The 57,671-nt window shown below is 65.8% G+C and carries 49 protein-coding genes (1 of these 49 cut by a window edge); 27 read left to right on the top strand and 22 right to left on the bottom strand.

The window, feature by feature from the left end; genetic code table 11:
• Nucleotides 1-100: 100 nt before the first annotated feature.
• The 3 genes from BJY26_RS08460 to BJY26_RS08450 are packed head-to-tail and all read left to right on the top strand — an operon-like array spanning nt 101 to nt 5,256.
• On the top strand, nt 101-1,750 hold the full coding sequence (locus BJY26_RS08460) for an ABC transporter substrate-binding protein (RefSeq protein WP_179427343.1): 1,650 nt from the start codon (nt 101-103) through the stop codon (nt 1,748-1,750).
• A 3-nt stretch (nt 1,751-1,753) separates the two neighbouring features.
• Nucleotides 1,754-2,779 (top strand): ABC transporter permease, encoded by a 1,026-nt coding sequence (locus BJY26_RS08455; RefSeq protein WP_179427341.1) that lies wholly within the window; start codon nt 1,754-1,756, stop codon nt 2,777-2,779.
• Nucleotides 2,767-5,256 (top strand): ABC transporter ATP-binding protein/permease, encoded by a 2,490-nt coding sequence (locus BJY26_RS08450; protein ID WP_179427340.1) that lies wholly within the window; start codon nt 2,767-2,769, stop codon nt 5,254-5,256. Before BJY26_RS08455 ends, BJY26_RS08450 begins: the two co-directional genes overlap by 13 nt.
• Here the strand turns inward: BJY26_RS08450 and BJY26_RS08445 are convergent.
• A complete protein-coding gene (locus tag BJY26_RS08445; RefSeq protein ID WP_179427338.1) occupies nt 5,180-5,809 on the bottom strand; it encodes a MerR family transcriptional regulator in 630 nt (209 codons plus the stop codon). The genes BJY26_RS08450 and BJY26_RS08445 overlap by 77 nt on opposite strands.
• A gap of 79 nt (nt 5,810-5,888) precedes the next feature.
• Here BJY26_RS08445 and BJY26_RS08440 point away from each other — a divergent pair, with 79 nt between their 5' ends.
• Complete coding sequence (locus BJY26_RS08440; protein WP_179427336.1) at nt 5,889-6,401, top strand: DUF4188 domain-containing protein; 513 nt, start codon at nt 5,889-5,891, stop codon at nt 6,399-6,401.
• Between the two features lie 7 nt (nt 6,402-6,408).
• Nucleotides 6,409-7,389, top strand: a complete 981-nt coding sequence (locus BJY26_RS08435; protein WP_179427334.1) for a putative sulfate exporter family transporter — start codon at nt 6,409-6,411, stop codon at nt 7,387-7,389.
• 22 nt (nt 7,390-7,411) lie between these two features.
• Here the strand turns inward: BJY26_RS08435 and BJY26_RS08430 are convergent, their stop codons facing one another.
• The 5 genes from BJY26_RS08430 to BJY26_RS19540 all read right to left on the bottom strand — a co-directional run bounded on the left by BJY26_RS08430 (nt 7,412) and on the right by BJY26_RS19540 (nt 12,763).
• Nucleotides 7,412-8,842, bottom strand: coding sequence for an FAD-dependent oxidoreductase (locus BJY26_RS08430; protein WP_179427332.1), 1,431 nt, complete (start codon nt 8,840-8,842; stop codon nt 7,412-7,414).
• Nucleotides 8,839-10,059 carry a uroporphyrinogen-III C-methyltransferase gene (gene cobA, locus BJY26_RS08425; protein ID WP_179427330.1) on the bottom strand — a complete coding sequence of 407 codons (1,221 nt, stop codon included), beginning with the start codon at nt 10,057-10,059 and terminating at the stop codon, nt 8,839-8,841. Before cobA ends, BJY26_RS08430 begins: the two co-directional genes overlap by 4 nt.
• A 17-nt stretch (nt 10,060-10,076) precedes the next feature.
• Nucleotides 10,077-10,772, bottom strand: coding sequence for a phosphoadenylyl-sulfate reductase (locus tag BJY26_RS08420; protein WP_179427328.1), 696 nt, complete (start codon nt 10,770-10,772; stop codon nt 10,077-10,079).
• Nucleotides 10,769-12,472 carry a nitrite/sulfite reductase gene (locus BJY26_RS08415; RefSeq protein ID WP_179427326.1) on the bottom strand — a complete coding sequence of 568 codons (1,704 nt, stop codon included), beginning with the start codon at nt 12,470-12,472 and terminating at the stop codon, nt 10,769-10,771. Before BJY26_RS08415 ends, BJY26_RS08420 begins: the two co-directional genes overlap by 4 nt.
• 183 nt (nt 12,473-12,655) lie before the next feature.
• Entirely contained in the window at nt 12,656-12,763 is a 108-nt protein-coding gene (locus tag BJY26_RS19540) for a putative leader peptide (protein WP_342354654.1), read from the bottom strand.
• Nucleotides 12,764-12,882: 119 nt separating this feature from the next.
• Here BJY26_RS19540 and BJY26_RS08410 point away from each other — a divergent pair, with 119 nt between their 5' ends.
• The gene (locus tag BJY26_RS08410; protein WP_179427325.1) at nt 12,883-13,635 is read left to right on the top strand and encodes a sirohydrochlorin chelatase; all 753 of its coding nucleotides are present in this window, start codon (nt 12,883-12,885) and stop codon (nt 13,633-13,635) included.
• Nucleotides 13,636-13,654: 19 nt separating this feature from the next.
• Here BJY26_RS08410 and BJY26_RS08405 read toward each other — a convergent pair whose 3' ends face one another.
• Nucleotides 13,655-14,053 carry an MmcQ/YjbR family DNA-binding protein gene (locus BJY26_RS08405; RefSeq protein WP_179427323.1) on the bottom strand — a complete coding sequence of 133 codons (399 nt, stop codon included), beginning with the start codon at nt 14,051-14,053 and terminating at the stop codon, nt 13,655-13,657.
• 33 nt (nt 14,054-14,086) lie between these two features.
• Nucleotides 14,087-14,587, bottom strand: coding sequence for a low molecular weight protein-tyrosine-phosphatase (locus BJY26_RS08400; protein ID WP_179427321.1), 501 nt, complete (start codon nt 14,585-14,587; stop codon nt 14,087-14,089).
• A 92-nt stretch (nt 14,588-14,679) separates the two neighbouring features.
• On the opposite strand from BJY26_RS08400, the gene BJY26_RS08395 reads away from it, so the two are divergent.
• The 3 genes from BJY26_RS08395 to BJY26_RS08385 are packed head-to-tail and all read left to right on the top strand — an operon-like array spanning nt 14,680 to nt 18,971.
• Complete coding sequence (locus BJY26_RS08395; protein WP_179427319.1) at nt 14,680-16,395, top strand: Na+/H+ antiporter; 1,716 nt, start codon at nt 14,680-14,682, stop codon at nt 16,393-16,395.
• Between the two features lie 32 nt (nt 16,396-16,427).
• Entirely contained in the window at nt 16,428-18,422 is a 1,995-nt protein-coding gene (locus BJY26_RS08390; RefSeq protein WP_179427317.1) for a M13 family metallopeptidase, read from the top strand.
• Between the two features lie 42 nt (nt 18,423-18,464).
• Nucleotides 18,465-18,971 carry a hypothetical protein gene (locus tag BJY26_RS08385; RefSeq protein WP_218852329.1) on the top strand — a complete coding sequence of 169 codons (507 nt, stop codon included), beginning with the start codon at nt 18,465-18,467 and terminating at the stop codon, nt 18,969-18,971.
• Nucleotides 18,972-18,975: 4 nt separating this feature from the next.
• Here the strand turns inward: BJY26_RS08385 and BJY26_RS08380 are convergent, their stop codons facing one another.
• Entirely contained in the window at nt 18,976-20,139 is a 1,164-nt protein-coding gene (locus BJY26_RS08380) for a MalY/PatB family protein (protein ID WP_237249113.1), read from the bottom strand.
• Between the two features lie 177 nt (nt 20,140-20,316).
• Between BJY26_RS08380 and BJY26_RS08375 the strand changes: the two genes are divergently transcribed.
• Together BJY26_RS08375 and BJY26_RS08370 are read left to right on the top strand one after the other, a co-directional pair.
• Complete coding sequence (locus BJY26_RS08375) at nt 20,317-20,955, top strand: PadR family transcriptional regulator (protein WP_179427315.1); 639 nt, start codon at nt 20,317-20,319, stop codon at nt 20,953-20,955.
• A complete protein-coding gene (locus tag BJY26_RS08370; protein WP_179427313.1) occupies nt 20,952-22,493 on the top strand; it encodes a DHA2 family efflux MFS transporter permease subunit in 1,542 nt (513 codons plus the stop codon). The genes BJY26_RS08375 and BJY26_RS08370 overlap by 4 nt, the downstream gene beginning before the upstream one ends.
• A gap of 3 nt (nt 22,494-22,496) precedes the next feature.
• Here BJY26_RS08370 and BJY26_RS08365 read toward each other — a convergent pair whose 3' ends face one another.
• The 6 genes from BJY26_RS08365 to BJY26_RS08340 all read right to left on the bottom strand — a co-directional run bounded on the left by BJY26_RS08365 (nt 22,497) and on the right by BJY26_RS08340 (nt 29,266).
• On the bottom strand, nt 22,497-23,543 hold the full coding sequence (locus BJY26_RS08365) for a nucleoside hydrolase (RefSeq protein WP_237249114.1): 1,047 nt from the start codon (nt 23,541-23,543) through the stop codon (nt 22,497-22,499).
• Nucleotides 23,544-23,620: 77 nt separating this feature from the next.
• The gene (locus BJY26_RS08360; RefSeq protein WP_179427311.1) at nt 23,621-24,706 is read right to left on the bottom strand and encodes a VIT1/CCC1 transporter family protein; all 1,086 of its coding nucleotides are present in this window, start codon (nt 24,704-24,706) and stop codon (nt 23,621-23,623) included.
• 85 nt (nt 24,707-24,791) lie between these two features.
• On the bottom strand, nt 24,792-26,588 hold the full coding sequence (locus tag BJY26_RS08355; protein ID WP_179427309.1) for an HNH endonuclease signature motif containing protein: 1,797 nt from the start codon (nt 26,586-26,588) through the stop codon (nt 24,792-24,794).
• 82 nt (nt 26,589-26,670) lie between these two features.
• The gene (locus BJY26_RS08350) at nt 26,671-27,543 is read right to left on the bottom strand and encodes an oxygenase MpaB family protein (protein ID WP_237249115.1); all 873 of its coding nucleotides are present in this window, start codon (nt 27,541-27,543) and stop codon (nt 26,671-26,673) included.
• Nucleotides 27,544-27,584: 41 nt separating this feature from the next.
• Nucleotides 27,585-28,481: a pseudouridine synthase gene (locus tag BJY26_RS08345; RefSeq protein WP_179427305.1), complete on the bottom strand. Its 897-nt coding sequence runs from the start codon at nt 28,479-28,481 to the stop codon at nt 27,585-27,587.
• On the bottom strand, nt 28,478-29,266 hold the full coding sequence (locus BJY26_RS08340) for an enoyl-CoA hydratase-related protein (protein WP_179427303.1): 789 nt from the start codon (nt 29,264-29,266) through the stop codon (nt 28,478-28,480). The genes BJY26_RS08345 and BJY26_RS08340 overlap by 4 nt, the downstream gene beginning before the upstream one ends.
• 149 nt (nt 29,267-29,415) lie before the next feature.
• On the opposite strand from BJY26_RS08340, the gene BJY26_RS08335 reads away from it, so the two are divergent.
• Both BJY26_RS08335 and BJY26_RS08330 read left to right on the top strand, forming a co-directional pair.
• Nucleotides 29,416-30,216: a DUF4097 family beta strand repeat-containing protein gene (locus BJY26_RS08335; RefSeq protein ID WP_179427301.1), complete on the top strand. Its 801-nt coding sequence runs from the start codon at nt 29,416-29,418 to the stop codon at nt 30,214-30,216.
• Nucleotides 30,216-30,836, top strand: a complete 621-nt coding sequence (locus tag BJY26_RS08330; protein ID WP_179427300.1) for a PadR family transcriptional regulator — start codon at nt 30,216-30,218, stop codon at nt 30,834-30,836. The genes BJY26_RS08335 and BJY26_RS08330 overlap by 1 nt, the downstream gene beginning before the upstream one ends.
• Nucleotides 30,837-30,949: 113 nt before the next feature.
• Here BJY26_RS08330 and BJY26_RS08325 read toward each other — a convergent pair whose 3' ends face one another.
• On the bottom strand, nt 30,950-31,612 hold the full coding sequence (locus BJY26_RS08325; protein ID WP_179427298.1) for a GOLPH3/VPS74 family protein: 663 nt from the start codon (nt 31,610-31,612) through the stop codon (nt 30,950-30,952).
• A gap of 84 nt (nt 31,613-31,696) precedes the next feature.
• The gene (locus BJY26_RS08320) at nt 31,697-33,712 is read right to left on the bottom strand and encodes a thioredoxin domain-containing protein (protein WP_179427296.1); all 2,016 of its coding nucleotides are present in this window, start codon (nt 33,710-33,712) and stop codon (nt 31,697-31,699) included.
• Nucleotides 33,713-34,169: 457 nt separating this feature from the next.
• Here BJY26_RS08320 and BJY26_RS08315 point away from each other — a divergent pair, with 457 nt between their 5' ends.
• The 3 genes from BJY26_RS08315 (at nt 34,170) to BJY26_RS08305 (ending at nt 38,406) form a co-directional block, all read left to right on the top strand.
• Complete coding sequence (locus BJY26_RS08315; RefSeq protein WP_237249116.1) at nt 34,170-35,609, top strand: MFS transporter; 1,440 nt, start codon at nt 34,170-34,172, stop codon at nt 35,607-35,609.
• Between the two features lie 69 nt (nt 35,610-35,678).
• Entirely contained in the window at nt 35,679-36,881 is a 1,203-nt protein-coding gene (locus BJY26_RS08310; protein ID WP_179427294.1) for a multidrug effflux MFS transporter, read from the top strand.
• Nucleotides 36,882-37,263: 382 nt separating this feature from the next.
• Nucleotides 37,264-38,406, top strand: coding sequence for a glycerate kinase (locus BJY26_RS08305; protein ID WP_179427292.1), 1,143 nt, complete (start codon nt 37,264-37,266; stop codon nt 38,404-38,406).
• An 11-nt stretch (nt 38,407-38,417) separates the two neighbouring features.
• Here the strand turns inward: BJY26_RS08305 and xdhC are convergent, their stop codons facing one another.
• The 3 genes from xdhC to BJY26_RS08290 are packed head-to-tail and all read right to left on the bottom strand — an operon-like array spanning nt 38,418 to nt 43,064.
• A complete protein-coding gene (gene xdhC, locus BJY26_RS08300) occupies nt 38,418-39,257 on the bottom strand; it encodes a xanthine dehydrogenase accessory protein XdhC (RefSeq protein WP_179427290.1) in 840 nt (279 codons plus the stop codon).
• Nucleotides 39,226-41,613, bottom strand: a complete 2,388-nt coding sequence (gene xdhB, locus BJY26_RS08295; protein WP_179427288.1) for a xanthine dehydrogenase molybdopterin binding subunit — start codon at nt 41,611-41,613, stop codon at nt 39,226-39,228. Before xdhB ends, xdhC begins: the two co-directional genes overlap by 32 nt.
• The gene (locus BJY26_RS08290) at nt 41,610-43,064 is read right to left on the bottom strand and encodes a xanthine dehydrogenase small subunit (RefSeq protein WP_179427286.1); all 1,455 of its coding nucleotides are present in this window, start codon (nt 43,062-43,064) and stop codon (nt 41,610-41,612) included. Before BJY26_RS08290 ends, xdhB begins: the two co-directional genes overlap by 4 nt.
• 407 nt (nt 43,065-43,471) lie before the next feature.
• On the opposite strand from BJY26_RS08290, the gene BJY26_RS08285 reads away from it, so the two are divergent.
• Together BJY26_RS08285 and BJY26_RS08280 are read left to right on the top strand one after the other, a co-directional pair.
• Nucleotides 43,472-43,960, top strand: coding sequence for a nucleoside deaminase (locus BJY26_RS08285; protein ID WP_179429863.1), 489 nt, complete (start codon nt 43,472-43,474; stop codon nt 43,958-43,960).
• Nucleotides 43,961-43,972: 12 nt separating this feature from the next.
• Nucleotides 43,973-45,514 (top strand): NCS2 family permease, encoded by a 1,542-nt coding sequence (locus BJY26_RS08280; protein ID WP_179427284.1) that lies wholly within the window; start codon nt 43,973-43,975, stop codon nt 45,512-45,514.
• A 20-nt stretch (nt 45,515-45,534) separates the two neighbouring features.
• Here the strand turns inward: BJY26_RS08280 and BJY26_RS08275 are convergent, their stop codons facing one another.
• Nucleotides 45,535-46,293: an IclR family transcriptional regulator gene (locus tag BJY26_RS08275; protein ID WP_179427282.1), complete on the bottom strand. Its 759-nt coding sequence runs from the start codon at nt 46,291-46,293 to the stop codon at nt 45,535-45,537.
• Nucleotides 46,294-46,474: 181 nt separating this feature from the next.
• Between BJY26_RS08275 and BJY26_RS08270 the strand changes: the two genes are divergently transcribed.
• From BJY26_RS08270 to allB, 8 genes are all read left to right on the top strand, one after another.
• Nucleotides 46,475-47,869 carry an NAD-dependent malic enzyme gene (locus BJY26_RS08270; RefSeq protein ID WP_179427280.1) on the top strand — a complete coding sequence of 465 codons (1,395 nt, stop codon included), beginning with the start codon at nt 46,475-46,477 and terminating at the stop codon, nt 47,867-47,869.
• Nucleotides 47,870-47,884: 15 nt separating this feature from the next.
• Entirely contained in the window at nt 47,885-49,483 is a 1,599-nt protein-coding gene (gene aceB / locus BJY26_RS08265; protein ID WP_179427278.1) for a malate synthase A, read from the top strand.
• Nucleotides 49,484-50,743 carry a DUF6986 family protein gene (locus tag BJY26_RS08260; protein ID WP_179427276.1) on the top strand — a complete coding sequence of 420 codons (1,260 nt, stop codon included), beginning with the start codon at nt 49,484-49,486 and terminating at the stop codon, nt 50,741-50,743.
• Entirely contained in the window at nt 50,740-51,561 is an 822-nt protein-coding gene (locus tag BJY26_RS08255) for a bifunctional allantoicase/(S)-ureidoglycine aminohydrolase (RefSeq protein WP_179427274.1), read from the top strand. The genes BJY26_RS08260 and BJY26_RS08255 overlap by 4 nt, the downstream gene beginning before the upstream one ends.
• A gap of 146 nt (nt 51,562-51,707) precedes the next feature.
• Complete coding sequence (locus tag BJY26_RS08250) at nt 51,708-52,520, top strand: hydroxypyruvate isomerase family protein (protein ID WP_179427272.1); 813 nt, start codon at nt 51,708-51,710, stop codon at nt 52,518-52,520.
• Between the two features lie 31 nt (nt 52,521-52,551).
• Nucleotides 52,552-53,430 (top strand): 2-hydroxy-3-oxopropionate reductase, encoded by an 879-nt coding sequence (locus tag BJY26_RS08245; RefSeq protein WP_179427270.1) that lies wholly within the window; start codon nt 52,552-52,554, stop codon nt 53,428-53,430.
• Nucleotides 53,431-53,454: 24 nt separating this feature from the next.
• Nucleotides 53,455-55,221 carry a glyoxylate carboligase gene (gene gcl / locus BJY26_RS08240; RefSeq protein ID WP_179427268.1) on the top strand — a complete coding sequence of 589 codons (1,767 nt, stop codon included), beginning with the start codon at nt 53,455-53,457 and terminating at the stop codon, nt 55,219-55,221.
• Nucleotides 55,222-55,235: 14 nt separating this feature from the next.
• Nucleotides 55,236-56,591 carry an allantoinase AllB gene (gene allB / locus BJY26_RS08235; RefSeq protein WP_179427266.1) on the top strand — a complete coding sequence of 452 codons (1,356 nt, stop codon included), beginning with the start codon at nt 55,236-55,238 and terminating at the stop codon, nt 56,589-56,591.
• Between the two features lie 49 nt (nt 56,592-56,640).
• Here allB and BJY26_RS08230 read toward each other — a convergent pair whose 3' ends face one another.
• Nucleotides 56,641-57,285 (bottom strand): GNAT family N-acetyltransferase, encoded by a 645-nt coding sequence (locus BJY26_RS08230; protein ID WP_244953895.1) that lies wholly within the window; start codon nt 57,283-57,285, stop codon nt 56,641-56,643.
• Nucleotides 57,286-57,381: 96 nt separating this feature from the next.
• Between BJY26_RS08230 and BJY26_RS08225 the strand changes: the two genes are divergently transcribed.
• A protein-coding gene (locus tag BJY26_RS08225) for a DUF3887 domain-containing protein (protein ID WP_237249117.1) crosses the window boundary here: on the top strand, nt 57,382-57,671 show its 5' portion. The gene runs 154 nt beyond the window's last position; the window shows 290 of its 444 coding nt (coding positions 1-290); the start codon lies at nt 57,382-57,384; its stop codon lies off the right edge, out of view.

Raw genomic sequence — 57,671 nt, 5'->3', positions numbered from 1 at the left:
GTCGATAGACTGGCCCGGGCGCGGGAGTCCGTCGCCGTATTGCACGCCGACCACCCGATGTGAGGTGTCATCGACGTGTTCGACCTGACAAGGGCCGTCAGTGCCACCACATCGTTCTTCCTTTGCGCGCGCCGGAGCGCCGGCCATTGCGACAGCTTTCGTACTCGTCGTCGGAATGGCCATGGCCGGGTGCGCCGGCTCATCCGGCCGCTCGTCGGACGACTCATCGAGCGGGACCGGCGCTTCGCCCGCCCCGACCGGTGCAAAGCTCTCCACCTGGTCGGCGAAGCCGAAGGCCGCCATCGACTCGTTCAGCTGGGCTCTGTCGGGTGAACCGTCGACATTCGATTGGACCAAGGACAACAGCTCGCACAGCGGCCGCGTGTTGCCCAACGTCGTCGAACGGCTCTTTTTCAAGGACCCCGACGGCGGCCGCTCCCCCGGGCTCGCCGTGAAACTTCGCACGCCGTCCCCGCGGACCATCGATGTGAAACTGCGCCGACACGTGCGCTTCCACGACGGGTCGGCCATGACGGCGCGGGACGTCGTGGCGAGCCTCGACAGGTCACGGGCCAAGGGCTCCGTCTGGTCGTACGCCTTGAGGTCCATCGACGACGTGACGGCGCGCGGGCCGTATCGCGTGCGGATCTCGCTGTCCAGACCGGATTCGCTGGTCGGCAGCTACCTGTCGACCGCCGCCGGCACCGTCGAATCGGCGTCGTTTTTGAAAAAGGCCGGCGACAAGTACGGTTCGGCGCCGCAGTACCTTGACGGCACGGGAGCCTTCACAATGACCCGGTGGACGCGCGGGACGGAGATCGATTTGCGCCGCGCCCCGAACTACTGGGGCACCCCGGCTCTCGCCCGGCACGTGCAGATGAAGATCATCGAAGACTCCGAGACGCGCGACCAAGCTCTCGCATCCGGAGAGATCGACGGGTCGTCGGCAGTGGGTTCGGGCTCCGCACCCGAAATCAAGAGCCCGGGCGGGCACATGTATTACGGCGCCGGCACCTCCACGTGGTCGGTGGCTTTGTTCAACTCCCACGGCGTGCTGGGAGATCCGCGAGTACGCCGCGCCTTGTCGCTTGCCATCAACCGTGCCGGCCTCGTTGCCGCGGCGTCGAACGGCACCGCGGTCCCGGCCGGCGATTTCGCCGCACCGGGTCTCTGGCCGCGGGGGTCCGACCGGCTGCCGCCGCTACGCAAAGATACCGCCAAGGCCACAAAGCTCATTGACGCGGCCGGCGCACAAGGGAAAAAACTCGTGCTTTCGTACTCGGCGCAATCGTCGACCGTCACTCCAATGGCCACGGCGGTTCGGGCGGCCGGACAATCGATTGGCCTGAATATCCAGCTCAAAGAGGTCAGCACGGCCGTCACGAACGCCTTTGTGTCCGATCCGAAGTCACGGCGCGGTACCGACTTGTCGCTGGCCATGATCGGCAGTCAGAGCGGAGACCCGCTCGAGGTCTACCGCGAATTCACCCCCGGAGGCTTCCTCAACTTTGCCGGATACTCGAACGCGAAGCTGAACGCGCTCGTGAAGTCCGCAGCACGCAGCGAGTCCGGGGCAAAGCGGATTGCCGCGCTGAAGAAGGCGCGCGGAATCCTGCTGCACGATATGCCGTGGATCCCGCTGATCTCCTCACCCGTCGCCGTGTACTTCGGCAAACGCGTCACGGGCGGGCCGACCAATGCGGCAGGCACCCAGAACTTCCCGTGGGCGAAATACGTCGGAGGGCGGTGACCGGTGGCCCGACGCCGTCCCGCCCGGACCGTCCGCGCCGCCCTGTTGCGGTTCGGCGGGCTGGTGCTGACGGCCCTGCTGGCATCATTGTTCGTCTTCCTGCTGCTTGATTCGACCCCCGGCAACGCGGCAGTGCTCGGCAGCGGCGGCGAAGGCAGTTCGCTGCGGCCGGACGCGATCGCCGCACGGGAGCGACAATTCGGACTCACTCATTCGGTCTGGGTCCGGTTCGCCCTGTGGCTGGCCGGCGTGGCGCACGGCGATTTGGGCGTGTCGATCCAATACCGGATGCCCGTCTCGCAGCTGCTGCTGGAACGGGCCGGCGTCACAGCGCAACTCGCCGTCCTTGCCACGGTGTTCGCGGTCGCCGTCGGTCTGGCGGCCGGATTCGCGGCGGTGCGCTTTCGTCGTGCCGACAAGGCTGTCGTAGCAGGCACGGCGCTGGTGTCGGCGGTGCCGAGCTACGCGGTGGGCACCCTGTTGGTGGCGGTGTTGGCCGTGCAGCTGGGGTGGTTCCCCAGTTACGGCGGCGGAGCCGGTCTCGGGGACGGCGTGTGGTCCCGGTTGCACCATCTTTTCCTGCCGGCCTTCACGCTCGGGCTCGGAGGCAGCGCCGTCATTGCTCGGATCACCCGGGCTTCGCTGGCGAGCGAACTGGCACGACCGCACGCCCGGCTGGCCGAGGCGCGCGGTGTGGATCGCGGCCGGATCGTCGTCCGGCATCTGCTGCCGGGAGGCTGGCCGCCGATTGCCATGATCACCGGATTGGAAATCGCCGGATTCCTGGGCGGCGCCGCCATCGTCGAATCGTTGTTCGCCATTCCGGGGCTCGGGATGCTGCTCGTCGACAGCGTGCAGACCAAGGATTTCGCGGTCGTCCAAGCACTCATCCTGATCAGCCTGATCGGCTACGCGCTCGTGACGACGGCCGTCGACCTGGCAGGGCTCGCGGCACGGCGCAGGGCCGGCCTGCAATCGGCGGCGGGCGCCGGTGCGGCCGAAGGATCGGGGCCGGTGTGGACGCGTTGAGGCCGCGACTCGTACTGCCTGGCGCAGTGCTCTTCGTGTTTCTCGGCATGGCGGTGGCCGGCCCGCTCATCGCGCCGCATTCGCCGACGGCGCCCGATTTGTTCCACACCTATGCGCCGCCCACGCTCGGCCATCCGCTGGGAACGGACGGTTCGGGCCGCGATGTACTGTCCCGCACCATTGCGGCAACGCGGCTCAGCCTGCTGCTGCCCGTGTGCGTCGTCCTCATCTCATCGGTTCTCGGATCGGTCATCGGGGTACTCAGCGCAGCAGCGGGCGGCTGGATGGACGCGCTCTCGCATCGGGCCATGACGGTGCTGATGGCGCTTCCCGGCATGCTGCTGGGCATCGTCGTCGTCGCCCGGTTCGGTTCGGGGACCGTCGCACCGGTGTGTGCCGTGGCCCTCGGCACCATTCCGCATATCGCGTTGCTGGTCCGGTCGACGTCGCACGAACTGCTCAGTCGGCAATTCATGACGGCGTACCGGCTCGCCGGGTTCAGCAGACGGTGGATCATGCTGCGCCGCGGCGCCCGGCATCTGCTTCCGGTCATTGGCACCCAGTCGCTCATGAACGTTGGCTCGTCGTTGCTGTGGCTGGCCGGGCTGTCGTTCCTCGGCCTCGGCGTGCAACCGCCGGACGCCGATTGGGGAGTTCTCATCCACGACGGCCGGCAAGCCGCACTACGCGGGCAATGGTGGCAGGCCCTGGCCCCGGCGGTCTGCCTTGCCGCATTCGTGCTTGCCACCCACGCGCTTGCCGAACCCGCTGCTCGTTCCGCCAAAATTCCCGCAAAACGCGGCGCGGCGGATAGAACGCGCCGTCATGACGGCGCGTTCTCGACGCGGCGCCGCGTTTTGCGGAAGGAAGAGCAGGGGGCGGCGGAGCTGTTGACCCTGCGCGACTACCGTCTCGAGGTCGACGGCCGCCCTCTCATCAGCGGCAGCGACTTGGACGTCCGCTCCGGCGAGATCGTTTGCCTGGTCGGCCCGTCCGGCAGCGGAAAGTCCCTGTTGCTCGCCTCACTCACGGGGCGGCTGCCGGAATCGGCGAACGCGTCCGGGGCCGCCCTTGCGGGTTTCGGCAGGCTGCCGGCCCACGACCGGCCCGGCGATCGCCGCCTCCGCGAATTGCGGCGACGCCATGTCGGAGTGATCTGGCAGGAATCGCGTGCCGGGCTGAATCCGATGCGTCGGATCGGCGCGCACATGACGGAAGTCGTGTGCGACGACGGCCTGCCCCGAGGCGCTGCGCGGGCGCGCGCCGAAAAGTTGCTGGCGGACGTCGGCTTGCCGCCGTCCACCATGCGCGCCTACCCCGGCCGACTGTCCGGCGGCATGGCCGCGCGAGTCGCCATCGCCGGGGCGCTGATGGCGCGGCCGCGTCTGCTCCTGGCCGATGAGCCAACCGCGGCGCTGGACGTCGTCACGGGTGCGGCCGTGGCGGACATGCTGCGCGCCGCATGCCGCGAATACGGCACCGGCCTGCTCATGACCACCCATGACGAGGGGCTTGCCCATGCCATTGCCGACCGGGTCGTCCGGCTCGGCGATCTGGCCCTCACCGAGGACACCGCGCCCACCGCAGCCCGAACGATTCCGGCGCCGTCCGCAGTCACGACCACAGGCGACGCACCGGGCCGGGCCGGCACGCCGCAGCCGGTCGTCACGGTGCGCGCGGCCGGCAAGGTCTACGGCGGGGCCATGGCGCTGGACGACGTGTCCTTCGCCCTCGACCGCAATATCGGGCTGCTCGGGCGGTCCGGCAGCGGCAAAAGCACCGTGGCGAAGCTCGTCGTCGGGCTGGAAGCGCCGACGTCCGGCGCCATCGAGTGGACAAGGGCCGGCGCATGGACAACGACACGGCCGCCCAGGCTCAAGCGAGCCAAGGCAGCCCAACTGGTGTGGCAGGATCCGGATCTGGCGCTCGATCCGCTGTGCCCGGTCGGCCCGGATTTGGAGGCCCTCGTGCGATTGCACGCCGCCCGGGATTCGGCTGCCGCGAGCCCGCGGTCCATCACGCGCGATCTGCTGCACGCCGTCGGACTTCCGCCGGAGACCTACGAGGCACTGCCTGCGGAGCTGTCCGGCGGCATGCGCCAGCGCGTCGTCCTGGCCAGGGCGCTGGCGGCGCGGCCCCGGGTGCTGGTCCTCGATGAACCGACCGCCCAGCTGGACAGGGAAACGGCTGCGCGTCTCATCGACGTGATCCGCGCCCTGCAGATTGAATACGGGATCACACTGCTCGTCATCAGCCACGACGTCAGCGTGCTGGCCGGCCTCGCCGAACGGATAGTCGTGCTGGACCGCGGCAAGGTCGTCGAATTCGGCGACACGGGAACCGTGCTCGGCGCGCCAAAGCATCCGCGGACCCTCGAACTGGTCGAGGCCGGGAACCGTCTCAGCCTGGGCCGAACCGTCGGATCGCCGCATCGTCGTGGGCAAGACGTCGAAGAGCAAGAATCAACGGTTCGATGAGGATGGTGCCGAGGACGACGTAGCGCACTGCCTCTTCGCGCGAGCCATTCGGAATTCCGGCGATCTCGGTCTGTGCCATCGCCTCCATGCTGCGCCCGTAGGCGATCAGTTCGTTCTCGGAAATGGGGAAGTCTGCGGCGTCGAGCGCATAGAGCGCGGCCGACGCATCATCCAGCGCTTGCTGATCCAAGCCGTCGATCCACCACCCCAACTTCTCCAGCAACGGCATGACGGACGGGTGCGGCCGCGCCTCGGGCCCTTTCTCCGGCGTTCCGAGCGGCGTGCCGAGCGCCCGATGCGCGGTGCCGAGCACTTCGGCAACCGACTCGGGCGGCTGGTCGATGCCGGCCAAGACGTCGCGGATGGCCGCAACGCTCAGCCCGCCCGCGCCGGCCAGCGCTCGAATCAGATTCAGCCGTGCCACATGCGTCGTGTCGTACTGCGCCTGCGTCGCCGACGTCAGCCTGCCTGCCGGGAGCAAGCCTTCGCGCAAGTAGTACTTCACGGTGGCGACCGGAACCCCGCAGACAGTGCTCAATTCGGAGATGCGCACAAAACCCCTTGCATTGGATACTTAAACTCTCTAATAATAGCTAGTGTCAGTATCTAACTTTATCTCCGTGGAGAACGGTATGCGCATCGACCGCCGCACTCACCACCATGACGGCGACCTCGTCGTCTTCCTGATCGGCATGACAATCAACAAGGTCTGGCGACCGGACCTCTGGATGCCGTCTTTCGCGGCAATGCCGCGCATGTTGCGCGAACTTGCCGGCGAACGCGACTCGGGCCTGCTCGGATACCGCTATCTCCTCGAAGGGCTGAATCCCGTCGTCATCCAGTACTGGGACTCCCTGGACAAGCTGTACGCCTACGCGAGCAATCCGGACGCCGAACACCGGCCCGCGTGGGGAGCATTCAACCGGCGCGCCGCGAAGGCCCCGAACGCCGTCGGCATCTGGCATGAAACGTTCAGCGTCGACCGCGCCGAATCGGTCTACAACGGAACACCACCGCTCGGCTTGGCCAAGTTCACCTCCAGCACGCCGATCAGCCGCGGAAACCGTGCCCGGTCCCGGCTGGCCGCCGTCCGAAACAGTGCGCCGCACCCCGACGGATCGGCGGAGTCGGCGCCTGGGCCATGATGGATGCGTGAGTCAAGGCAGTCCGGTGCACGGCGTTTTCCGCAGGCTTGCACCGGGACTTGTCGCCGCCGGCGCCGGCGCCGCCGTGGCTTACGCAGTTCATTCGCGCGCACCGGGGCTGCCGCCGCTCAGCGTGGCAATCGTGCTCGGACTCGTGCTGGGCAATGTCACGGGGTTCCGTCAGTACGCCAATCGGTCGCTGAGGGCCGGCCTGGACGCAGCCGCGCGGTACCTGTTGCCGGCCGGACTGATCCTGTCCGGCCTCACCGTGCAGATCACCGAAGCTGCCGCGCCGCCCGTGCCGGCAGCCGTCGCAGTGGCGGCCGTGTCCTTTGCGGCGGTCTTCCTGATCGGCCTGGCGTTTCGCTTGCCGGCCGGGGAGCCGCTCGCGCTGGCCGGCGGGTTCGCCCTCGCCTCCGGATCATTCGACACCGGCGGCAAAAAAACACGGCCGTCACGCACCCGGTCCGGCGATATCTCCGTGCTTGCCACGGCCGGTGCGCTCATTGCGGTCCTGCTGCTGCCCGCGCTGACGGGTGCCTTGGGCCTGGACGCCGTGAGCGCCGGCTTTTGGGCGGGCACCGGCGTGCCGGGAGCCGGGCAGGCAATCGCGGCAGGAGCCGCCCTTGGTCCGGGTGGACAGCCGGCAACGGCGTCGGCGGTGTCCGTCGCCGTGCTGGTGCGGCTGTTCTTCGCGGCAGTCCTCGCGGCAGTGACGGGCAAATACGCTGCGGCACGGCTGCCTGCCATTGCGGTGGTCGGGTTCGCCGTCGCGGTCGCGGTCGCCGCAGCCGGCCCGGTGCCGCGCGGCGCCGCGGACGTGCTCGGCATCGTGGCAGACGTATTCGTCGCCGCCGCCCTCATCGCCTTGGGAGCGGCAGTCAAGCTCAGTTCACTCACCCGGCTGCGCCCGCGCGCGCTGACGGCCGGGGCCGCTGCGCTGGTGATCACCGCCGCACTGGCGTGGGCCGGCGCGGCGCTTCTTTAAGCTGCGGCGCTTCTTGAAGCAGCTATCCCCGACCCGGCCGCCTCTCGCCGGCGTCGCCCGCTCGGCCCCATGATCGGCTGCGGGAGACGGCAACCATTTCTTCGCGTCCGACGACCTTGATCCGTTCCCGCGGCATATCGAAGGCCTGTCCGAGCGCACGCTCGTGCTCGTCGAGAGTCAGCCAGCCCCGCCACGTCGTAAAGGGGATGCCGGCGCCGGCCAGATACTCGTCGACGTCGCCGGGGTGCGGCCGGGCCGGCGCGGTGAGACCACCGGCGTCCGCAAGCAAGTTCGTGACGGTCTCGAGGGCATCGCCCTTGGTGTGCCCGATCAGACCGACCGGTCCGCGTTTGATCCACCCTGTCGCGTAGAGGCCGGCGACCGGGCCGTCATCGCTCACGACCCGGCCGGCCTCGTTCGCGATCACTCCGGCCGCATCGTCGAACGGCACGTCCTTGACCGGCGTGCCGAAATATCCGACTGCCCGGTAGACGGCGCCCACCGGCCAGTCCGTGAACGTTCCGGTCCCTCGCACGTGGGCGGTGCCGTCGAGTTCCATCCGTTCGGTGCGCAATCCCCGGACGTGCGAGTCGCCGAGCACCCGGACGGGCGATTGCAGAAAGTGCAGGTGCAGTCGACGTTCGGCCGTTCCCGGATCGCGCAACGTCCAGTCGGTCAGCGTCTTGGTGACCTGCTTCGTTTGATTGTTCGAATGGATCTGCCGCATCGATTCGTCGTCGAACTCGATGTCCTCGGGATACAGCACGATATCGACGTCCGGGACCTTGCCGAGCTCGCGCAATTCCAGCGGCGTGAATTTCACCTGCGCCGGCCCGCGCCGGCCGAACACGTGCACGTCGGTGACCGCCGATGATTTCAACCCGGCATACACGTGGTCGGGAATCTCCGTCGAGAGCAGATCGTCGGCGTGTTTGGCAAGCATGCGGGCCACGTCCAGCGCCACGTTGCCGTTGCCGATCACGGCCACTTCGCGCGCATCCAGCGGCCACTCGCGCGGGTAGTCCGGGTGCCCGTCGTACCAATTCACGAACTCGGCGGCGCCGTGCGATCCGGCCAAGTCGATGCCGGGAATGTCGAGCCCGGCATCGTCGATGCATCCGGTCGCGAAGATTATCGCGTCATAGAATTCCCGAAGCCGATCAAGCGTGATGTCGGTGCCGTAGTCGATATTGCCCAGGAACCGGATCTCGTCCTTCCCCATCACCCGGTGCAATGCGCTCACGATCCCCTTGATGCGCGGATGGTCGGGCGCCACGCCGTACCGGATCAGCCCGAACGGCGTCGGCAGGCGGTCGAGGATGTCGATGGACACTGCGGTGTCGGTGTGCGTGAGCACTTCGGCTTTCGTGAGTTGATCGGCTGCGTAAATGCCTGCCGGGCCGGCTCCGATGATGCCGATGCGCAATACGCGGTTCGGTTCCGTGCGGGTCATAGCAGGGCCTCCGTCTCGTGGTGGGTTTCGAGTTGGTCGGCGAACGGGCTGAGCCGGACGACGTCGCCGACGACTATGACGGCCGGCGGCCGGACGCCGATTCGATCCGCCTTGCCGGCGATATCGGTCAGCGTGCCGATTGTGACGCGTTGGTCGGGTCCGAATCCGTCCTCGACGACTGCGACCGGAGTCGCCGGCGGCCGCCCGGCGTCGAGGAGGCTCCGAGCCGACCGGCTCAGCGTCGCCACCCCCATCAGCAGCACGAGCGTGTGGTCGCCGCCGGTCGGCGCAGTGACCAGTTCGTCGTGGCCGGTGACGACGGTGAACCCGCGCGCCACACCGCGGTGGGTGACGGGGATCCCGGCGGCAGCCGGCACCGACACGGCGCTGGTGACGCCCGGCACGACTTCGACGTCGATTCCGTGGCTGCGGCAATGGGCCTGCTCTTCGCCACCCCGTCCCAGCACGTACGGGTCGCCGCCCTTGAGCCGGACGACGCGCCGGCCCGCTTCGGCGCGGCTGACGAGAATGTCGTTGATCTCGGCTTGCGGGACCGGATGGCGGCCGGGCCGTTTGCCCACGTCGATCACCTCGGCGGCCAGGCCGTCCAGTAGCGTCCGGGGCCCGAGCCGGTCGGCAACGACGACATCGGCCTCGGCAAGTAGCCGGCGTCCGCGCGCCGTGATCAGCCCCGGATCCCCCGGGCCTCCGCCGACCAGCGCCACGGTTCCGGGGCCTCGCCGCCGGAATCGGCGCATTGGCAAGTCTCCCGAATCGAGGGCCGCTTGGATGCCGTCGCGCAGGGTTGCAGCTCGGCGCGGATCGCCTCCGGCGTTGACCGCCACGCTCACGTCGCCGGCCTGCGCGACCGCCGGCGTCCACGCCGCCGACGTCACGGCGTCCGATGCATTGATGCACCAGGTACGAGCTGCGTCGGCCTCGGCCGCAACTGCCGCATCGACGTCCGGATTGCCCGTTGCCGTGTGCACCAGCCACGCGCCGTCCAGATCGCCGTGCCGGTAAGGCCGAGGCAACCATGCGATCTCGCCGTCTCGGGCCGGCCGTCGGAGCGAGTCGTCGATGGACGGCGCGATCACCGTGACGGCCGCGCCGGCGCCGGAAAGCGACCGGATGCGCCGAACGCTCGCCGCGCCGCCGCCTACTGCGACGACCGACTTGCCGGCCAGGTGCAAGGCAAGCGGGTAAGTGTGTGGCATTGTCGATGTCCTTCGAGTCATTGGTGAATTCCGCATTCGGTCTTGGTCCGCCCTGCCCAACGGCCGGACCGGGGGTCGGCGCCGGCGGCGACCGGCAGTGTGCAGGGCGCGCAGCCAATCGAGAGGTAACCTTCGGCCACCAGCGGGTTGACCGGCACATCGTGGCGGGCCGCGTAGCCGGTGAGATCGTCGAGGGTCCATGCGGCAAGCGGATTGACCTTGATCAGTCCGTGCGCGTCATCGAACGAGATCAATGGCGCGTTTGCCCTCGTCGGGGACTCCTCGCGGCGAACCCCGGTCAACCAGAGGCGGTATCCCGCGAGCGCGCGGTTCAGCGGGGCGACCTTCCGCAGCGCGCAGCAGAGCGATGGGTTGCGCTCGTAGAGCCGCGGGCCATATTCCGCGTCCTGCTCGGCAACGCTGTGCTCCGGTTGCAGGTCGACGACGCGCACGTCGAGGCGCCTTGCCACGTCGTCACGGGTCCACCGGGTTTCAGCGAAATGGTAGCCGGTGTCGAGGAACAGGACGTCGACGCCGGGCAGCTGCGCCGACACGATGTGCGGCAGCACGCCGTTGGCCATCGAGCAGGCGACTGCCACGTCACGCGTGTCGAAGCGCTCGGCAACCCAGCGAATGGCGTCGACGGCGCTCATGTCGCCGGCACCGGCGCCGTCGCCGGCGATGTCGCGGAGCAGCGCGGTATCGGCGGTCATCGCAACGATTCCTCGTCGGCGCGGTGCGCCCACTGGGCGAACGTTTCGCTGCCCTCACGTTCGGCCAGGAACGTGCGCACGAGGCGCTCGACGTAGTCGGCGAGCTCGGCGGCGGGGATTTTCAGGCCGCGCACCGTGCGGCCCAAGCCGGCTTCGTCCCGGTTGGCTGAGGCGAGTCCGCCTCCCACGTGCACCTGAAATCCGGGTTGGTGGCCGCCGTCGCCGTCCGGCAGCAACTGTCCCTTCAACCCGATGTCGGCCGTTTGGATGCGGGCGCACGAGTTCGGGCATCCGTTGATGTGCAGGGCGATCGGCGCGGGCAGCGGGACGCCGTCCAGCCGCTGCTCGAGTTCGGCGATGACGTCGGCGGCCGTGTCCTTGGTGTCGACGATGGCGAGTTTGCAGAATTCCAGCCCGGTGCACGCCATTGTCGTTCGCCGAAACGGGCTGGGCCGTGCTTGCAGGCCGAGCTCGGCGGCACCGGCGATCACGTCGTCGACGTCGCTTTCGTCGATGTCGAGGAGCAGAATCTTCTGGTGCGGAGTCGTGCGCAGCCGGCCGGAGCCGTACTTGTCCAGCAGGTCCGCCAACGCCGTGAGAGTGGTCCCCGACGAACGGCCGACGGTAGGGGCGAGACCGATGTAGAACTTGCCGTCCTTTTGCCGGTGGACGCCGATATGGTCACCGGGCGTGTCCGGCTTCTCCGCGGCGGGGCCGTCGGGCAGCGGCGCGCCCAGATATTCGCCCTCGAGCACGTCGCGGAATTTCTCCGGCCCCCAGTCGGCGACAAGGTATTTCAACCGCGCCTTGTTGCGCAGCCTGCGGTACCCGTAGTCCCGGAAGATCGACGTCACGCCGATCCAGACCTCCGCAACCCGGTCTTCAGGGACGAAGGTGCCAAGACGTTGTGCCAAGTGCGCCGACGTGGACAAGCCCCCGCCGACCCACAGATCGTAGCCGGGGCCGAGGGCGGGATGACGCACGCCGACAAAGGCCACGTCGTTGATTTCATGGACAACGTCCTGACTGGGATGTCCGGTCAGGGCCGTCTTGTATTTGCGGGGCAGATTGGAAAACCGCGGATCGCCGATGTAATTGTCCGAGATCTCCTTCAAGGCAGGAGTCGGATCGATGATCTCGTCGGCTGCGATCCCAGCGACGGGGCTTCCCAGGATGACGCGGGGCACGTCTCCGCACGCCTCGGTGGTCCGAAGCCCGACGGATTCCAGCCGGCGCCAGATCTCCGGCACGTCTTCGATGCGCACCCAGTGCAGTTGAATGTTCTGTCGGTCGGTGAGATCGGCCGTGTCGCGGGCAAAATCGGTCGAGATGCCGCCGATGGCGCGTAGCTGTCGGGCGTTCAGCACGCCGCCGTCGATGCGAATGCGCATCATGAAGTACCGGTCTTCGAGTTCGTGCGGCTCAAGCGTCGCGGTCTTGCCGCCATCGATGCCGGGGCGACGTTGCGTGTAAAGGCCCCACCAGCGGAAACGGCCATGCAAATCGTCGCCGGCGATACTGTCGAAGCCGTTTTTCGCATAAACGGTTTCAATGCGTTCGCGCACGTTCAGCCCGTCGTCGTCCGCTTTGAAGATTTCGGTGGCGTTGAGCGGCTCCCTGCCGTCGATCACCCACTGACCGTTCGGCTTGCGCGTGCGGGCTGTCGATGAGGCGGGCGGTGCTGCGGTGGAAGTAGGCATGACGACCTTTCTGGCGCAAGAGAATGCGCCGGGATCGGGACAAGCGGGCGAGCCATTGGCCGGGCGGGGCTCGCCCGAGAGAAAATTGGCGGCGGACGGCGTGAGCCGGCCGGATCGCGAAATAAAAGAGATCGGTGCGACAGGGCCGGAGTGGCAGCGTGCGCGGCGACTACCGCGGGGCGGTTAGCGCAAGCGAAGTGAGCGCAGCGACGGACGGCACATCAGATTGCTGGCGACGCGCATGAGGTCGACGTGCAGTCGAGTCCACAGGCTCCAGGTGCCGGAAGTCATGGCTTCATGGTTGCCGACGGGCCCGGATTCCGGCTTTCGTCACGTCATTTCCCGTCACATTCCCGGTTTTCTGTCGCCCGCGCACTGCCCGGACCGGCCGGAACCCGTACTATCGCCGAATGACCGCCCCAACGAATTCGCCGGTATTCATCGGCTGCTCACACGGCACCGACGATCCGGCGGGCCGTGCGTCGGTGCGGCGGCTGTTGGACGCGGTACGCCGCCAAAGACCGGGGCTCGATGTGCGCGAAGCATTCGTCGATGTGCAAGTCCCGGGGGTCGCAGAAGTCGTGGCGAGCATCGGCCCGGGTCGGCCGGCCGTGATCGTGCCGTTGTTGTTGTCGGCCGGGTATCACGTGCACGTCGATATCGCCGGCGCAGCCGATTCCAGGCCGGACACCGTAGTGGCGTCCGCGCTCGGCCCGGATCCACGACTTGCCGACCTTGTGACCGGCGCCTTGGTGAGCGCGCACGCGGGGGCCGCGGACGACGTCGTGCTGGCCGCCGCCGGCAGCTCGGATCCGCGGGCGCTCGCCGACGTGCATGCCGCGGCGCGGCTTGTCGACGATGCGTTGCGCACGCGATTCGGCGAAGGCCGCTCCGGACGGACGACGGTTGCGTACGCGGCAGGCGGCACGCCGGGCGTGCGCGACGCGGTCGCCGACCTGCGCAACGCCCCCGGCCGCATCGCCGTTGCCTCGTATTTGCTGGCGCCCGGCTACTTTGCCTCGCTGCTGGAGCGCACCGGCGCCGACGTCGTCACTCCCCCGCTGCTCGCTGCCGACGTGCGGGGCGACTCGATTGTCGACTCACCCGCCGACGTGGTCGCCCGGGTCGCTCTCGACAGGTTCGATGCCGCACGCTCGACTTGAGCCGGCGCAGGGGGCGCAGTCATTCCGCTGCCCCGCCGTCGACGATCCGTTGCCAGCCAAGTGCTTCGCGGTCGGCCCGAGGTAGCGATGACACGACGAGATCGTACGAGTCTTCGATCATCTCCACGATCATCCGGTCGGTCAGCTGCCCCGTGCAGTCCACGCCGTTCCAATGCTTCTTGTTCATATGGTAGGCACCGGTGATCTCGGGATAGGCGCCGCGCAGCTGGTCTGCGACGACCGGATCGCATTTGAGGCTGATGGTGAGCCGAGGCGCGCTCAGGGCCGACAGCGCAAACATCTTTTCCCGGCCGGATCTGCCGCGAATTTTGAAGACGGACGACTCCGGGCCGAACGGGAAGTCTTCAAAGCTTCCGGGCATCGACAAACATGCGGCCTTCAGGTCTCGGGCGTCCATGCTCACACCCTAACCGGCAGCGCCGACAACGTCTCAGCGTCGGCGCGAGGCCTGCACGTAGTCGATGATTCCGGGGAGACCGGTTTCGAGCTGATCCATCACTGTTTCGTAATCGCCGTCGTCCCCGTACCACGGATCCGCAATATCCAGATCGCCGGTCGCCGCGTCGTCGAACTCACGATACCGATGGACGCGTGCCGCGACGTCCGGCCGGTACGCCTCGGCCAGCCGAGCCACAGCCCGTTCATGCGCGGCGGTCATCACCAGCACGAGATCCCGCTCCGGCAACCACTCGGCACTGACCCGCCGGGCGGTATGCGCGCCCGGCGCGTAGCCGCGGCGGCGCAAGGCCCGCTGGGCCCGCTCGTCCATCGGGTTGCCGCTCTCCTCCGCACTGACGCCGGCCGAATCGATGACGACGTCGATGCCCAGGTCGGCGAAGCGATCGCGCAGCAGCACTTCGGCCATCGGCGATCGACAAATGTTGCCGGTGCACACGGTCAGGATGCGATATGCGTCGGGGCGATAGCTCATACCGACGAATCCTACCCGTCGCGCCCGTCCCGGCGGCCCGGGAGCGGCGGGCATAAAATGGAACCTCACGACCGACCCCGCCGGGAGCGCCTATGCATATCGAGCACCTCCTGGCATTGTTGGCGGGCTCGTTGGCGCTCACCGCCTTCGCCCGGTGGCGGGGCTGGCCCGCTCCGCTCTTGGTCACGGCCGCCGCCCTAGCCGCGTCGTATATTCCCGGCATCCCGCAATTCACCATCGACTCGAACACGATCTTGACTCTGGTGTTGCCGCCGTTGTTGTTCTCCTCGGCGCTCGGAGTCTCGTATCAGGATTTCCATCAAAGCCTGCGGCCCATCCGCCGGCTCGGCGTCACGCTCGTGCTCGCCACGGCCTTGGCCGCCGGATTCGTCGCGTACGCCCTGGTACCCGACTTGACCTTGCCGGCCGCCTTCCTCATCGGCGCCGTCGTCGCACCGCCGGACGCCGTGTCGGCAATGGCCATCGGCCGGAAACTCGGCTTGCCGCGCAAGCTCATGACGGTGCTTGCCGGGGAGAGCCTGATCAACGATGCGACGTCGCTGACCTTGTTCAAGGTGTTCTTGGCGGCGGCGACCGGCGCATCGATGACACTTGGCCAAGGGCTTTTCGTCTTCGCCGATGCGGTGGTGGTCGGGGTCGTCGTCGGCGTGGCGCTGGGCATCGCGGCGCACTGGCTCCGCATGCATTTGGACGATCCGACGGTCAACGTCGTCGTCGGGCTGCTGCTGCCGTTCGTCGGCTACGTGCTTGCCGAAGAGATCGGCGGCTCCGGCGTGTTGGCCGTCGTGGCGGCCGGTCTGCTGCTCGGCTACAACGCGCCGAAGACCGGGTACGCGTCGCGCCTGCAGGAGCAGCCGGTCTGGTCGTCCCTGGACATTTTGCTCGAGGGATTCGTCTTCGGGTTGATCGGAATCCAGCTCAAGACGGTCATCAGCGATGTCGCTTCCGGTCCGCGCGGCTTGCTCGCAAGTATCGCAGTGGCGTTCATCGTGTTCGCCGTGGTGCTCGTCGTCCGGCCGCTGTATGTTTTCTCCTCCCATGCCTGGCATCTGACGCTGCTGCGGATCCGCGGTCGCTTCCTGCCGCGCCGGTTCAAACGGCGGAAGCCTCCGCGCTGGGGTCCGCTGGCGGACAAGCCGGACCCCGAGCTCGACATGACCGGACGTGATCTCATGGTGATGTCGTGGACAGGCATGCGCGGCGTGGTCACGCTTGCGGCAGCGGCCTCCGTGCCGGCCGTCACCGACGCCGGCGAGCCGTTCCCGGCACGCGACCTGGTGTTCTTGATCGCCTTCACGGTGACGGTGGGAACTCTGTTGTTGCAAGGACTGACATTGCCGGCCCTGATCACCAGGTTGCGGGTGCGCAATCCGCAACAGCGGACCGAGGATCAGCAGGCCGAAACCCGCTTGTACCGGCTCACGAGCGAGGCCGCGATGGCGAAACTCGAGCAAGACAAGCCCGAGTGGGCCGCGCAGTACGGCGAAAAACTCACGGACGCCGCGATCGAGCGCGTTACAAGGACTCTCAACCCGCAAAACCGGTTGATGGAGCTCGTCGCCGATGAGACGGACCGTGACGACGATCCGCACGCAGTCGAGTTGAAGAACCGGTCCCGGCTGATGGGGCTGCTGCGCCGGGAAATGCTGGCGGTGCGGCGCAGCGTGCTGGTCGCCGAGCGGGACGCCGGAAGACTCGACGAAGAGGTCATGCTCAAAATCCAGCGCGAACTCGACGCCGAAGAGCTCGCCATGGACAATTCCTGGGCCGCTCGTATGCGCTCATAAGACAGTCGGACCGGCGCGTTACCGTAGAGCACATGACAACTGACATTCCCACGGAGTCGGGTATCGAGACCCGGTACGTCGACGAGACCGTGCGCGTGCAAGACGATTTGTTCACCCATGTGAACGGCCGGTGGCTGGCGGACGCTCCGATTCCGGCTGACCGTGCCATGGACGGCGCCATGCGGATGTTGCGCGACCTGTCGGAGCACAACGTCCATGCCCTCATTGAAGAGGCGGCGGCGTCCGACCCCGAGCCCGGAAGCGAAGCGCAAAAAGTCGGCGACCTGTATTCGTCGTTCATGGATTCCGCAAAGCTCGACGAGCTCGGAATCGGCCCGCTGTACGCCGATCTGCACGCCGTCGCCTCCGCCGGCGACAAGGCTGAGCTGACGACGCTGCTCGGCCGGCTCGACCGTGAGGGATCGGGCGGTCTGTTTCCGGCGGGAGTCGAGCCGGATGCCAAGAAGTCCGACGAATACATCGTCTACATGATGCAAGGCGGGCTGCACCTTCCCGACGAGTCGTACTACCGCGAAGACAAGTACGCCGATATCCGTACGGCGTATGTCGCGCATGTTGCCGCCATGTCGAAGCTCGCCGGGCTCGCTCCGTTGGCCGGGTTCGACGATGACGGCGCGTTTGCCGATGCCGTCATGTCGCTCGAGACCGAGCTGGCCGCCTCGCATTGGGACGTCGTTGCCTGCCGCGATATGGAAAAGGCCTACAACAAGATGACGAGGGCCGAGCTCGCCGCATCGGCGCCCGGCTTCGATTGGAACGCCTGGATCGACTCCATGGAGGTGCCGGCCGGAAGTTTTGACACAGTCGTCGCGATGCAGCCGAGTTTCTTCTCGGCGGCAGCCGAGGTCTGGCGAAACCGCCCGCTCAACGAGTGGAAGGCATGGCTGCTGTTCACGATTGTGCACACTGCCGCCCCCACGATGAGCGCTGAATTCGTCGACGAGAACTTCGACTTCTACGGGCACACGCTCTCGGGCACCGAAACGATCAGGGATCGGTGGAAGCGCGGCGTCTCGCTGGTGGAGGGCTTGATCGGCGAAGCCGTCGGCAAGGTCTACGTCGAGCGTCACTTTCCGCCCGAGTCGAAAGCGCGCATCGATGAGCTCGTCGGTAATCTCATCGCCGCTTACCGGCAGAGCATCAAAGGCCTGACGTGGATGGGTGAGGAGACCAAGGCCCGCGCGCTGACCAAGCTGGAGAAGTTCACGCCGAAGGTCGGGTACCCGGACAAGTGGCGTGACTATTCGAAGTTGGAGATCCTGCCGGACGATCTGGTCGGCAACGTGCGCCGGGCCAGCGTGTACGAGCACGAGCGCGAGCTCGGCAAGGTCGGCAAGCCGATCGATCGCAGCGAATGGTTCATGACGCCGCAAACCGTCAACGCCTATTTCAACCCGCTGATGAACGAGATAGTGTTCCCGGCCGCCATTTTGCAGCCGCCGTTCTTCTCGGCCGATGCGGACGACGCGGTCAACTACGGCGGAATGGGCGCGATCATCGGCCACGAGATCGGCCACGGTTTCGACGATCAGGGCGCCAAATTCGACGGCGACGGCAATATGGTCGACTGGTGGACGGCCGAGGACAAGGAAGCGTTCGAGGCGCTGACCAAATCGCTCATCGATCAGTACGACGCGCTGGTGCCGAAGGGTTTGGAGCCGACCGACCACGTCAACGGCGCACTCACCATCGGCGAGAACATCGGCGACCTGGGCGGGCTCGGCATTGCACACCAGGCGTACCGCATCGCGTTGAACGGCGCGGAGCCGCCGACGATGGACGGGCTGAGCGCCGATCAGCGATTCTTCATGGCGTGGGCCGCCGCATGGCGGTCAAAGGCACGGGTCGAGGAGCGCAAGCGCCGCCTGGCCACCGACCCGCATTCACCGGAAGAATTTCGCTGCAATCAGATTGTGAAAAACCTCGACGCGTTTTACGCGGCTTTCGATGTGTCGCCGGACGACGGCATGTATCTGGAGCCCGTTGCTCGCGTTGCGATCTGGTAACGCGAGCAGCCGGCGTCGCAGCGCGCTGTTAACGTCAGTGGCATGTCCAATCTCCCTGACGAAACCCCGCGCATCCCCGTACAGCCGGATCACCCGCCCGTGAACCGGTCGACGATCGATCCCCTGCCGAACAACGGGCCGGCGCCGATCAATCCGATTGTTCCGGCGCCGGCCGAACCGTCGACCCCCGCGCCGCCACTCGTCACAATCGGCGACATCACCGTGACTCGGGAGGCCGTGATCACTCCGGTGGGTACCGTACCGCTGCACCGGGCGCAATTCACGTTCAGCGACATGTCCCGCACCGACAGAGTGACTCCGGCCTGGGCTATCGTCCTGGCAATCATCGGCTTCTTTTTCTTCCTGCTCGGCCTACTCTTCTTGCTGGCCAAGGAGGAGCGCACTTCGGGGGCCGTCCAGGTGATCGTGACGGGTCCCGGCTTTATGCACACCTTCCAGACGCCCGTGGCGAGTTCGGCAATCGTGCGCGACTTCGCCGGACGGGTGAATTACGCATCGTCGCTGGCCGCCTCGGCCCGCGCGCGCTAACCGGTCAGCGCGCTGCCAAAGCCCGCCCCATCCGTTCGAGCGCGGCAGTCAACACGGGCCGCGGCGTGGCGAAATTGAATCGAATATGGCACTTGCCCGCCTCCCCGCACAATGCGCCGTCCGTGCAGGCCACCCCCGCGTTCTCCATGAAGAATTCAAACGGGTGATCGCCGAGATCAAGGTCGCGGCAATCCAGCCACGCCAAATAAGTACCGGACGGCGGCAGGAAGCCCACGCCCGGCAGCTGCTCGGCCACGAGATCGACCATGGCTTTCCGGTTGCCGTCGAGATAGTCCAGGGTTCCGGCGAGCCACTCGCTGCCCTGCGTGTAGGCGGCGACGTTCGCCACCACGCCGAGATTCGACGCGCCGTGCTCGTACGGGTGCCCGATTCGTGCCCACGTTGTGGCGTCGGCGTCGTTCGACAGGATGAGCTGCGCGCATTTGAGCCCCGGAAGATTGAACGCCTTTGACGCCGAGGCCGCCGTGACGGTGTGGCCGGCTGCCACCTCCGACACTGACGCGTACGGGATGTGCCGAGAGCCGGACCCCGGGTAGATGAGCGGCGCATGTATCTCGTCGGAGAACACCCGGCCGCCGTGCCGGTCGACGACTTCGGCGACGGCCAGCATCTCTTCTTTGGAGTAAACCTTGCCGATCGGATTGTGCGGATTACAGAAAATCAGCAAGTCTCCGCCGTCGTCGAACGCCTTGTCGATAGCGTCGAGATCAAGATTCCACCCGTCGTCCGTGCGCGACATCGGCACTTGGATGATGTCCCGGTGGTGCGCACCCGGCACCGTCATGAAGGGCATGTACGCAGGCGTCGGCAGGATCACTTTCGAGCCGGGCACGCTGAAATGATCGATTGCCGCATCAAGTCCGGTCAGCACGTCGGGTAGCGGACGGATCCGCTCAGGCGCCACGTTCCAGCCGTACCGGCTCGTGTACCAGTCGGCGGCCGCGGCCGAGAGCTCGACCTCCATGGCCGGCGGCAGGTATCCGAATCCCCCGGCATCGACTGCCTTGTGCAGTGCGTCGGTGATGGGCCCAGCGACGCCGAAATCCATTTCGGCAACCCAGGCACCCGTGACGTCCGGATATCTCGTCCATTTCATCGATCCTTGGGCTCGCAGATCGGATTCGGTGACGGCATCGATTTGTGACACGTGCGTTGCTCCTCGCTTGTCGGTCAGGGCGGCGCCCGAGTGTGGTTAGCGCCGGCCTCGGTGTCCAGTCTGTCACCGTGTCCGTCGCTTGCGGCCGACGGTTTGACGGCGATGCCGTCACTGGCATATATTCCAACTGGACTAATTCACACGGAGTACTCGACAAGGAATAAGCAAATGATCGATGCCGCCAAGCCGTTATCGGCACTGGGCATTTCGGTTTTAGCGCTTCTCACGGAAGGCCCGCTCCATCCGTACGAAATGCATCAGACCTTCGTCGAGCGGCACGAAGATCAGATAGTGAATATCAAGCCCGGCACCTTGTACCACACCGTCAACCGACTGGCGGCAAGCGAGCTGATCGAGATTTCCGGCACCGACAGGGCCGGCAATCGTCCGGAGCGCACGACATACGCCATTACCGCAACCGGCCGCAGCCGCCTGCAGGCCGACGTGGTCGGCCTGCTCGGGACACCGGTGAACGAGTATCCGCGGTTCCCGCAGGCCATTGCCGAAGCGCATAATCTCCCGCGCGAAATTGTTCTGGATCAGCTGCGCTCGAGGATCGATGCGTTTCGTGAACGTTTGGACGAGTTCGCATTGGCCCGTGCCGCGGTCGTCGGCAAAAACCTGCCCGAGCGATTTTGGCTCGATATCGATTACCTCGAAAAAATGTCCGCGGCGGAAATGAACTGGCTGACTTCGCTTGTTGAAAGGTTGCAGTCACATGAGCTCGATTGGCCCGACAACAACGAGTCGCTCCAGCCGCCGACGTCCGACATCCACAGCGACTCTCCGACAAGGACCCACCGATGAACACCACCACCCGTCCCTGGCCCGCTCTCTGGGCGCTCTGCCTGGGATTCTTCATGATCCTCGTCGATTCGACGATCGTGTCGGTCGCAACTCCGGCGATCATGAAAGGACTGAACGCCGACATCGACTCGGTGATTTGGGTAACCAGCTCGTATCTGTTGGCCTACGCCGTCCCGCTGCTCATCACCGGTCGGCTGGGCGATCGTTTCGGCCCCAAGAACATCTATCTGACCGGCCTGGCGATTTTCACGCTGTCGTCGATCTGGTGCGGCATGTCGGGCGATATCAACATGTTGATTTTGGCCCGCGTGTTCCAGGGACTCGGCGCAGCCCTCATGACCCCGCAGACCATGGCGGTCATCACCCGCACCTTCGCACCGGACAAGCGCGGCGCCGCCATGGGAATGTGGGGATCCGTGGCCGGTGTCGCAACGCTCGTCGGCCCGCTGCTTGGCGGCGTCCTGGTCGACGCCGTCGGATGGGAATGGATCTTTTACGTCAACGTTCCGGTCGGAGTGGTCGGCTTCATCCTGGCATTGCGTCTCGTGCCGGAGCTTCCCACTCATTCGCACAAGTTCGACATCCCCGGCGTGGTCCTCAGCGCGGCCGGCATGTTCTGCCTGGTCTTCGGCATCCAGGAAGGCGAGAGCTATGACTGGGGCACCATCACCGGCGTCATCTCGGTGTGGAGCCTCATCATCACCGGTTTGGTGATTCTGGCCGCATTCGTGGTCTGGCAAGCACGCAACAAGTCCGAACCGCTGCTGCCCCTCGGGCTCTTCAAGGACCGCAACTTCTCCTTGGCCAATATCGGCATCACGACCGTCGGCTTCGCAGTGATCAGCATGGCGCTGCCGTTGATGCTGTTCGCTCAGAACGTGCGCGGCTTGTCACCAACCGAGTCCGCCCTGCTCATGGTGCCGATGGCCGTCATCAGCGGCGGCATGGCACCAGTGGTCGGCAAACTCGTCGACACGATCAATCCGAAGTACGTCGTGACGATCGGGCTGCTCCTCTTTCCGATCTCGCTGATCTGGCTCGGCAGCATCTTGTCCCCGGACATCGCGATTTGGAAATTACTCCTGCCGATCGCCTTGCTCGGCTTGGCCAGCTCCGGCGTGTGGGCGCCGCTTTCGACGACCGCCACCCGCAACCTGCCGATGAAGAGCGCCGGCGCGGGCTCGGGTGTCTACAACACGACCCGCCAAATCGGCGCCGTCCTGGGCAGCGCCGGAATTGCAGCAATCATGGAAGCGCGCATCACCGCGAACTTCCCTGCTGCGCCCGGCGCGGCGCAGGCGGACACCTCCGGTCTGGGCACTCTGCCGCAGTTCCTGCACGACCCGTTCGCCACGGCAATGGGCCAGTCGCTCTACCTGCCGGCCGGAGTCCTGCTGATCGGCTTCATCGCAGTGTTGTTCTTGGGCAAGCCCAAGCCGCACAACTGGACTCAGCCGGACGGCGCTCCCGGGTCGACCGACATTGTCGCGCCGGACGCCGGGCCGAAACACGCGGCGGTCTCTCGACTCGATTCCTGAGCGCTACCGGGCCGGGCCGTCCAGTGCCACTGCCGCGATCCTCTCGATCAACGCGTCAAAGAACGCCTCCGGATCGGTATCGGCCGCAACGTCCGCGTTCGGCGGCCGGCCCCAGATCCCCGCACCGCTCGGGCCCGGCCAATCGGCGACGATCTGGCCGCGCGTGAGCCGGCCCGCCAGCTCGACATCGAGTGTCGCGGGTCGGTACTGCGCACGGCCGGGGTCAAGAGCCACGGCGGCGGCAAACGGGTCATGCATGTGCGCTATGAACCCTTGCCCCATATCGCGGTGGAATTCCATATAAAAGCGGATGGCATCCGAGAGCTGTCTGATCAATTCGACGTCGGCGCTCGACCGTCGTCCGCGGTCGTCGCTCGGCAGGATCCGTTCGGGAGCCGCGCATCCGGACGCCGCGGCAAGACGTTCGACGTGTGCGCTCGTCATGACGATCCGCTCGGTCAGGTCGAGCGGGCAGAGGATTGGACGGCGTTCCGCCGGCAGGCCCGCGAACCTGTCGAACACGATTTTCGCAGCGTCCGGATCGACTGCGGTGTTCCATTCCACAGTCGGGCGCGTGTTGCCCGGGTGATTGAGCGCACCGCCCATGACGACGAGTCTTCCGAGGAGCTGCGGCAGCTCCGGGTCGAGCTGGACTGCCAGCGCCAGGTTCGTCAGCGGGCCCGTGACCAGACCGGTGACTTCCCCCGGGTGCGAGCGCGCCGCCTCCGACCACACCGACGCGGCATGCCTGCCGGAGATGGTCCTGCCGTGCGGCGGGAGCTCGGCGTAGCCGACGCCCAGTGGTCCGTGAGTGTCCTCGGTGGTCTGCAACGGCTGCGACAGCGGGACCTCGGCCCCCAGCGCGACCTCGATGGCTCCCGCCCCGGCCAGCGCAAGCCAGCCGAGCGTGTTGTCGGCGACTTGCCGAGCCGGCACGTTTCCGGCAGTGCAGACTATCGCCTCGAGTTGCGCACGCGAATCGCCGAGCAGATAGAGCAGGGCCAGCGAGTCGTCGATTCCGGTGTCGACGTCCATCACGAGATGAGTCACGTCTCCAACCTACCGGTGTGCCGAATTGCGGGCCGACGTCGCCGGGTCGGCCGCCGTGGAGCATCGATCGATGAAAGCTAGTGCACATTGGCTCCGAACAGCAGCCCGAGCAGGTAAGTCGCCGCGGCGGCGCCGAATCCGATGATCAGCTGCCGCAATGCCCGCCCTCCCGGGGACCCGCCGGAAAGCAGCCCGACGATGGCGCCGGTGATGAGCAACGCGATACCGACAAGACCGGCGGCCACGACGACGGCTGCCGGCCCGGAGAGTCCGAACAGGTATGGGATGACCGGGATGATCGCTCCGGAGGCAAAGAAGCAAAAGCTCGAAAGGGCCGCCCCGATCGCCGTACCGACGACCTCGTGATCCTCGCCTCCGTCCTCGACCGAGGACACGTGGTCGATCCTACTCACTTCCGCGAGTGCCTCGGCGGCACGTGCCTCGGCGGCGTCCGGCGCCAACCCACGGGCACGGTAGACGAGTGCGAGTTCGTTGGCATCGACATCCAGGTGCCCTATAGCGTGCTTCGCCTCGGGGTTCGGCGACGATGCTGCAAGCAATTCACGTTGCGAGCGGACCGACACGAACTCACCTGCGCCCATCGACAAGGCACCGGCAAGCAGGCCCGCCACGCCGGTCATCAGCACAATGGAACTCGAGACGCCGCTGGCGCCGATGCCCATGATCAGGGCGAGGTTGCTGACGAGCCCGTCGTTCGCGCCGAATACTGCGGCGCGGAATGTACCCGACAGCCGGTTTCTCCCCCGTGCCGCCAGCCCGCGCACCACTTCTTCGTGAATCTGCTCATCGGCAGCCATGGCGCCGGTGGCGTCGTCATCCCGCGCATACGGCGAACGCCCCTCGGCACGCTGTGCCAGAGCCAGCACGAAAATCGATCCGAACCTGCGGGCCAAGAAGCCGAGCGCGCGCGTGCGAATATCGCCTCGGCGAGGTTTGCCGATGTCATCACCCAGCAACTCAAGCCAGTGGGCTTCGTGTCGCCCCTCCGCATCGGCCAACGCCAAGAGAATCTCGCGCTCTTCCCCATGCCGCCGGCCGGCCAAATCACGGTAGACGGCAGCCTCGGCACGCTCGTCGGCGAGATATTTGCGCCATTTGCGCAAGGTCGCAGACCGGGAGCGTCCGGACGTCGCTTGGTTCATCGAGGAAGTCTCCAAATAATTGGCGAGACTCCATCATACCCTAATAGTTGCACAACTGCGCAACTATCTAACTCATCGGTCAACGTCAGCGCGGTCGAAGACCCGCTCTTCCCAGCGGATTACCGGGATCGGACGCGGAGGCGACGATGTCACGGGCAAAGGACTCGGCGTCTTTGAGTCGATCGAAATAGGAGTTCCGGACCCAGTGGCCGTCGCGCGAACGAGTTCCGTACGACCTGGCGACGAGCCCGCGAACCTTGACGGCCCGCACTTCCGGCCCCGGCCTGACATAGGGCACCCCGCAAATCATCGTGACTTCCCATTGGCCGGTGTGGACCAGCGTGTGGTGCGTGGGGCACAGCAAGCAGAGGTTATCCACGTTCGTTGGCCCGCCTCGGCTGAACCACAGCACATGATGGGCATCGCACCAGCTCGGCGGTCTATTGCACCCCGGGAAAACGCAGCCCATATCGCGAGCCGCGATTGCCCGCTTTTGCCTCGGCGTGGCAAGGCGCACCCCTACCCCGAGGTCGAGCACCGCGCCCTTGGCGTCCATGATCAGCCGTTCGGCCGTCGCGTCGCATTGCAATCGCTTCAAGGCGCCCGGCCGGATCCGGCCGATTTGAAAGCAATGCGACGGGGTCGGGTCGGCACCCGAAAGTTTTTCCGGAGTCGTCACGACTGTCACGCGTGCCGGGCGGTGTCCCGAGCGCAGTTTCGCGGCTTTTCCGGCGTGAACGCTGCCGTCGGGCTCGCCGACCAGGCCAAATAGTTTCTCGACCGCGTCCTGCACGGACGCGGCGTCGCGCGTCCGGGCGGACGACTGAGCGGAAGGCCGGCCCACCGACGTGCCCGCACCAACGACCCCGGTACCCAGCCCGGACGCCGCTCCGACGAGTTCCAGCAGGCCGTCGGCGCGTCGCTGCACGGCCGTGCGACAGTCTCTGACTGCAACGTTGCCGTTCTCGTCACACTGCATCGGCCGCGGTGCCGACAGCGGATCGAGAATTGCCCGCAACTGTGCTCCCGCCACGGGGTCGAGTTGATACGTGCCGAACACCATGCCGGTGATGTCGGTGCTCATGGTCATCGAGCGCCTATTGAAGGAATCCGGGTCGAAGTGATCGTCGGTGTCCGGGTCGAGCACTTGGATGAGATGCTTGGCAAGGTGGCGCATATCGTCGGTTGAAGTCGTTGGCGCAGTTGACGCGAAATAGTCGGCAATGCTCTGCCGTACCGTCACGGGTTCGAACTTCTCGGACTCGTCGCGATCAGCGGGTGGCCCGCCTTCATCGCACTCCGCGCCCGGCGCCATCGAGGCTTCGAGGATCTCGGTCGGCAGCTTGGCGAGCGTCCGCACGGCAGTATCGACATGGTTCATTGAGATCCGGCCGTCCACCAGCAACTTGCCGAGCCCGTGCAAAGGCGCCTTCGACCCGGTGGGCACCGACGTGAGGCCGGCCGTCCCGGACCCCTCGTCGCCGTGGACGGCCCTGGCGGCCGCAACATCCGCCTTGGCCCGTCCCGGCGCAAGCCCGACAAGCGATTTCAACAAGCCTTCGGTCGATTGAACACCGAGACCGGACTCCCCTGCCGCGCCCAGCCTGTCAATGAGCGCAACGAGCCCTAAATAGACCGCGTCAAAGCGCCGCCGCGCCGTCACGACATCGGAAAACAGTTGGACGATCTCACCCTTGCACAACCGAGTGTCGTCCAGTCCGCCGATGGCAAGCAGTCCGCTATTGACGGCGTCCATCGCGGCATCGACCTCGTGGTCACCGACGCTCGTGGCATTCCCCGGCCGGTTTGCTTCGGGCGAGCGATTCGCGGGGGCAGACCGTGCGGCGGCCCGAAACGTCATCGTCTGCTGGTCCTTCGTCATTGAGGACACCCCCTCGCTGCTAGTTCCAGTTTAAGGGTTCGTGCGAATCAATTCAATAGGTTCTTCGTTTTTTATCGAACAATTACGACGCGTTTTGTCGTTTTATCGCCAAACGCGTCAGCCGCTCGCGCGCGGCAAGTTCACTCGGGCCCTGCGGGCCCAACGCGCGTCCAACCGCTTTCAATGCCGAACCGGCCGCGCACGTCGCCACCGGTTCAAGCGGCACGCTCAAGCCCAACATGCGTCGGTACTTCGGTTCGATCGACGCCGCGGCTCCGGCGAAAACCGCCTGATAACCAGGCCGAAGCGCCTTTGCCAAGGGCGGGTGCTTCAAAAAATGCACCACCTCCGCGACGCGATCGTCCGCGCACAAATCACCGGCGTCATAGACGGCGTCCATATCGGCCCTCAACTCGCGCATTGACCGGGGCGGCCCGGCCACGCCCATCAGCTCGGCCGAAATCGCCCACTGCCGCACGTATGCGTTTTCTCCCCCGGGAATCTCGCCGCCCCACCTCCGGTGTGCCGCAAGGAACGAGTCGGTGAACGCCAGATGCACCCATTCCAGGAGTTCTTGATCGTTCGCGGAATACGGCCGGGAGACGCCGTGCGCGTCCACGTACCGCCCATGTACCCGGTCGTGGATACGCCTGACGAATTCGGTAGCCTCGTTGGCCGCAGCCGTATCGCCGTACGTCACGGTGAAGATCCACCGGATCGTACCGGCTAGCCGGGCCAACGGATCCGACCGATAGTCGGACCAGTCGTACACGCCGGCCATCGCCCCCGGATGCAATGCCTGCATGAGCAGCGAGCGCACGCCCGCCACTATCGACGCCATTCCGCCGTGCACTGCCCAGACGGCCGAATCGGGTGCGAAATACCCTTCGTCGCGTCCGTCGGCGAGCCGGCGCTCCCACTCGGGCACTTCCTCGACCTGCCCGGCAAACGTCATCCGCAATCGATCTCGGAACGGATGCGGCCCACGGCGCCCGCCTACCCCGGCCATGCAACGAGCCTCCGCCGACTGTCGAACCGGCGCGCCCGGCCGGTGAACGGGTCGTCGAATTCGAGCGTGCGGGCCAGCAGTTGCAACGGCTGCGAATAGTCGTCGATAGCCCGTGGCGCCATTTCCGGATAGAAGTCGTCACCGATGATCGGCATTCCCAGGGCGTTCATATGAGCCCGTAGCTGATGCGTTTTACCGGTCCGCGGCCGCAGGAGGAATCGGCCGAGTCCGCCCGCGGACTCGACAAGTTCGATCTCGGTTTCGGCATTCGGCGCACCCGGGACTTCGAAAGCCGCGAGAATGCCGTCCTGCTTCACGAGCCGGCTGCGATGGACAAACGGGAAGGTCAGGTCGGTGTTCACCGGTGCGATGGCCTCATAAGTCTTGCTCACCTCGCGACGCTCGAACAGCAGTTGATAGGCAGCACGGGCGTCGGGACGCGCAGTGAACAGCAGCACGCCTGCCGTGAGCCGGTCCAAGCGGTGCGCCGGACTGAGATCGGGGTTGCCGAGCGTGCGCCGCAGCCGCACAAGCGCGGTCTGAACGACGTGGGCGCCGCGCGGAGTGCTGGCCAGAAAGTGCGGCTTGTCGGCGACCACGAGCGTCTCGTCACGGTGAATGAGCTCGATAGCAAACGGAACCTCGGCTTCGTCCGGCGGATCCCGGTAGAGATAAACGACGGCACCGGAGGAATACGTCGTGGAGTGCGTGACCGGCCCTCCGCCGGCGTCCACGATCTCGCCGGCGTCGATCTTGCGCCGCACGTCGGCCACGCCGAACCGATGAGTCAGATAGTCGGCGACAGTGTGCCAGTGCCCGCCGTCCGGCATCGTGATTCGGCTCGGGTTCAATCCGTCGCGCACCGGCAGCGGAGGCCGCGTCATTTTCCTTGCCAGTGTGGCTCCCGTTTGTCTAAAAAGGCTTGCATGCCTTCTTGGGCATCGCATGTTTGAGCATTGATCGCCATCGTGCTGCCCATCCGGCGATAGGCCTCCGACTGCGGCAGGTCGACTTGTTCGTAAAAGGCGCGTTTGCCGATCGTCAACGTCGAGGTGCTGGCGCCGGTGATCTTTGCGGCAAGACTCCGTACTGCGTCTTCGAGATCGGCGGGATCGACGGCTTCGTTGATCAGTCCCCAATCGGCCGCAGTGCGCGCATCGATCGTCTCCCCGGTCAAGAGCATCTGCATGGCGCGCTTGCGGCCGACGGCGCGCACCACCGCCACGCCCGGCGTCGAGCAGAACAAACCGATCTTGACTCCGGGCGTGCCGAAGACGGCGGATGTCGACGCGATCGCCAAATCACAGCTGGCGACAAGCTGGCAGCCGGCTGCGATGGCATGGCCCGCCACTTCGGCTATCACGGGCTGCGGCACAGTCTGCACCGTTTCCATGAGCTCGGTGCAGACATCGAACACATATTGTTCGTCCGCCCGAGTCCTGTCAATCATTTCGGCAAGGTTGTGGCCTGCCGAAAAGACGGTGCCGGCTGCACGAATCACTATGACGTGGACGCCGGATTTGCTGAGCTCGTGCAATGCGCCGGTCATCCGAAGCATGGTATCCACCGACAACGGATTCCGTCGCTCGGCGTCATTCAACGTCAGATAGCCGATCGCACCGTCGATGTCGGCAGCGACCGGCGCCGTCATGGTGTTCGGTTCCATCATTCACCCCGCCGTGGTTGTCTGCTTCTACGGTAACGCCGACCACCGACGACCGGGGTATCGACGATTCGCTTCAGCAGTTGCTTGCGCGTTTGATAAACACGTTATATCGTGAATCCATGACACGCGATATAACGCAAATTGGAGGAACAGTGAGTACCGACCATTGGGAGGTCTCGGAGCCGGGCACATTGGAGATCGAAGATGTCGACGCGCTCAAGGTGATGCTGATGGGCGGCCAAGTGGACGTCATCGCTCACGACGAAAAGGTTGCCCGTATCGAGGTATCGGACATCCACGGCGAGCCGGTTCGCATCGAAAGTGTGGACGGACTGCTCAGCATCAAACATCCGAACGTGCGATGGGACAATTTCTGGGAAAAATTCCGGACGTTCCGGTCAAAGGAGTCGGCGGTCATCAGCATTGCCGTCCCCCGCGGAATCACTGTCTCGGTCAGCACGGTGAGCGCTGACGGGCTGGTGTCCGAAGCGGCCGGCAAATGTTCGATCGCCACGGTCTCCGGCTCGCTTGTCGCCGATGCCCTGCGCGGGGACCTCAAAGCCAACACCGTGTCGGGCGAGCTGACCATTCGTCATCTGAGCGGCACGCTGAATGCCAATGCCGTATCGGGTGAGATCACGGCGTCCGGCGAAATCACCGATCTCAAGGCGAACACGGTGGACGGCGACTTGATGTTCGACTTGTTCAACCCGGCCGGCACGCTGCGGTCGAACAGTGTTTCGGGCGCCATGACAATGCGCATCCCGCCGGAATCCGACGTCGAATTGAAGGCCAATTCCGCCGGCGGCACAGTCATGATCGACGGAGAGCGGTACCGGGCCGGTGTCGGATCCGGGGTGTCTCGGGCGGCCACGGGCGATCCGCGCTGGACGGTGGCCGCCAACTCCGCCAGCGGGGATGTCACAGTACTTCGGCAGGAAGGTGAAAAGTAATGCCACCGGTATTTGCCCACGGTGCGCTGCGGTTGTACTTGTTGGCACTGCTGAGCGATGGGCCCAAACACGGGTACGAGCTGATCGGCGAGCTCTCGGATCGGTTCGGCGGCACGTACAAGCCGAGCGCCGGTACCATTTACCCTCGCCTGGCAAAGCTTCAAGAGGAGGGCTTGGTCGAGACCGAGCAGGCCGGACGGCGCACCGTGTATCGAATCACGGACGCCGGGCAGGCCGAAGTCGATGCACGCCGGGACGACCTCGAGAGTGTCGAAGACGGCATCGCCGAATCCGTCAAGCGGATGGCCGACGATATCCGCACGGACATCTCCGCCACGATGCGCAGCATGCGAGCCGATATGGCAGCTGCCGCGCAGTCGGCTCGCAGTTCCGCAACTACGGCATGGGCGACGGGCGGCGATGCCGACCGCACGCCGAGCGGTAACCGACTCCGGCAGTTGAAAGAAGCCGAAGCGCAGTTCACGGCGTTCCGGAACGACATGCGGGCGGAATTGCGCACGCACGCGGCCCGCACCGGCCTCGACGATTTGACGGTGGAGACCATCAAGACCGTGCTGTCTCAAGCAAAGGCGTCCATCGTCGCCACCTTGAAGGATTGAGTCAGGCGATTACGGGGCCGCGGCCGTCTTGCCGCCGTCGTTCCGCGTGGGCGACGGCGTTCCGCGTGAGCCTACAACGTGTCATATGCTCACGCGGAGCGGTCGATCATGCTCTACGTCGCAGCCGAGACCGCCGCCGTGGTGGCAACTGTCGTCGCGGCAACGATCGCCGCATGCATTCCGTCGATAGTGCCCTTGACTGCCTTGCCGAGCGGCGCGGCGTCCGCGATCTCCTCAACCCGCTTCTTCGGCACTTCCGGATAGAGCCGGCCGGCCAAACCCGTCGCGTGCATGAGCGCCACTAGTACTCCGAGGTGTTCGTCGGCACTCGCGCCGGCGAACACGGAATCCAACCTCCTGCGCAATGCCGCTTCGGGCGCCGGATTGTTCTCCGGATAAGTCGCACGATGGAAGATGCCGAGGAACGACACGACCTCTTCTTTGAGCAGTCCCCTGTCCACGAGCGATTCGATCCGCTCGTTGACGAGTTTGGTCGACTGCAGCTTTTCCACCCACCACGCGGCCTTATGCGGTTTGGTCTGCTCCAGGATCCGGTTATATAAATCGTCGTGGGGGCCGGACGTCGGCGGGCCGTCGGCCTGCTCCGCCGCGGGCACCACCTTGTTCTCCTCGATCGTGACGAGGCCGTCGAGAACCAGATCCGCCAGCGTCGCGCCGGCGAGCCCGCACGCCAGCTCGGTGCCGCCGATCAGGCGCTTGCCGTCGCCGTCGCGCATGGACAGGAGCAACAGTTCGTCGACAAGCGAAAGTTTCATATCGTCACAGTAACCAGAGATCCTCCGGTGTGGCCAGAGCCGGGTTCGGAGCCGGAGACTTCGCGTCGCGACCTCGTTGGCCGGCTATTGCGCGAGCTGCCGGCGTAGTTCGGCCGGATCGGACGTTGGCAGATCGCAAACGAATCCCCGGCATACATACGCGGTATCCAGACCGTCGCGAGCGGTCCGGTTCTCGACGAGCGGCACGGACGGCGGTGCCCCTGCCTGCCGTACGGCGACGACGCCGCCGGCGGTGGCGTTGTTCCAAGCCTCGATTTGGAGGCGATGATCCGATCCGGCTGCTTCCACGATGGCGATCTGCCGCGGGCCGTCGGCCAGCGCCTCGGCTGCAGCGAGGCCCCATCCGGCAAAACGCGGGTAACCGAGTGCCAACGACGCATACACGGCGAGCGCGCTGTGTGCTGCCGTCCGATGGCGCTCCGATCCGGTCAGGGCGGCAGAGGCCACGAGTGCTTCGGCAAGGGCCGACCGTCCGCTCGGAGTTGCGTTGTCCGTCGGGTCCGCGCCGCGCACTATCAGCTGCTCGGCGTCATCAGCGGTATCGAAGAACTCAGTTGGAGGATCCGGCGCGAAATGGGTCAGTGCGGCATCCAGGAGCATCTCGCCGTCACGCAGCCGGGTGCCGTCGCCCGTCGCCTGATACAGGTCGAGGAACGCCCCTGCCATTGCGCCGTAGTCCTCGAGGACGCCGGCGCTCGTCCCCGCCGTGCCGAGCCGCGACGTCCGGACCAATCGGTCGCCGCTCATATGGACCCTGCGGACGAATTCCGCGGCGCCCTCGGCCGCGGACAGGAAATCCGGGTCGTCGAATACTTTGCCGGCGCGGGCAAGTGCTGAGATGGCCAATCCGTTCCACGCGGCGACGATCTTGTCGTCGCGTCCGGGCCGGGTACGGCCATGTCGTGATTCGCCAAGCGTTGCACGCACGCGTGCCCACCGGGCATCGTCCTCGGGATCCGCACGCAATTGCAACACCGAGGCGCCGCCCTCGAAAGTACCGGTCTCGGTGACGCCCAGCAGGTCCGCCGCCCAAGCGCCGTCCGCTGCCCCGAGTACATCGGCCAGTTCGGCGGCAGTCCACACGTAGTAGGCGCCTTCGACGCCGTCCGAGTCGGCGTCCAGGGACGATGCGAAAGCGCCGTCGTCGGTGCGCAGCTCGGCGATCATCCAGTGCGCAGTCTCGCGGGCAATGCGTTCGGCAAGGGAGTCGCGGTCGGCGAGCCACCATTCCGTGTACGCGCGCAGCAACAGGGCGTTGTCGTAGAGCATTTTTTCAAAGTGCGGCACCGTCCAGGTCGCATCGGTCGAATAGCGACAAAAGCCGCCCGCGAGCTGGTCGTAGATGCCGCCGCGCGCCATGGAACGGCAGGTCGACGACACAATAGTGCGCGCTTCGGCCGATTCCTCGGCGTCCGGAAGCCTTGCCACATGCCGCATGAGCTGAATGAGCGTCATGGGCGGCGGAAATTTCGGCGCACCGCCGAATCCGCCGTTGACGGCGTCGAAATCGGCCGCCAGCCGCGGGATCGCCCCGGACAGCAGTGCATTGCCGGGCGGGGCTTCGCCGGCCTCGGGCGCGGACGCCGCGAGGTGCTCGACAATCCGCACCGCACTGTCTTCGAGCTGATCGCGCCTGTCGTCCCACGCTTCCTTGCACGCCGCCAGCACCTGGCGGAAAGACGGGCTGCCGTACCGCGGAGTTGCCGGGTAGTAGGTACCGGCGTAATAGGGCGCCCGCGTCGTCGGAGTGAGGAAGACCGTCATGGGCCAGCCGCCTTGCCGGGTCATCAGCTGCAACGCGTTCATATAGACGGCGTCGACATCGGGGCGTTCCTCCCTGTCGACCTTGATGCACACGAAGTTCTCGTTCATCAGGCGCGCCGTCGCTTCGTCTTCAAACGACTCGTGCGCCATCACGTGGCACCAATGGCACGCGGCATAGCCGACCGATAGCAGCACCGGGACATCGCGTCGCACGGCCTCGTCGAACGCGTCGTCGTCCCATTCGCGCCAATCCACCGGGTTGTCGGCGTGCTGGAGCAAGTACGGGGACTGCGAAAACTGGAGTCGATTCGTCACAATTCAACCGTAGGCGCACAACGCGCCGGGGCGGCAGCCCGGTCAAGCCGAGAGCAACTTCTCGCTCAGCTCCCAGAGCCGCCGCGCGGACTGCGAATGCCGTCTTCGGCCCAACGGTGGCTACGTGCGTTGACCGACAGACGATTGCAACCGGCGCTCACCCTCATGCACCCGGTGTCCCCTCTTCGCTATCGGTCCCGGATGCGCGAGTGCGATTGAAGCAGGGCTGATTGAAGCAGGGCTGCTTGAAGTAAACGTTGTCGGCACCGCCAACGTATTCGCAGTGGCGCTAAAGTGAAAATGAGCGAGCATTCGCCCTCCGGAGCACGCATGCCCGAGAGGAGCTATCACCAAAGAGTTGTCGGCACCTGACGAAGCCTTCGCAGCCTCTCATCGGCACGCGGGACGGCGACACGCGCCCGCGCATCGCACCGATTCACAGGGTCATCATGCGTGGGTGCTTGCCGTCCTGGCGCTGTCGCAGCTAATGATCGTCCTCGATGCCACGGTTGTCACCATCGCGCTGCCGTCGGCGCAAAAGTCACTGGGGTTCACCACTGCCGACCGGCAGTGGATCATCACTGCCTATGCGCTGGCGTTCGGCAGCTTGCTCTTGTTCTGCGGCAAGCTGACCGATTTGCTCGGCCGCAAGAACACGCTCATGATCGGACTCGCGGGGTTCGCGGCCGTGTCGGCGGTCGGCGGCGCAGCGGGGAGCTTCGCCATGCTCGTCACGGCCCGCGCCGTTCAAGGGTGCTTTGCGGCGCTACTTGCCCCATCGGTACTCTCGCTGCTCACGACAACGTTCACCGACCCCAAGGAACGTGGGCGGGCGTTCGGTGTCTTCGGCGCGGTTGCCGGCGGAGGCGCCTCGGTCGGACTGCTCCTGGGCGGCTTTCTCACCGAATACCTGTCCTGGCGCTGGTGCCTGTACGTGAACATCGTGTTCGCGGTATTGGCTCTGCTCGGCGCGCTCGTGTTGTTTCATGGGCATCACTCGACGACGGCGGCGCACTTGGATGCGCCCGGCGTTTTGACGGTGTCCGGTGGCTTGTTTGCGTTGGTGTACGGGTTCTCGAACGCCGTCAAGGGAAACACGAACAACTGGGACGACCCTGTCACCATCGGCTTCTTGATCGCGGCTCTCGTGTTGCTGTCGGCATTTGTGGTGATCCAGACCCGTGTACGACACCCGTTGCTGCCGCTTCGCATCCTCGGCCACCGATATCGCGGGCCGGCATTTGTGGCGCTATTTCTGGCCGGCGCCGGCCTGTTCGGGGCTCTGTTGTTCGTGACCTATTACGTGCAGCAGACCCTCGGATACAGTGCGCTGCAAGCGGGCGTCGCATTCTTGCCGACCGTCGGCGGCATGGTGTTGGCATCGATCACCGGAAATGTCGTTCTTGTTCGGCGAGTGAGTCCGAGGATTCTGTTGCCGACGGGCCTCCTGCTCGCGGCGATCGGGCTGGCGCTTTTGACGCGAATCGACCTCGGCAGCAGCTACGTGGGCGTCTTGCTGCTTCCACTCGTTCTCCTCGGGTTGGGTCTCGGCCTGGCATTCCCGACGAGTATCAACCTGGCCACCCTTGATGTCGACCCCGCGGATGCCGGAGCGGCGTCCGCGTCGGTGAACACGAGCCAGCAAGTCGGCGGCGCAGTCGGCACGGCGGTGTTGAACACGTTGGCCATCCAAGCCGCCTCCGCGTACTTGAGCACGAACCGTCTTTCGGTGGCCCTTCCGATCGCGCATGCCGCAATCGCGAGCTATATCGCCGCTTTTTGGTGGGGTTCGGCGTTATTTCTCGTCGGCGCCGTCGTCACGGTACTGCTCTTGCGCACTGCAGTTCCCGACGCGCTGAAACACGTGAAGGACGAAGCGCCGCCGGACGGTCGCTGAATCGGCATCGCGTACCTGGATACGATGCTTGAAGTCAATCTCCACCTGTGAAAGGCCGATTCAACGACCATGCGCCATGTCAGTGCGCAGCAAAAAGGGTCCCACCGGGGCCTGATAGTGCTCTTGGGCCTCATGTCAGCGCTCGGCCCCATGACTGTCGACATGTATCTGCCGGCGCTTCCGCAGATCACGCACGACTTTGCGACGTCCGAAGCCGCGGTTCAAACCACGTTGACCGGCTCGCTTCTCGGAATGGCGGCCGGACAACTCGTGCTCAGCCCGATCACGGACGCGCTCGGCCGGCGCTGGCCGCTCATTGCGGGGCTCGGGATTCACGTGGTGTTTTCGGTGCTTTCGGCACTCGCCCCCGGAATCGGCACACTCATCATTTTCCGCGCGCTCCAGGGGGCCGGTTCGGCCGCGGCGCCGGCTATTGCCGTAGCGATCATCCGCGATATTTCAACGGGACGGGAGGCATCGATCCGCTATTCGGCGATCATGTTCGTCTCCATGGTCGCCCCGATCGTCGCACCCTTGATCGGCTCGGGCCTACTGCTGTGGACCGACTGGCACGGGATCTTCCTCGTTCAGGCGGCCATGTCGATGGCATTGGCCGTGACGGCGCTTTTCGCATTGCCGGAGACGCAGCCGCATCGGCAGTCAATCCGGCAGGCAAAATTGGCGACGGGTCTGAAAATCGTGACTGCGGACCGGGTTTTCGTCGGTTCGGCGCTGTCACAGGCCGCGATGATGGCGGCAAGCTTTTGCTACATCTCGGGACTGAGCTTCGTCGCGCAAGACTGGTACGGCGTGTCCGAGCAGTCATACGGGCTCATTTTGACCGGAGGCGCGGTCGTGATGCTGTTCATGAACCGTCTCGGGCCGCTCCTGATCAGACGATTCTCGTCGCACCGGGTAGCCCTCATCGGACTGGCCGGCGCGCTGACGTCGTCCTGCCTGATGATGATTGCCGCGCCGACGGTCGGCCTCGCCGGTGTTGCGGCGTTCTCGTGGCTGTGTATCGGCTTCCAGCAGCTCGTCACTCCGAACAATCGGACGATGGGGCTGGCCAGGCATCCGTCGAATGCGGGTATCGCCGCTGCACTGATGGGAGCGTCCGCCTTGAGCGCTGCAGCAATTTCGTCACCGCTCATGGGCCTGATGGGCGTCGACAACGGTTTCATGATGGCCCTGGGAATGTTCTCGTTCTATGGGCTGTCACTCATCGCCTCAACGGTGATCATCGGTTTCCGCCACGAGCATGTGGAATGAGCAACTTGTGCAGGCGGCGGACGCGTCGTCCGGTAGCGTGAAGCCATGAGCGCACCAATCGTGTTCGGTCTCCTCACCGCCGTCGCAGGATTCGCTGCCATGATCGTCTTGTTGATAGTTGTCGTGCGCCTGTTCTTCCGCCGGTAGGCGACTTTGTGCAGTTCGAATACCCGTCCCGTCGTCCGAACCTTCGAAACGCCCGCCGGATCAGCAGGCTCAACCGGAAGACGCGGCTGGACTCATGGCGAACCGCCGCTTCCGCGTCGTAACGACCGAGTCCCCTTGGGCAACGCCTTCAGCGTCTCCTTGGCGAAGGCGCGCCGCCGTCTCACGATGAGTACGCCGGCACGGGTACTGCGAACCACCCCTTATGCTCGCTCGTATGGCACACGTTAATGAAGACGCTGCTCACTCCCCGCGTATTGTCGTCGCCCCGGACAAATTCAAAGGCTCGCTGGATGCCGCGCACGTGTGCGCCGCCGTGGCTGCCGGCATCCGCGAAATCGCGCCGAACGCCCGTATCGCATCGGTGCCGATCGCGGACGGCGGCGACGGCACGGTGGCTGCCGCTCTGGCCGCCGGATACGTGTCGAAATCCGAGACCGTGACCGGGCCGGTCGGCACTCCGGTCGAAGCCGAATACGCGTTACTGGGCGACACGGCAGTCATCGAGATGGCTACGGCGTCGGGGCTCGCCCTCCTGTCCCGCGACGGTCTGGACGCGCTGGGAGCCACCAGCCGCGGCACCGGCGAGCTCATCAAGGCCGCGCTCGACGCCGGCGCTCGCACTCTGGTACTCGGCATCGGCGGAAGCGCCACGACGGACGCCGGCGCCGGGATGCTCGAAGCGCTCGGCGTCCGGATCGTGACTGGGGACGGCTCCCCGGTTCCGCCGGGCGGCGGCGGCCTCGCCCAAGCCGGCCGGGTGGACCTCACCGGGCTCGACTCCCGCCTCACCGACACCGAGATCGTACTGGCCACCGACGTGAACAATCCCTTGACCGGCCCGGACGGCGCGGCTGCGGTCTACGGGCCGCAAAAGGGCGCCGACCCGCACGACGTGGCTTTGCTCGACGACTCGTTGGAACGATTCGCCGGCCTGGTGGATGCCGCCGCCGCGGATCGTCCCGGCGCCGGCGCGGCCGGGGGCATGGGGTACGCCGCCATGACGGTGCTCGGTGCCACTATGCGCCAGGGCGTGGACGTCGTGCTCGAGCTCGTCGGGTTCGCTGAGAAGTTCGACGGTGCCGACCTGCTCGTCACGGGGGAAGGCAAACTGGATCGCCAGACCCTGAGCGGCAAGGCCCCTGCCGGTGCCGCGGCGTTTGCCCGAGACCGCGGCGTCCCCGTCGTGGCGGTGTGCGGCGCCAATGAACTGGGTGATGACGATCTGGCCGGCGCGTCTATTCGTGCCGTCTACTCGCTCGTCGACGTCGAGCCGGATCTCGACGTGTGCTTGGCCGAGCCGACCCGGCTACTCACCGAGCTGGGACGGCGGATTGCCCGGGAGCAGCTGCGCGCGTGAGGCGCGCTCGCTCAACCGACCGAGGATGCGGTCAGGGCCGCCAGTAGCTCGGCGGCCACACCCACGGCTATCGCGGCGGGATCCTTACCGGCGATGTCGCGGCGTCCGATCGGCGTGGTGATCCGCGCCAAGTCGTCGTCACCATGTCCTTCGGCCCGGAGCTGCACCTGAAAACGTGCCCATTTCGCGCTCGACCCGATGAGCCCGATCGATGCCAGGTCGGGCCGCCGCAACGCTGCATCGCACACGGCGATGTCCTCGGCGTGATCATGCGTCATGATGACTACGTGCGCCGACGCCGGCAGCTCGGCAAGTACGGACTCGGGCACCGGAGCGTTGCGTACTTCGATAGTGGCCGGACCGTCCATGATCGGAGCCAGCCGCTCCCCGGTGAGCATGTCCTCCCGCGAGTCGACAAGGAACAAGTCGATTTCGTGCCGCGACAAAATCCTTGCCAATTCGATGCCGACGTGTCCGACGCCGAAGATCGCGATGGTCGGCGGAACCCGCACCGGTTCGAGCATGATCGTCACCTCACCTCCGCAGCATTGCCGGCCGTACTCGGTACGCACCTTGTCGTTCAGCGGAATCACCATCATCGCGGGCTCGACGGCGCCGCCGGCGATCATGCTGCGGGCCCGCGCAATGGTGGTCGCCTCGAGGTTACCGCCGCCGACGGTGCCGCTGACGCTGCCCGACGACACGATCATCTTGGCGCCGGCATTCCTTGGACTGTGACCGCGGACGCCGGCCAGCGTCACTATCACGCAGGGCTCCCGCCGCGCGCGCAGTTCGCGGACGGCAGCGAGCCAATCGTAGTCAGCCTCCGGCAAGGATTTCGTCACCGACATTGCTCGCCTCCGTTTCCGCCGGGTCGGCGGCCCCGCGCGCCTCGTGCAGCGCCCAGAACACGGCTTCGGGCGTCGTCGGGTGCGCAAGCTCGGTCTCCCGGCCGGCAGGTCCAAATGCCGCGACGGCCTGGCGCAACGCTTCGCGTACGCTGAACGCCAGCATGAGCGGCGGCTCCCCGACGGCCTTGGAGCCGTAGACGACGCCGTCCTCATGTGCCCGTTCGAAGAGCGTCACATTGAATTCGCCGGGCATTTCGGAAAAGCTCGGCAGCTTGTACGTGCTCGCCGACTGGGTGAGCAGCCTGCCGCGGCCGTTGCCGTCGGAGGTGTCCCATCGGAGGTCTTCCAGCGTAAGCCAGCCGGCGCCCTGCACGAATCCGCCTTCGACCTGGCCGATGTCGATCAACGGGGACAGCGAGTCGCCCACGTCGTGCACGATGTCGACGCGCCTGGTCCGGTACGCCCCGGTGAACCCGTCGACCTCGACTTCGGACGCCGCTGCCCCGTAGGCGAAATACTTGAACGGCGAGCCGTGCCAGGACTCGGCGTCCCAATGCAACCCTTCGGTCCGGTAGTAGCCGGACGCCGACAGTTGCACCCGCTGGTTATAGGCGGCGTTCACGACGTCGTCGAATTTCAGCTCCTTGTCGTGCACTCCCAGTGCCATCACAGTTCCGCCGGAAAACCGCACGTCGGACGGATTCGCCCCGAGCATTCCGCCGGCCACGCCGGCAAGGCGTTCGCGGATCTGTTCGCATGCGTTCTTCACGGCGCCCCCGTTCAGATCGGCGCCGGTGCTTGCGGCAGTAGCCGACGTATTGGGCACCTTGTCGGTTCTGGTCGGTACCAGCCGCACCCGTGACCGCTCGACGCCGAGCGCCGTGGCCGCCACCTGGATCATCTTGGTGTGCAGCCCTTGCCCCATCTCGGTGCCGCCGTGATTGATCAACACCGAGCCGTCCTTGTACACGAGTACGAGCGCGCCGGCCTGATTGAACGCGGCCACGTTGAACGAAATGCCGAATTTGATGGGGGTGACTGCCAGCGCCCGCTTGGTGTGCGGACTGCCGGCGTTGAACGCCTCGATCTCGGCGCTGCGCCGGTCGAAGCCGGAGTCGGCCAGCAGCTGCGACCAGATGTCGTGCATCCTTGCCGCATGCCGGACCGGCTGCCCGTACGGGGTCGTCTGGCCGGGTCGGTAGAAGTTGCGGCGGCGCAGTTCGGCCGGGTCGAAACCGAGGGGCGCCGCGCACCGGCCGAGGATGTCTTCGATCACGAAGACGCCTTGCGGCCCGCCGAACCCGCGGAATGCCGTTTGGGAGGTCTTGTTCGTCTTGGCCACTCGGCCGGACGCTTCCACGTTCGGGATCCAGTACGCATTGTCCAGGTGACAAAGCGCCCGGGCGAGCACCGGCTCGGACAGGTCCAGGCTCCACCCGCCGTCCGCCGTCAACTCGGCCTTGAGCGCGACGATATGCCCGTCACCGTCGAAACCGGCCGTCCACGGCACGTGAAAGCCGTGGCGTTTGCCGGTCATCGTCAGGTCCTGGTTGCGGTTCAGCGACAGCCGGACCGGACGCCCCGTGCACATCGACCCGAGCGCCGCGACAGCGGCCAGCCCGTGCGGCTGCCATTCCTTGCCGCCGAACCCGCCGCCCATCCGCACGTTTTGGACGGTGACGGCGTTGCTGGGCAGACCAAGCACGTGCGCCACGATCTCTTGCGTCTCGGTGGGGTGCTGCGTGCCGGCCTGTACGTACATTTGGCCGCCTTCGTCGACGTAGGCGAGCGATGCCTGCGTCTCGAGGTAAAAATGCTCTTGGCCGCTCATCTCGGTCAGTCCCTCGAAGACATGGGCGGCCGACGCCAGCGCCTCGTCGGCGTCGCCGCGCCGAGTCACGCGGTGTGCTCCCTGGAAGCTGCCGGCCGCTATCGCTTCGGGAAGCGTCATGATGGACGGCAACGGATCGTAGTCGACCTCGACGGCGGCGGCGCCGAGCCGCGCCGACTCGGCCGTCTCCCCCAGAACCCAGCACACCGCTTGGCCGTAGTACCGCACTTCTCCGGGGAAAAGCGGTTCGTCGCCGGAGACCCCGGAATCATTGACGCCCGGCACGTCGGACGCCGTCAAGACGTACGCGACGCCGGAGACAGCGAGCGCGGCCTCGGTACGGATCGCCGTCACAGCGGCGTGGGCGTGCGGCGCTTGCACGGGCCACGCGGTCAACGCGTCTTTTCGGGCCATGGCGATGTCGTCGGTGTAGAGGGCACGCCCCGTCACGTGGAGATCCGCGCTTTCGTGCGGTTCACGGGTGCCGACGACGGCGCCGTCTGGGCGTTCGGACAAGGCGCTCATGGGGTGACTCCGATCGTTGTCGGTGCGGATCCTGACTCCGCGAAGAATTTCAGCATGGCTTGCGACAGCATGATGCTGCGATATTCGCTGCTGGCGCGGTGGTCGCTCATTGGCGTGCCTTCGCGGCCGAGAGCGGCAGCGGCGTCCCGAGCGGTGTCGGAGTTCCACGGGCGGCCGACCAGCTCCTGTTCGGTGTGCACGGCCCGGATCGGCGTGGCGGCCACCCCGCCCAGTCCGATTCGCGCGGCGGTGATCTGCCCGTCGTCGATGTCGAGCGCAAACCCGATAGCGACGCTGGAGATGTCGTCGAACCTGCGCTTGGCGACCTTGTGGAAGGCCGTCATCGGTGCGCACGGCAGCGGGATCCGGACGGCGCGAATGAGTTCTCCGTCGGCTCGTACCGTTTGCCGGTACCCGGTGAAGTAATCGCCCAGCGGAACGACGCGTTCGCCGTCGCGCGATGCCAGCACAACGGATGCTCCAAGCGCCAGCAGAGCCGGCGGCGTATCGCCGATCGGCGATCCGGTGCCGAGATTGCCGCCCAGGGTGGCACGGTTGCGAATGAGCCGGGAGGCGAACTGCGGCACAAGTTGCGACAGGAGCCGGACGCGGCCGTGTGCCCACTGCTCGATCTGCGTCAACGGCACCGCAGCGCCGATATCGACGTGGGTGTCGGACTCGTCGATAGCGCACAGCTCGGGCAGCCTGTCGATGGCGACGACGAGGGATTCGCGGCGTCCGCGAATGTTCACGTCGACTCCCCAGTCCGTGCACCCGGCGACCGGGAGCGCACCAGGGTTGTCGGCAAGCAGCGTCAGCGCGTTCTCCAGGCCGGCCGGGCGGACGAACCGGCCGTCGGACTTTTTCAGATCGGTGCCTACCGGCCCGGGGGCCGGGTCGTTCATCCGCCGCGCCAGCACGTCGCCGGCGTCCGGCGCGCCCAGCGCGTACGCGGCGTCGCGGATCGGCCGGTACCCGGTGCAACGGCACAAGTTGCCGCTGAGCGATTCGAGGTCGAATCCGTTGGGCCCGTGCTCGTTGCAGGGCCGGCCCATGGCGTCGCTTTGCCGGTCGGGGCGATAGAACTCGGCAGCCATGCTGCACACGAATCCCGGCGTGCAATACCCGCACTGGGACCCGCCGCGCTCGGCCATCTCCTCTTGCACCGGATGCAGACGCTCGGAGGTACCGACGCCTTCGGCCGTGACGATCTCTTGCCCGTCGAGCGCGGCAATGGGGATCAGGCACGCATTCATCGACGTCCATGCCGTCCCGCCGTCACCGTCCGGGGTCGCGACCATCACGGCGCACGCACCGCATTCGCCCTCGGCGCACCCTTCCTTGACGCCCGTGAGACCGTCCGAGCGCAGCCATTGCAGCGCCGTCGTATGAACACCGGCCGGGTCGACCCGTCGCAGCCGGCCGTTCACTGTGAGACTGGGGCGTTCCATGGCGACTCCGATCTTCCGGTAGCTGCCGCTCCGCCGCAGGCGAACGCCGACGCGCCCACTCACGCGGTGAACCGGCCGCTACTTAGTAGTTCTCGATTAAGTGCGCCCGGTAGATAGCTCTCCGTCATCGAAAGAGCCCGCCTTAGGCTTATTTGAGATTAGCATCACACCCGACTCCCGACAACCACAATTTCCACCATGTGAAGTACATATTTCAAAATTTCGCTTTTTACTATGGCGCAGCTCACATTTCGCTGCTAGTGTCGTGGCAGCCCACGGCGGGCACCGCTAGACCCGGTGCTATCTACCAGGCGTAACTGGACCTACACCACGTGCAGGGTCGTAGCGATGCCGGCGCTTTGGCCGCCTCCGCCCCGGCCCTGCCCCGAGGCAAGGAAGTCGCCATGATGAACACCACCGATCCCGGGGCCGAATCGCATTTGGCCCGGGCCGTGCACTTGGCCGTCGAAAACGTCCGCAATGACGGCGGACCGTTCGGAGCAGTCGTCGTCGACGCCTCCGGCCGAGTTTTCGAAGGCACGAATCGTGTCACGGCCAATAACGATCCGACCGCCCACGCCGAAGTCTCGGCAATCCGCAATGCGTGCGCGGCACTTGGCACATTCGATCTCTCCGGAGCCATGCTCTATACGAGCTGCGAACCGTGCCCCATGTGCCTGGCGTCGTCACTGTGGGCCCGGGTGGACGGCATAGTCTTTGCGGCCGACAGGCACGACGCCGCGGCCGGGGGCTTTGACGACGCGGTCTTTTACGACTACTTCGACACTCCCGTGGAAGAGCGATCGCTACAGGTCACGCGCGCGGTTCCCGACGACATCCCGGCAGTAGCGCCATTCGATGAATGGAATGCTTCGGCCACGCGGACCGCATACTAAGGGGGTCGGATCATGGCATTGACATCACGTTCGTCCGGCTCGCCGAACGCCGGGCCGTCCGCCCCGGAATCTTTCGACCCCGCATCAAAGGACCCCGCATCAAACGACCCGGGCCGGAAGACCAAGCGCCCCGGACCGATCGACAGATATTTCAAGATCACCGAGCTCGGCTCGACGTTCTTCCGCGAGATACGCGGAGGCTTGGCCACGTTCTTTGCGATGTGCTACATCGTGGTGCTCAATCCCCTCATCTTGAGCGGGCCGGACGGATCGGGTCAGACTCTCGGCGTCCCGCAGGTGGCAGCGGTCACTGCCATTGTTGCCGGCGTGACGACGATCCTGATGGGTGCATGGGCCAGGTATCCGTTCGCACTGGCGGCCGGGTTGGGGGTGACGGCCTTCGTTTCGGCGACAATCGCCACCACCAAGGGACTGACCTGGCCGGATGTGATGGGTCTCGTGTTGATCTCGGGCGTCATCATGTTCCTCTTGGTGCTCAGTGGATTCCGCGAAGCGGTTTTCAGAGCGGTACCGGCCGGGCTGAAGACCGCCATAGTAGTCGGGATTGGCTTGTTTGTGGCGATTATCGGCCTGGTGAACGCCGGCTTCGTCCGCCGGGTCCCGGACGCCGCCGGGACGACGGTTCCGGTGCAACTCGGGCAAAGCGGGCTGCTCGTGGGTTGGCCGACCCTCGTCTTCGTCTTCGGGCTGGTACTCACCATCATTTTGCAGGTTCGCAAGATCAAGGGCGCCATTTTGATCGGCATCGTGGCGTCGACGGTGTTCGCCATGATCCTGCAGGCGCTCACCGACACTCCGCCGAGTTCGCAAAGCCCGAGCGGTTGGTCGCTCATGGTGCCGAACATGCCGCACGACTTCTTTTCAGTCCCGGACCTGTCCTTGTTCGGAAAGATCAGTCTGTTCGGCGCGTTTGCCGACATCGGATTCATCTCGGCCGTGCTGTTGACGTTCACCATTCTGCTCAGCGTTTTCTTCGACGCTATGGGCACGATGACGGGCCTGGCCAGCGAAGCGCATCTGCTCGACAAGGACAATAACTTCCCGAATGCCAACCGCGTACTGCTGGTCGATGCCATCGGGTCCATGTCCGGCGGGTTCGGCTCGGTGTCCTCGAACGAGATCTTCGTCGAGTCCGCGGCAGGCATCGCCGAGGGTGCCCGCACGGGGTTCGCCAGCGTCGTCACGGGGCTGTTGTTCCTGGCGTCGGCCTTCATCGCACCGCTGGTGTCGGTAGTGCCGTTCGAAGCGGTGGCGCCGGCTCTGGTGGTCGTCGGCTTCATGATGGTGTCGCAAATCCGCACCATCGATTGGTCCGATATCGGGATCACGCTCCCGGCGTTTCTCACGTTCACCCTGATGCCGTTCACCTATTCGATCGCAAACGGGTTGGGCGCCGGATTCATCGCGTTCTCGATCATTCGGACAGTTCAGGGTCGCGCCCGAGAGGTCCATCCGCTGATGTGGGTGGTGTCGGCCGCGTTCGTCGTGTACTTCTGTGTCGGACCGATCCAACAAATCCTCGGGATCAGCTGATTTCACTGCTGCGACGCCGCTTACCCCTGTTGAGCCAGGGTCTTCGAGATCTTGGCGGCGGCGTCACGCAGGGTCGGCACTGCCCGCTCGGCAAATGTGTCGTCGACGCGGGAAACGGGCCCCGACACCGAAATCGCCATCGGCGTCGGGGCGTCCGGCACGATCATGGAAAAGCAGCGGACGCCGAGTTCTTGTTCTTCTTCATCGATCGAGTACCCGCGTTCGCGCACGCGAGCCAGTTCATCCAGCAAAGCATCGATGGTGCCCAGACTCTTGGGAGTGGGAGTCGGCATGCCGGTGCGCTCGACAATGCGGCGCACTTCGGCATCGTCGAGTTCACCCAAAATTGCCTTGCCCACGCCGGTGTCGTGCAGGTGAGCACGGTGCCCGACCTCGGTGAACATCCGCATCGAATGCTTCGATGGCACTTGAGCGATGTAGACGACCATGTCGGATTCCAAAATCGCCATGTTCGCCGTTTCATCAAGCGTGTCGACGATTTCCTTGAGGTACGGTGTAGCGGCCCCGCCCAACTGACTGCCCGCCACCTCGCCCAGCCGGATCAGCTTGGCCCCGAGCGAATAGCGCCGGTTGGGAAGCTGGCGGGCATATCCTCGCCCAACAAGCGTACGAAGCAGCCGGTGAATGGTCGGCAACGGCAGATCCGTATGCGCGGACAACTCGCTCAACGTCACTTCCCCGCCCACATCGGTGATGAGCTCGAGGATTTCCAGCGCCCGCTCAACGGACTGCACCCCACGGGCACCGTTTTGCGCCATATCGATACTCTCCAGTTCCTTGGTTCGTTTTCCGACGCGCGGAAATTCAATTCCAACATACCGCAACCCCTACCGAGATTTTCACCAGACGAAAAGGTTGTGATTTCACTTTGTAGATAATAATATCCGTATTGTGAAATTTATAAGCTCCGAGAGGGCTCTCGACAACGACGGAGGCTCCATGGCCAACCCCAGTCCCGGCTACTCGATCACCATGCGGCTCGAGGCCCCGCCCAGTTACAACGCCACCACGCAGATAGCCGCGGCCGTCGCCTCGGCGGGCGGCTCGATCACGGCACTCGACGTGATCGAGTCGAGCCACCGCTCGCTCGTCGTCGATGTGAGCGCCGATGCCGGAGACACCCGGCACGCCGAGCAGATTGCCGGGAAACTCGATGAGCTGGACGGCGTGAGCGTTCGCAAGACGAGCGACAGGACGTTTTTGCTGCATGTGGGCGGAAAGCTCGAAGTCACGCCAAAGGTCACGCTGCTGGGTCGCGACGATTTATCCCGTGCGTACACGCCCGGGGTGGCGCGAGTGTGCCGCGCCATCGCCGACAACCCGGACGATGCCAAACGGCTGACCATCAAACGCAACACGATTGCCGTGCTCACCGACGGTTCCGCAGTGCTCGGTCTCGGCAATATCGGCCCGGCCGCCGCCCTCCCCGTAATGGAGGGCAAGGCGGCGCTGTTCAAGCAGTTTGCCGATGTCGATGCATGGCCGGTGTGCGTGGACACCCAGGACACTGAGCAGATCATTGCCGTGGCCAAGGCCGTCGCTCCGGTGTACGGGGGAATCAACCTCGAGGACATCGCAGCGCCCCGGTGCTTCGAGATCGAGGCGCGCTTGCGCGATGAACTCGATATCCCGGTCTTCCACGACGATCAGCACGGCACCGCCATCGTGACCCTTGCGGCGTTGACGAATGCGCTGCGCGTCGTGAACAAGAAGATCGCCGACGTGCGGGTAGTCGTTTCGGGCGTCGGCGCGGCGGGTTCGGCAGTCGTCGAACTGCTCCAGGCCCGCGGCGCCACCGACATCATCGCCGGCGGGCGCAGCGGCGCCTTGAACCACCACGAGACCTACGACGACCCGCAACGGGCCAGGCTTGCCGAGACGACGAACCCGCGGAACTTCACGGGCACGCTGCACGAAGCACTCGTGGACGCCGACGTGTTCATTGGCGTGAGCGCGCCGAACGTCCTCACCGAAGAACACGTCGCTTCGATGGCCCCGGGCGCCATCGTGTTCGCCATGGCCAATCCGGACCCGGAAATCGATCCGCTCGCCGCGTCGAAGCATGCGGCGGTCGTCGCCACGGGACGCAGCGACTTTCCCAACCAAATCAACAACGTACTGGCGTTCCCCGGGTTCTTCCGCGGCCTTCTCGATGCCGACGCCACCGACATCGTGCCGGAGATGCTCACTGCGGCGGCAGCGGCCATCGCCGACAGGATCGGCCCGGACGAGCTCATGCCCGGCTACATCATCCCGAGCGTGTTCGATCCACAGGTGGCAGCCGACGTGGCCGCCGCAGTGGCGAATGCCGCCGGCCCAACTACCGCGAATTAGAAAGGCGATCACACAATGCCCATCACCGTCACCGATATCAATCCCACTCCGGGCGCCGACACCATCCTGACCGACGACGCCTTGGCGTTCGTCGAGAAACTGCAGCGGAATTTCGCCGCCACCCGCGACGAACTCTTGACGAAGCGCGCGACCGATCGCGAAGCCGCCGCCCGCACCGGCCGGCTGGACTTCTTACCCGAAACCGCCGACGTCCGCGACGGGGACTGGACGGTCGCCGAGACGCCCGAGGCGCTGCGCGACCGGCGGGTCGAGATGACCGGACCGGCCACCCCCGCGAAAATGGCGATCAATGCGCTGAACTCCGGCGCCAAAGTGTGGTTGGCCGACCTCGAAGACGCGTCCACGCCGTCCTGGCCGGGAGTCGTCGACGCCGAATACAACCTGTACCGCGCCGCCCGCGGGGATTTGAGCTTCACCAGCGACGCCGGCAAGATCTATTCGCTGCGCACCGATGCCCCGCTGGCAACTGTCGTCATGCGCCCGCGCGGTTGGCACCTGCCCGAGCGGCATGTGCTCGTCGACGGCAAACCCACCGTGGGCGCGCTGGTCGATTTCGGCCTGCACTTCTTTCACAATGCGCAGGCGCTGCTCGAATCGGGTTCGGGCCCCTATTACTACCTGCCGAAGACGGAGAGCTACCTCGAGGCACGCTTGTGGAACGACGTCTTCTCGTTCGCCGAGGACGAGTTGGGCATCCCGCACGGCACGATCCGGGCCACAATGCTGATCGAGACGATTCCTGCCGCATTTCAGATGGAGGAGATTCTCTACGAGCTGCGCGAGCACGCGTCCGGGCTCAACGCCGGCCGGTGGGACTACCTGTTCAGCATCATCAAATATTTCCGGACGTCGGGCGAGAAGTTCGTGTTGCCCGACAGGTCGGACGTGTCGATGACCGCGCCGTTCATGCGCGCGTACACCGAGCAGCTCGTCAAGGTCTGCCACGCCCGCGGCGCCCATGCCATGGGCGGCATGGCCGCGTTCATCCCGAATCGCCGGGAACCGGAAGTGACTGCCGCGGCATTCGACAAGGTGCGCGAGGACAAGTTGCGCGAAGCCCGCGACGGTTTCGACGGCTCATGGGTGGCTCACCCGGATCTGGTGCCGATCTGCCGGGAGGTGTTCGACGACGTCCTGGGCGATGAGCCGAACCAGGTAGCCAAGAAGCGCGATGACGTCACGGTCGCGCCGGATGATTTGCTGGACTTCCAATCGGCCGGCGGCAGCGTCACGGAGGCCGGCGTCCGGCTCAATCTGTACGTGGCGGTGGCGTATATCGCGGTCTGGCTGTCGGGCAACGGCGCCGTGGCCATCCATAATCTGATGGAGGACGCCGCAACGGCCGAGATCTCACGCAGCCAGGTGTGGCAGCAGCTGCACAATAATGTGGCGCTGGCCGACACCGGCGAGAAGGTGACCATCGATCTGGTCTCGAGGCTCTTGGAGGAGGAGACCGAACGGCTTCGCGGCGAGGTCGACGGTGCACTGTTCGACGAGTACTACGTTCCGGCCGCCGATCTGGTGCGCCGGCTTGTCACTGACGACGAGTTCACGGACTTCCTCACGCTGCCGGCGTATGAGATGGTGCCGTAAATGGGAGCACACACGGTTTTGACCGACTCGATCGCGGCAGAGATCGATGCCCGGTTGGCCGACACCGATGAACTGCTGAGCACCGCATACCCGGGCGAGCGCGGATCGCGTCAGCCCGTGCACACGGTCTACGTGCCGGCCGATCAGTTCCACCCGGGACTTTGCGCCGAGTGGGGCCGGGACGCGCTGGCCGTCGCGGACGGTCACGGCGGGATCGGCGGCGTTTCCCGGGCGGCGGCCATCGAGACGCCGGACGCCGTTGCCGACGCCGTCCGGCGCAAGCTCGAAACCGAACCCATCGAGGATTTGCGGCTGGATTTCGAGGACGGGTACGGGGACCGGGGTGACGCCGTCGAGGACGATGACGCCGAGAGAGCGGCCGCCGGGGTGGCCGAAGCGGTGTGCGCCGGCACGACCCCGCCCTTCATCGGCATCCGGTTCAAATGCTTCGAGGAGCCGACCCGGCGGCGTGGCCTTCGCACTCTTGATCTGTTCATTTCCGCACTGATGGACGCCGGGGGCCTGCCGGACGGGCTCGTGTTGACCCTTCCGAAAGTCAGTACCGGCGCACAGGTCGAGGCGATGGTCGCGGTCTGCGCCGCCCTTGAAGCGGCACACGGCCTGGACCACGGCCGGCTCCGGTTCGAGGTGCAGGTCGAGACGCCGCAGCTGATCCTCGGGGCCGACGGCACCGTTCCGCTGGCTCGCGCCGTGCACGCCGGCAACGGGAGGGTCAGCGGCCTGCACTACGGCACGTACGACTACAGCGCCTCGCTGCAGATTGCAGCCGGGCACCAGTCCATGGACCATCCAGCCGCCGATTTCGCCAAGCAGATCATGCAAGTGGTCGCGGCCGGTACCGGCGTCCGGCTGTCCGACGGGTCGTCCAATGTGCTGCCGGTAGGCGATCCGGACGCCGTCGCCGCAGCGTGGCGGCTGCACGGTCGGCTTGTCGGCCGGTCATTGGCGGCGGGCTTCTACCAGGGCTGGGACATGCACCCGGCACAGCTTCTCACCAGGTATCTTGCCACCTACCGGTTTTACCGGTCCGGATTCGAAGCGGCTGCCGGCAGGCTGCACGATTACATTCATCAAGTGGCCGGCGCGGTACTCGACGAGCCGGCAACGGCCAAGGCGCTTGCGGACTTCCTGCGCCGCGGCGTCTCGTGCGGCGCCGTGGGCGAGGCCGAAATCGCCGATAAGGTGGGCATTCCGGCAGGCGATCTGTCCGGGATCGGAACGACGAAAGGACAATCATGACCGACGGCGCCGGCCCGCAGTATTACAGCCCGACCGGGGGCCTACCGGGTCAGACCGAGCTGTTGACCTCCCGGGCCGTGGTGACGCAAGGCTACACGGTCATCCCGCGCGGCGTCCTGCGCGATATCGTCACGAGCGTCCTGCCGGGCTGGACGTCGGCGCGTACGTGGATCTTGAACCGCCCGGTTTCCGGCGGCGCCACCACTTTCGCGCAGTATCTCGTCGAGCTGGGCCCCGGCGGCGGTTCGACCGATCCGGAGCCGCAGCCGGAGGTCGAGGGGTTCCTTTTCGTGCTCGCCGGCACCGTGAGCGTGATACTGGACGGGGCTGCTCATGACCTGGCACCGGGCGGTTTCGCGTTCGTGCCGCCCGGCACCGACTGGTCCATCCGGGCAGGCGATCGGGCGGCGACGTTCCAGTGGATCCGCAAGCGCTACGAGCCGTTGGACGGGCACCCCCCGCACGCGGTGGTCGGCAATGAGCGCGAGATCGAACCCGCATCGATGCCGGAGACGAACGGAACCTGGCGGACCACCCGAATGCTCGCGCCGGACGATTTGTCGTTCGATATGCACGTCAACGTTGTGACGTTCTCGCCGGGCGCCGTCATCCCGTTCGCCGAGACCCACGTGATGGAGCACGGACTGTACGTACTGGAGGGTAAGGCCGTTTACCGGCTGAACGACGACTGGGTGGAGGTCGAGGCGGGTGACTACCTCTCGCTGCGCGCCTTTTGCCCGCAGGCCTGTTACGCCGGCGGCCCCGGCGAGTTCCGGTACTTGCTCTACAAGGACGTCAATCGCCATGTGACGCTCTAATTCCCCTCCTCTCCCTGTTGCCGAGTGGTGGATGGATGCCATCCACCACTCGGCGAGTTTTTTGCTTGACACGATCACTGCACTCCCTCTACGCTTTTCATATCGCAACATTATTTTTTCATTCTACGAAATTTAAGGGAGATGCGATGACGTACACGGTGAACTGTTCAATCCTGCTGACCGAGTTGCCCTTGCTGCAGCGCCCGGCAGCTGCCAAGGCGGCCGGATTCGACAACGTCGAATTCTGGTGGCCGTTTTCCTCGTCGGTGCCGACGGACCGTGAGGTGGACGAATTCACGTCGGCCGTTCGCGATGCCGGAGTGCAGCTGACGGGCCTGAATTTCAACGCCGGCGACATGCCGGCCGGCGAGCGCGGCCTGGTCTCGATTCCGAGCCGGTCGACGGAATTCCGCGACAATCTGGACGTCGTGGCCGGCATCGGCGGTCAGCTCGGCTGCACGGGTTTCAACGCACTCTACGGCAACCGCACGGACGATGCGTCCGACGCCGATCAGGACCTCCTGGCGATCGAAAACCTCTCCCTGGCCGGCAAGGCCATCGCTGCCATCGGCGGCACAGTGCTGCTCGAGCCCGTCAGCGGAGCGCCCGCCTATCCGATCACCACCGTGGCCGATGCCCTGAGCGTGATCGAGACCGTACGCTCCACCGGCGCCGCGAACATCGGTCTCTTGGCCGATTTCTACCACCTGGCAGTCAACGGCGACGACGTCGAAGCCGCAATCGCGAACCACGCTGCGGCGTTCGCTCATATCCAGATCGCCGACAACCCCGGTCGCGGGGCGCCCGGCACCGGATCACTGCCCTTGCACGACTGGGTCGAGAAGGCCCATCGAGGCGGTTACGAAGGCTTCATCGGCCTGGAATACAAAGCGCCAAAGGCCGAGGCGTTCGCCTGGGTCGCCGATTGCCCGGTCGCCGGCCATTCCGGCGCCCGATAGCACCTCACCCACAGCTGAAGGAGACATTCCCATGACATCCATCGCGTTCATCGGTCTGGGCATTATGGGCCTGCCGATGGCCACCAACCTCGCCAACGCCGGGCACGACGTGACCGGCTACAACCGCTCGCCGGAAAAGACCGAGAAGTTCAAGGCTGCCGGCGGCAAGGCTGCCCGCAGCATCGCCGAAACGGTGGACGGCGCCGACGTCATTGTCACGATGGTGCCCGACTCCCCCGACGTCGAGGCGGTCGTCACGGGCGACGACGGCGCCTTAGCCCATGCCGGGGCCGGCGCATTGTGGATCGATTTCTCCACCATCCGGCCCGATGTGGCAACGAACCTCGCCGCACGGGCCAGGGACGCCGGCGTTCGCCCACTGGACGCGCCGGTATCGGGCGGCGAAGCCGGAGCCATCGACGGCGCCCTGTCGGTGATGGTCGGCGGCGCCCCGGAAGACTTCGACGCTGCCGGCGAGGTCTTCGACGCGGTCGGCACCACAATCGTGCACGTCGGCCCCTCCGGCTCGGGCCAAACGGTGAAAGCGGCTAACCAGCTGATCGTTGCGGCCAATATCGAGGCACTTGCCGAGGCGGTCGTGTTCCTGGAGGCGTACGGCGTCGACACCGAAGCCGGGCTGAAGGTGCTCGGCGGAGGACTGGCCGGCTCCAAAGTGCTTGACCAAAAGGGACAAAAAATGCTTGACCGCGACTTCAAGCCGGGCTTCCGCTTGCAGTTGCATCACAAGGATCTCGGTATCGTCAACGCCGCCGCCCGCGAGGCGGGCGTCGCCATCCCTCTCGGATCGACGGTCGCCGGGCTGGTCGGCAACATCGTCGCTCAAGGAGACGGCGGGCTCGACCACTCGGGTCTCTTGACCGAGGTCGCACGCACGTCCGGGCGCCAATAATCCATTCACGCATAGGAGAAGACAATGACAAAGATGCGCACCGTTGACGCTGCCGTCCTGATCCTCGAAAAAGAAGGTGCCACCGAAACTTTCGGCTTACCCGGCGCCGCCATCAATCCCCTGTACGCAGCGATGAAGGCCCACGGCGGCCTCCGGCACACGCTCGCCCGGCACGTTGAAGGCGCCGCGCACATGGCCGACGGCTACAGTCGCAGCGGCCCCGGCAACATCGGGGTGTGCCTGGGAACGTCCGGGCCGGCGGGCACCGATATGATCACCGGTTTGTACGCCGCATGGGCAGATTCGATCCCGATCCTCGCCATCACCGGCCAAGCCCCGGTGGCCAAACTGCACAAAGAGGATTTCCAAGCCGTCGACATCCAGTCCATCGCCACCCCCGTGACGAAGATGGCGATGACTGTGCTGGAGCCGGCCCAGGTGCCCGGCGCCCTGCAAAAGGCGTTCGGTCTGATGCGATCGGGCCGCCCCGGGCCCGTGCTGATCGATCTGCCGCTCGACGTCCAAATGGCCGAAATCGACTTCGATCCCGACGCCTATGCGCCGCTGACGCCGGCGAAACCGCGGGCAACCCGCGCCCAGGCCGAGAAGACGCTCGACATGCTGCTGGCAGCCGAGCGACCGCTCATCGTGGCCGGCGGCGGCGTCGTCAATTCGGACGCCTCCGACAAGCTCGTCCAGTTTGCCGAACTGCTTGGCGTGCCCGTCGTGCCGACCCTGATGGGGTGGGGTGCGCTGGCCGATGATCATCCGCTCAATGCCGGAATGGTGGGAATTCAAACGGCACACCGGTACGGCAACGAATCGATGCTGGCTTCGGACTTCGTTCTGGGCATCGGCAACCGGTGGGCCAATCGCCACACCGGCGGACTCGACACGTACCGGGCCGGGCGCACCTTTGTGCACATTGATATCGAGCCGACGCAGATCGGCCGCGTGTTCGCACCGGACTTCGGCATTACGTCGGACGCCGGCGCCGCACTTGACGAACTCATCGCGGCTGCGCGCAAGCGGACTCTGCCGGACTATTCCGGCTGGGCCGGCGACTGCGCTGCTCGCAAGGGCACCCTGCAGCGGAAGACACATTTCGACACCGTTCCGATCAAACCGCAACGCGTGTACGAAGAAATGAATCGAGCATTCGGCCCGGACACGACCTATGTGTCCACCATCGGCTTGTCGCAAATCGCCGGCGCGCAAATGCTGCACGTGTTCGGCCCGCGCAAGTGGATCAATGCCGGCCAGGCCGGGCCGCTCGGCTGGACGGTGCCGGCAGCTCTCGGCGTCGTCCGGGCCAAGCCGAAAGAAACTGTCGTGGCACTGTCGGGCGATTACGATTTCCAGTTCATGATCGAGGAACTGGCCGTCGGCGCGCAGTTCCGGCTTCCCTACGTGCACGTGGTCGTGAACAACTCGTATTTGGGGCTGATCCGTCAGTCGCAACGCGCGTTCGACATGGATTATCAGGTGTCCCTCGCGTTCGAGAACGTGAACTCTCCGGACGTGGACGGCTACGGTGTCGACCATGTGAAGGTTGCCGAGGGGCTCGGCTGCAAGGCCGTGCGCGTGAAGGACCCCACCGATCTGGCCGCGGCACTGGAAAAAGCGACCGCGCTGGCGCACGAGTTCGAGGTGCCGGTTATCGTCGAGGTCATCTTGGAACGCATCACGAACATCTCGATGGGAACCGAGCTGGACAACGTCAACGAGATCGAAGAACTCGCCGGCACGGCTGCCGACGCGCCGACGGCGCTGACGCCGCTGACCGTGTAGCGCAAGGAGTGATCATGCAAAGCGACTCCCCCGAAGAATCCGGAGCCGTCCACGATCTCGTGGCACGCGGGCCGCGCGTGCTCGGTCCGGACGGCGTCCGGCCCCTCGAGGTCGGGGTCGATGACGGGGTGATCACTGTAATAGCGCCGGCCGGCGCGGGCCTGGCCGGCCGGCGCGCGGTCGAGGTCGGCGCCGACGCCGTCCTGATGCCGGGCCTTGTCGATGCGCACGTGCACGTCAACGAGCCGGGCCGCACCGAGTGGGAGGGTTTCGCGTCGGCGACCCGTGCGGCCGCGGCCGGCGGCGTGACGACGATAGTGGACATGCCGCTCAACTCGATCCCGCCAACCGTCGACGTGCCGGCGCTGGCCGCCAAGCGCGCCGTCGCCCGCGATCAGGTATTCGTCGACGTCGGGTTCTGGGGCGGGGCGGTTCCGGGAAATACCCGGCGTCTCGCCGAACTCGACGACGCCGGCGTGTTCGGCTTCAAATGCTTCCTCATCGATTCCGGAGTTCCGGAATTCCCGCCGATCGGCGACACTGAGCTGGAACGCGATATGGCCGAGATCGCTCGCATCGGCTCGATGGTGATCGTGCACGCCGAGAACGCCCGCGTCATTGCAAGTTCGCCGCCGCCGTCCGGCCGCAAGTACGCGTCGTTCCTGGGCTCGCGCCCGCACGAGGCCGAGGACAGTGCCATTGCCACTGTCATCGAGACGGCCCGCCGTACCGGTGCTCGCGCGCACATTCTGCACTTGTCGTCGTCCGATGCGCTGCCCGAGATCGCTCGAGCCAAGCGGGACGGCGTGCAGCTCACCGTCGAGACGTGCCCGCACTATTTGACGCTGGACGCCGAGCGGGTCCCGGACGGCGCGACGGCCTACAAATGCTGTCCGCCGATCCGCGGTCAGGCGAACCGGGAGGCGCTGTGGCAGGCACTCGGCGACGGCGTGATCGACTCGATAGTCTCCGACCACTCGCCCAGCACCGTTGAACTGAAGAATCCCCCGGACGGCGATTTCGGCACTGCCTGGGGCGGGGTGTCCTCGCTACAGCTGGGCTTGCCGCTGATCTGGTCCGAGGCCAGGCGTCGCGGCTTCGATTTGGCCCGGGTGGCCGGCTGGATGGGCAGCGGCCCGGCGGGAGTGGCGGGCGTCCGGGGCAAGGGACGTCTCGCCGTCGGTTACGACGCCGACTTCTCGGTGTTCGCCGACGACCACACCCTGACAGTCGATGCGGAGGCCCTTCTGCACAAGAACGCCGTGACACCGTACGACGGGCTCGAACTCAGCGGCGTTGTGCAACGCACGTTCGTGCGGGGACGGGAAGTGGATTTCCGGACGCCGTCCGGCACCCTGCTCCGCCGGTAACGAGCCGGATTTGGCTACCCCGGCACCGGTTTTGGACCGAATCCGGTGCCTACTTGATCCAATAGCGGTATTTGGACGGTGCCGTGCCGGTCAGCGGCCAGTCGCTGTCGAGAATGCCGCCGCAGCGTTCAATCACGGTCTTTGACGCGACGTTGTCCGCATCGCACGTGAGAAGGACGCCATCGACGCCGAACGCACGAGCGATGATCACTGACTGCCGGCAGATCTCGGTGGCAAAACCTTGACGTCGAAATTGGGGCAAAACACAGTAACCGACATGTTCCCCGACAATGCGGAGCTCGTCATTGAGACGGTGTCGGATTGAACTGCGGCCGACAACCACGCCATCACTGACTGCCGCCAGGAAGCTGGCCGGCACCGAGCCCGGTGGGAGATCGATGCCGAATTGACGATGTGAGAGTTCGGTGACGTAGCTCGGCCAGTCGGTCTCGTCGGTAAGGCCGAAGGCGAACTCGAAGCCTTCTCGCGCCATCGATAACTGCGCCGTGCGCACGGCGTGCTCATCGTCCACCCCCAAGGGGCGTAAGCGTACGGCGGTTTCGGGATGAAGATCATGCTCGACGGGAACCACTCGGTCATCCTTGCATACCGGACCCGCGATTGTTAACCATTGGTTGACAGATGCGTCAACCAATGGTTGACTTGCGGCATGAACACGATCCGCGAAGCACAAGCAGCCGTCGAGGCAGCCCGACGCCGGTTAAACGAGGCCGTGGGTGAAGCTCGCGATCAAGGACAGACATGGGCCGAAATCGGAAAGGTACTTGGTATGACTCGACAGGCAGCGTTTAAACGGTTCGGCAAACCCATCGATCCCGTCAGCGGCGCCGAAATTGCCCGACGCTCCGTTGCCGCGGTCATCGATGTGACCGAGCAGGTGATGCAGCTGATGTCACAGGGCGACTATCGGCGTGTGCACGGGCTCATGGAACCGCGCACACGCGAGGAGCTCCCCGCCTCGCTGCTGTCCGAAACGTGGCAGAAGGTCCTCAGCGAGGTCGGAACACTGCAGGCATGTCGCAACACCCGTGCCGAGCTTCCCGACGGGACCCTGATCGA

This window comes from Spelaeicoccus albus (assembly GCF_013409065.1).
Taxonomy (GTDB): Bacteria; Actinomycetota; Actinomycetes; order Actinomycetales; family Brevibacteriaceae; genus Spelaeicoccus; species Spelaeicoccus albus.
The sequence above is the reverse complement of the archived record's forward strand: the minus strand, read 5'-3'. Positions and strand labels throughout refer to the sequence as shown.

Bases quoted from the DNA above. Each gene is read 5' to 3' on its own strand.
- BJY26_RS08440 (WP_179427336.1), top strand. From the start codon at position 5,889: ATGCGCATCGACCGCCGCACTCACCACCATGACGGCGACCTCGTCGTC.
- BJY26_RS08430 (WP_179427332.1), bottom strand. From the start codon at position 8,842: ATGACCCGCACGGAACCGAACCGCGTATTGCGCATCGGCATCATCGGA.
- cobA (WP_179427330.1), bottom strand. From the start codon at position 10,059: ATGCCACACACTTACCCGCTTGCCTTGCACCTGGCCGGCAAGTCGGTC.
- BJY26_RS08420 (WP_179427328.1), bottom strand. From the start codon at position 10,772: ATGACCGCCGATACCGCGCTGCTCCGCGACATCGCCGGCGACGGCGCC.
- BJY26_RS08415 (WP_179427326.1), bottom strand. From the start codon at position 12,472: ATGCCTACTTCCACCGCAGCACCGCCCGCCTCATCGACAGCCCGCACG.
- BJY26_RS19540 (WP_342354654.1), bottom strand. From the start codon at position 12,763: ATGACTTCCGGCACCTGGAGCCTGTGGACTCGACTGCACGTCGACCTC.
- BJY26_RS08410 (WP_179427325.1), top strand. From the start codon at position 12,883: ATGACCGCCCCAACGAATTCGCCGGTATTCATCGGCTGCTCACACGGC.
- BJY26_RS08405 (WP_179427323.1), bottom strand. From the start codon at position 14,053: ATGGACGCCCGAGACCTGAAGGCCGCATGTTTGTCGATGCCCGGAAGC.
- BJY26_RS08400 (WP_179427321.1), bottom strand. From the start codon at position 14,587: ATGAGCTATCGCCCCGACGCATATCGCATCCTGACCGTGTGCACCGGC.
- BJY26_RS08395 (WP_179427319.1), top strand. From the start codon at position 14,680: ATGCATATCGAGCACCTCCTGGCATTGTTGGCGGGCTCGTTGGCGCTC.
- BJY26_RS08390 (WP_179427317.1), top strand. From the start codon at position 16,428: ATGACAACTGACATTCCCACGGAGTCGGGTATCGAGACCCGGTACGTC.
- BJY26_RS08385 (WP_218852329.1), top strand. From the start codon at position 18,465: ATGTCCAATCTCCCTGACGAAACCCCGCGCATCCCCGTACAGCCGGAT.
- BJY26_RS08375 (WP_179427315.1), top strand. From the start codon at position 20,317: ATGATCGATGCCGCCAAGCCGTTATCGGCACTGGGCATTTCGGTTTTA.
- BJY26_RS08370 (WP_179427313.1), top strand. From the start codon at position 20,952: ATGAACACCACCACCCGTCCCTGGCCCGCTCTCTGGGCGCTCTGCCTG.
- BJY26_RS08360 (WP_179427311.1), bottom strand. From the start codon at position 24,706: ATGAACCAAGCGACGTCCGGACGCTCCCGGTCTGCGACCTTGCGCAAA.
- BJY26_RS08355 (WP_179427309.1), bottom strand. From the start codon at position 26,588: ATGACGAAGGACCAGCAGACGATGACGTTTCGGGCCGCCGCACGGTCT.
- BJY26_RS08350 (WP_237249115.1), bottom strand. From the start codon at position 27,543: ATGACGTTTGCCGGGCAGGTCGAGGAAGTGCCCGAGTGGGAGCGCCGG.
- BJY26_RS08345 (WP_179427305.1), bottom strand. From the start codon at position 28,481: ATGACGCGGCCTCCGCTGCCGGTGCGCGACGGATTGAACCCGAGCCGA.
- BJY26_RS08340 (WP_179427303.1), bottom strand. From the start codon at position 29,266: ATGATGGAACCGAACACCATGACGGCGCCGGTCGCTGCCGACATCGAC.
- BJY26_RS08330 (WP_179427300.1), top strand. From the start codon at position 30,216: ATGCCACCGGTATTTGCCCACGGTGCGCTGCGGTTGTACTTGTTGGCA.
- BJY26_RS08325 (WP_179427298.1), bottom strand. From the start codon at position 31,612: ATGAAACTTTCGCTTGTCGACGAACTGTTGCTCCTGTCCATGCGCGAC.
- BJY26_RS08310 (WP_179427294.1), top strand. From the start codon at position 35,679: ATGCGCCATGTCAGTGCGCAGCAAAAAGGGTCCCACCGGGGCCTGATA.
- BJY26_RS08305 (WP_179427292.1), top strand. From the start codon at position 37,264: ATGGCACACGTTAATGAAGACGCTGCTCACTCCCCGCGTATTGTCGTC.
- xdhC (WP_179427290.1), bottom strand. From the start codon at position 39,257: ATGTCGGTGACGAAATCCTTGCCGGAGGCTGACTACGATTGGCTCGCT.
- xdhB (WP_179427288.1), bottom strand. From the start codon at position 41,613: ATGAGCGCCTTGTCCGAACGCCCAGACGGCGCCGTCGTCGGCACCCGT.
- BJY26_RS08290 (WP_179427286.1), bottom strand. From the start codon at position 43,064: ATGGAACGCCCCAGTCTCACAGTGAACGGCCGGCTGCGACGGGTCGAC.
- BJY26_RS08285 (WP_179429863.1), top strand. From the start codon at position 43,472: ATGAACACCACCGATCCCGGGGCCGAATCGCATTTGGCCCGGGCCGTG.
- BJY26_RS08280 (WP_179427284.1), top strand. From the start codon at position 43,973: ATGGCATTGACATCACGTTCGTCCGGCTCGCCGAACGCCGGGCCGTCC.
- BJY26_RS08275 (WP_179427282.1), bottom strand. From the start codon at position 46,293: ATGGCGCAAAACGGTGCCCGTGGGGTGCAGTCCGTTGAGCGGGCGCTG.
- BJY26_RS08270 (WP_179427280.1), top strand. From the start codon at position 46,475: ATGGCCAACCCCAGTCCCGGCTACTCGATCACCATGCGGCTCGAGGCC.
- aceB (WP_179427278.1), top strand. From the start codon at position 47,885: ATGCCCATCACCGTCACCGATATCAATCCCACTCCGGGCGCCGACACC.
- BJY26_RS08260 (WP_179427276.1), top strand. From the start codon at position 49,484: ATGGGAGCACACACGGTTTTGACCGACTCGATCGCGGCAGAGATCGAT.
- BJY26_RS08255 (WP_179427274.1), top strand. From the start codon at position 50,740: ATGACCGACGGCGCCGGCCCGCAGTATTACAGCCCGACCGGGGGCCTA.
- BJY26_RS08250 (WP_179427272.1), top strand. From the start codon at position 51,708: ATGACGTACACGGTGAACTGTTCAATCCTGCTGACCGAGTTGCCCTTG.
- BJY26_RS08245 (WP_179427270.1), top strand. From the start codon at position 52,552: ATGACATCCATCGCGTTCATCGGTCTGGGCATTATGGGCCTGCCGATG.
- gcl (WP_179427268.1), top strand. From the start codon at position 53,455: ATGACAAAGATGCGCACCGTTGACGCTGCCGTCCTGATCCTCGAAAAA.
- allB (WP_179427266.1), top strand. From the start codon at position 55,236: ATGCAAAGCGACTCCCCCGAAGAATCCGGAGCCGTCCACGATCTCGTG.